We start from the raw sequence: 57,671 nt of genomic DNA, 5'->3' as shown, positions 1-57,671 counted from the left end.
CGAAAGCCATTATCCGGACCGGGGAGACGACGCCATATTCAAATTGCATATTGCAGTCTGGAGTATTCTTTTAAAGAAATGAGATGATGAGCATGCAAATCGAAATGCACAATATTTATAAAGCATTTGGTCAAAACAAGGTATTGGAAGGTGTTCATTTTTCTTTAGAGGCTGGGGAAGTACATGCACTAATGGGGGAGAATGGAGCAGGGAAATCAACCTTGATGAACATTTTGACCGGGCTGCATAAACAAGATCAAGGAACGATCGAGATTAACGGTAAAGAAACCTCCTTCAGGGATTCAAAGGAAGCCGAAGAGGCAGGAATGGCCTTTATCCGTCAGGAATTGAATATTTGGCCCGAAATGACCGTTCTGGAGAATCTATTTATCGGCAGGGAAATGGTGAATCCCTTCGGTGTCCTGAAGACGAAACAAATGAAAGCGCGTGCAAAGGAGATTTTTAAAACACTTAATATTTCCCTTCCTTTTGATAAGGAAGCCGGACTCTGTTCTGTCGGTGAACAGCAAATGATTGAAATTGCCAAGGCGCTCATGACGGATGCCGAAGTCATCATCATGGACGAGCCCACAGCCGCTTTAACTGATAGGGAAATAGAGAAGCTCTTTGAAGTGATGAAGGGGCTTACCAAAAAGGGTGTATCGCTTGTTTATATTTCTCACCGAATGGAAGAAATATTCGCCATTTGTGACAGGATCACGGTAATGCGTGACGGAAAGACAGTCGATACGAAAAGAATTGCAGAAACGAATTTCGATGAAGTCGTTCAGAAAATGGTCGGGCGGGAGCTGGAGGACCGTTTTCCTCATCGTGAAGCGAATGCTGGCGACATAGTCCTTGATGTGAAAGGTTTAACCAGAAAGGGGCTTTTTGAAGATATCCATTTTGCGGTTCGGCAAGGTGAGATTGTCGGTGTAGCCGGATTGATGGGAGCAGGCAGAACGGAAATAATGCGCGCACTTTTTGGTGTCGACCAAATAGACAGCGGTGAAATCACCATTGAAGGCAAGAAAGTTTCCATACGAAAACCAACGGATGCAGTACGACACGGCCTGGCTTTCATTACGGAAAATCGTAAAGAAGAGGGATTGATCCTGGACTTTTCTGTAAGGGAAAATATCGGCTTGCCGAATCTCAAGAGTTTTGCTCCTAGCGGTATCGTGAAAACGGAGGATGAGATGAACTTTGCCGAAATGATGATTAAGCGCCTTCACGTGAAGACATCTTCTGCTGAAACGGTCATCGGCAATCTATCCGGAGGAAATCAACAGAAGGTGGTAATCGCCAAATGGATCGGCACTTCCCCTAAAGTTTTAATTATGGATGAACCGACCCGGGGCATAGATGTTGGTGCAAAACGTGAAATTTACGAATTGATGAATGAATTGACGGAGCGAGGCATCGCCATCATCATGGTTTCCTCGGAACTTCCGGAAATCATTGGAATGAGCGATAGAATCCTTGTGGTTCACGAAGGTGAGATTGCTGGGGAATTGTTAAAGCAGGAAGCGACGCAAGAAAAAATTATGGCATTGGCGACAGGAGGGAACTAGGATGAAACTTGAGGCTACAGGGAAAAGCGGGATTTGGCAAAAATTTGGTCCGCTACTCGCCCTGGTACTTTTATTTATCGTAATAACCGTTTTAAATCCATCATTCATGGAACCGAATAATATTTTGAATTTATTGCGTCAAACCTCCATCAATGCACTTATTGCATTTGGAATGACCTTTATCATATTGACAGGCGGCATCGACTTATCTGTCGGTTCCATTTTAGCTCTATCCAGCGCACTCATGGCTGGTATGATGGTCTCGGGCTTAGATCCGATTTTAGCAATATTGGTAGGCATTCTACTAGGTGCGATAATGGGTGTAATCAATGGGATACTCGTTTCAAAGGGTAAGATGGCCCCTTTCATCGTGACACTGGCCACCATGACGATTTTCCGGGGATTAACGCTTGTGTACACGGATGGAAAGCCGATTACTGGAATTGGCGATTCCGTTATGTTCCAGATGCTTGGGAGAGGTTACTTCCTGGGAGTGCCAGTACCGGCCGTTGTGATGATCATCGCTTTCATGATCCTATGGTTCCTGCTTCATAAAACATCCTTTGGCCGTAAAACTTATGCCATCGGCGGAAATGAAAGGGCTTCCCGGATTTCGGGGATTAAAGTTGACCGGGTCAAGGTGGCCATATATGGTCTGGCCGGTACGATGGCGGCAATTGCCGGTGCCATTTTAACGTCGCGTCTGAATTCGGCACAGCCGACGGCAGGACAATCCTATGAAATGGATGCCATCGCAGCCGTGGTGCTGGGCGGAACGAGCCTTTCAGGCGGTAAAGGGCGGTTGTTCGGTACGCTGGTGGGTGTCCTGATCATCGGTACCTTGAATAACGGCATGAACTTACTTGGTGTATCCTCCTTCTACCAGCAAGTGGTAAAAGGTGCAGTTATATTAATCGCGGTCTTACTTGACCGTAAAAAATCATAAGAAGAGGTGTAATCAATGAAAAAAATAGTATCGATCATCATGGTTCTTTCTTTAATGGTCTTGGCTGCCTGTTCAATGGATTCTGGTCTGACAGATGATAAAAAAGAAAAGAAAGACTCGATGAAAGACGTGAAAGTCGGGGTCAGCATCTCTACTTTAAACAACCCATTCTTCGTTTCCTTAAAAGATGGCATTGAAAAAAAGGCAAAAGAAAAGGGCATGAAAGTCACAGTTGTTGACGCCCAGGATGATACGGCAAAACAAATCAGCGGAATTGAAGATTTAATCCTTCAAAAGGTTGATGTCCTTCTTGTGAATCCAACTGACTCTGCGGCAATATCTTCAGCCGTTAAAGATGCAAATGATGCGGGCATTCCCGTTATTACGATTGACCGCTCTTCAGACGAAGGCGACATTGAAACGTTCATCGCTTCCGATAATGTGGCTGGCGGGGAAATGGCTGCAGAATATCTAGTTAAAGAGCTTGGCGAAAAAGCGAAAGTAGTGGAACTTGAAGGGGTATCCGGAGCATCTGCAACTCGTGAACGCGGGAAAGGTTTCCACAATATTGCGGACAAGCAGTTAGATGTCCTGACAAGTCAAACGGCGGAATTCGACCGGACAAAAGGGCTTAACGTAATGGAAAATATCCTGCAAGGCAATAAAGACATCCAAGCTGTATTCGCCCATAATGATGAAATGGCACTAGGAGCCACTGAAGCAATCAAGGCGGCAGGCAAAGACATCATCGTCGTTGGCTTTGACGGAAATGATGATGCATTGAAAGCAGTTGAAAGCGGTGAACTAAAAGCTACAATCGCCCAACAACCGGCACTTATCGGTGAAGAAGCGGTTAATGCGGCTGAAAAGATCTTAAAAGGCGACAAAGTGGATGACACAATATCCGTTCCATTGAAATTGGTCACCAAAGAGTGATTGTCTCCCAAACAAAAAGAGTGCCGGAAATCTTCCGGCACTCTTTTTGTAGTGAGAAAGAAATGTTTTGATCTCATTGATGTGATCTTAGTGTGGATATTCAGCTTGAAATGATATCAATAAGAGGAGATAGAAAAGTAGTTCATTTTTTTAGGCGGCCCCGTATCGGAACCGCCCATTACATCCATTGATTGCTAGAGTACACCTTGAGTCAGCATCGCATCCGCCACTTTAAGGAATCCGGCAATATTGGCCCCGACAACTAAATTGCCAGGCGCACCATATGCTTCGGCGGCCTCTATGCTGTTTTTATAGATATTTTTCATGATCTCATGCAGCTTGGCATCGACTTCTTCGAAAGTCCAAGGCATCCTGGCACTGTTTTGGGCCATTTCGAGTGCAGACACGGCTACGCCGCCTGCATTGGCTGCTTTTGCTGGTCCAAAAAGGATGCCGTTATTAAGGAATACATCAATGGCCTCAAGGGTTGAAGGCATATTAGCGCCCTCACCGACTGCCTTCACATTATTTTTGACCAGTAATTTTGCTGCTTCTTCATCGATTTCGTTTTGTGTGGCACAAGGCAGTGCGATGTCGCATGGTACAGACCAGATGCCGTAGCTTCCTTCATGGTATACAGCCTCCGGGTGCGTATCGACATACTCGCTTAAACGTTTCCGTTCCACTTCTTTTAGACGTCTGACTGTATCAAGATTCAGGCCATTTTCATCATATATGTAGCCATTGGAGTCGCTGCATGCAACAACTTTAGCGCCTAGCTGTGTAGCTTTTTCAATGGCATAAATGGATACATTGCCAGACCCTGAGATAACGACAGTGCTGCCATGGAATTGTAACCCTTTGTCTTTTAGCATTTCTTCGACAAAGTAAACCGTTCCATATCCAGTCGCCTCTGTACGGGCCAAGCTTCCGCCGTAACTTATGCCTTTACCGGTTAAAACACCGGCATGGTAGCTGCCTTGCATCTTTTTATACTGACCGAACAAGTAACCGATCTCCCTTGCACCGACTCCGATATCACCAGCCGGTACGTCTGTATCAGGGCCGATATAACGAGATAGTTCCGACATGAAGCTTTGGCAAAAACGCATGATTTCCGCATCCGATTTTCCTTTTGGATCGAAGTCCGATCCGCCTTTACCCCCACCGATCGGCTGGCCAGTAAGCGAGTTTTTAAAGATTTGCTCGAAACCAAGAAACTTTATGATGCTGGAATTGACAGTGGGGTGGAAACGGAGACCGCCTTTGAATGGTCCGATTGCACTGTTGAATTGCACACGAAAACCACGGTTGACTTGAACATTTCCCAGGTCATCAACCCAAGAGACACGGAAGGTGATCATTCTTTCGGGTTCTACAAGCCTCTCCAATATCCCGCTTTTCATATATTCTGGATGTTTTGCAAAAACCGGGACCAATGAAAGGAATATCTCCTTTACGGCTTGATGAAATTCACTTTCGTGAGGATTACGTTCCTTTACCTGCGCGTATACTTGACTTACGAACTCTCTGGCAACCTGCAATTCCTCATGTTCGACTTCCTGTGAAGTGGTCATTGTTTTCTCTCCTTTAGTTAAAGTCATAAAATATTAAATAGGGTAAGTCTATCGGTTTTTATATGATACTTTCATGATATAATTTAAGAATGAAACGAACAATCTGAATATTAGATAAATAACATGCTGTTTTGATATGAAAGAGGGAGCTTAGATTGGAATTAAGGCAAATTGAATATTTCATTGAAGTGGCAAAGCGTGAACATATGACGGAAGCAGCAGTGGATTTGCATGTTGCCCAGTCTGCTGTCAGTCGCCAAATATACAATTTAGAAGAAGAGCTGGGTGTGCCCTTATTTATCAGGGAAGGCCGAAAGATTAGATTGACGCCTATAGGCCATACATTTTTATCTCATATGGAACAAGCTATGGATATAATCAATCGTGCCAAGCGTGAGATGGCCGAAAGTCTGGATCCGGAAAAAGGGACAATCCGCATTGGCTTTCCCAGCAGTTTGGCTTCTTATGTATTGCCAAGGGTCATTTCCGACTTCAGGGAAAGTTACCCCCAGGCGAAATTCACATTGAAACAAGGTTCCTATCGCTACCTGATAGATTCTGTGATTAAAGGAAACATTAACATGGCTTTGATTGGCCCCCTGCCGGTGAATGAAAAGAAAATCAAAGGGGAAACGCTGTTTATTGAGAACTTAGTTGCCCTTCTGCCAGAAAGCCATCCTTTGGCCCTGAAGAAATCACTATCCTTGAATGAGCTTCAAGGAAATCCGTTCATCTTATCTCCAAAGGGTTATGTTTTAAGGGATCTCGTTATGAAAGCTTGCAAATTGCATGGCTTTGAACCGGAAGTGGCATTTGAAGGGAAAGATACTGATGCCATAAAAGGCCTGGTGGCGGCAGGTCTGGGTATAACTTTGATACCTGAGATTTCCTTGATTGATAGCTTGCCGCGTTTTACGGTTAGATTGCCGCTGGAGAATCCATCTGTAACCAGGGCTGTAGGGGTCATCGTTCCGACTGATAGGGAACTGATGCCAACGGAGAAATTGTTTTACCAATACTTGAAGGACACTTTTGCCAAATTGGAAGGATTTCAAAAATAGGATGATATTTATTAGAAAAGGCATAAATACAGCTAATGAGAGAATCCTTAATCGGGTTCTTTTTTTTGTGGCAAATGTGCCTAAGCATTCCATGTAGGCATCCTTAAAAGGGGATAACTTATTTTGAAATAATGAATTATTAATTTATATTGAACAGTAATGTGTTAAACCTTTATTTTTGAAAGCGCTTTTATTTTTTTAGAATAAAAATATTACTTACATTATCAGAAAATTCATGTTATTATACGAACAGACATTAACAGACATTCAGGCAGCGGTACGATATACTTATTAGGCTTTTTAAAAGAAGACCTTTATTTTTTTTTGATTTTCCTAAATTGAATATTCTGATAATTAATAAGGAGTGGAGATATAGTGAGCAGGAAAGAATACATCAGTGATCGAATGTACAAGGCATCAACGGGGATAGCCAACGCTGTTTTGGTTACATTAGGGATCGGGTTATTGTTTGAATCCATAGGGGGATATTTAGGTTGGGAGGTCTTTCTGGCAATAGGCGGGGCCGCGAAGGTCTTGCTGGCACCAGCTTTAGGAGCAGGAATCGCCTATCAGCTAGGAGGGAATTCATTAATTATTTTTAGCGCCATGGCTTCAAGTGCTGTTGGAGGTGCTGCCATTCACAAAACGGCTGAGGGTGCCTTCACGATTGTTACGGGCCAGCCGCTAAGTGCTGTCTTGGCAGCGGTGATTGCAACATATATAGGTAAGCGCCTAATCGGCAAAACGAAGTTGGACATCATGGCCATCCCAATGGGTGCCGTTCTTGTCGGTGGAGTTTCGGGATATGGCCTGGCTCTTGTCACCACTCCGCTCCTAACATGGATAAGCAGTCAAACTACCGCTGCGGTCGAGGGTTCCCCATTAATCGGTTCCATGGTCATAGCCTTGGTATGGAGCATTTTATTGATGACACCGGCGTCTTCCGCCGCATTGGCGATCGCCCTGCAATTGGATCCCGTTTCCAGTGCTGCAGCCCTAATCGGATGTACGGTTCAGTTTGTCGGGTTCACTGTCATGTCTTATAAAGATAATGATATGGGCGGGTTCCTGGCACAGATGGTCGTTACGCCAAAAGTTCAATTTCCTAACCTGATCAAAAAACCATTATATGTAGTTCCGCCTTTTGTGGCGGCAATCATCTGTGCGCCTATCGCTACCTTGGCATTCGATTTTCAAGTGCCGTATGAGCTTGGAGGCATGGGGTTAAGTTCAATGATTGCCCCTATTGCCATCATAACCGGTCAGGGGCTATACACGTTCTTGGTTTATGTGGCAGTGGGGATGGTATTGCCAGCTGTGATCACGCTTGCCTTACATCGTGTATTGAAGATGATGGGTAAAGTTAAGCCAGGCGATCTTCATTTGGAAGTTTCATAATCAAAGTTTTCTTGGAAACCAGCCAGGTTAAGGAACCGGGCTGGTTTTTATTTATAAGGGGATTAGGGTAAAATGGGGAGGAAAGCATTTGCAAAGATAGGATGATATAGATGGGAAAAGAAATCGATATAAAAGTGAAAGCTAAGTTCGTGAGTAAAATCAGCAAGGGTTTTCCCTTGATTGTTAAAGAGTCGATAGCCAATCTTAATGACCTTCAGGAAGAGGGATCCTTGGTGCGCTTGGTGGATGAGAACAACCGCTTTCTGGCAAAAGGATATTATGGCATACAGAATAAGGGCTATGGCTGGATATTGACCCGAAGAGAGAATGAAAAGATCGATCAATCCTTCTTTAACGGAAAAATCCAGGCTGCATATGAATTCCGAAAGTCTTTTTTTGAAGATGGGGAGACTTCTGCTTTCCGCTTGTTTAATGGGGAAGGTGATGGAATTGGCGGTTTAATCATTGATCATTATGATGGCCATTATGTCATTAGCTGGTATAGCAAAGGAATATATTCCTTTAAGGACTACATCATTAAGGCATTGCAGGAAACGGTCGAGGTCAAATCGATTTATCAGAAGAAACGCTTTGATACAAAGGGACAGTACGTGGATGAAGACGATTTTGTCATGGGCGAACAGCCGGAATTTCCGCTTCTTGTAAAGGAAAATGGAGTCCATTTTGCTGTTTATCTGAATGATGGGGCAATGGTCGGTGTCTTCCTTGATCAACGCGATGTCAGACGGAAAATCCGCGATGAATACGCAAAAGGGAAAACGGTTTTGAATATGTTCTCCTATACGGGAGCATTCTCCGTGTTTGCCGCTTTAGGCGGTGCTGTTAAAACAACGAGTGTCGACCTGGCGAATCGAAGTTTACCAAAGACGATCGAGCAGTTCAGTGTGAATGGGATAGATCCTGAAGATCACAATATCGTGGTGATGGATGTTTTCAAGTATTTTAAATATGCGGTGAAGAAAGCCTTGAAATTTGAAATGGTCATCCTTGATCCGCCTAGCTTTGCCAAATCGAAGAAGTTTACTTTCAGTGCCGGAAAAGATTATACGAATCTACTGAAGGATACCATTTCCATTACGGAAGACAACGGGGTGATTATCGCCTCAACTAATTGCAGTACGTTCGACATGAAAAAATTCAAGAACTTCATTGATGTTGCTTTCAAGGAAATGAATGGAAAGTATGAAATCATGGAACAATTCTCATTGCCGGCTGATTTTAAAACAATTCCTGAGTATAAGGAAGGGAATTATTTAAAAGTAGTCTTCATTAAGAAAATTAAAGGATAAGAAAAGGCGTCCACAGTTCAAGCAGAACTGTGAATGCCTTTTTTATAATGTAAATGTTTCATGTGGAACGATTGGACATTAGATTCACTGGATAGGCCGTTCACTTTTCAAACCTCTCGATACATGTAAGGGAGGTTTCCTACGGATGCTGTTAGCGATGCAAAACTGGGCTGCATAGTAGGTAAGCATGATCAGTGGACCTGAAAAGGCAACATCATCAATAAACTTGTTCCAAGATAAAATGGAGTCGGAAATCATGAAGAGGAGCCCGCCGATGATTGCGGCCGCATTTCCGGTCATAAATGCTGCCCAGCCCATAAGGGAGATGACCGTTACATAGCAGATCACAGGGATGATGAGGTTATGTTCACCTTTTTCGATTAATGAATGTAGCATTTCACGGCTAATCCAAGTGGAGTAAATGCTAATCGGAAGAATCGTCGCAAATCGGAGCCATGAAAAGTTCCATCGTCCAAAGAATGCCGAAATATAGAAAAGGTGGCCGATCAAGAAGGCGGAAAGCCCGATGACGAACCAAATCAACAAACCATCTCCAAGCATGCAAAAGAATAAACCAAGAAGGATAAAGGATTGGTAATGCCCCCGTCTTCCTACATTAGTGCGGGCGTAGAGCAAAATCAATAACATGGGGAGTACCTTGAACAGTATTTTTATGATCAAAGGCTCTTCCGGTATAAGAAAAATATAGGATAGTCCCGTGATAAGGATTGCCGCAGGTAGGCATTTCATTAACATTCCATTCCCTCCTTCAATCTTTAATTCTATGCAAGGGGAAGGAACCCCTTGTCAAAAGTCGTGAAAATGAAAAAACTGGCCCCTGTTTTAACCAGGAGCCAGTCAGTCATAAGAATCATACGGCTGAGTTTTCTTTAACGAAAGCTTGTTTTAACCAGTTTTTCCCCTCAACAAGCCTTGTGACAAGCATGGCACAAACCGTGTTTCCTGTTGAGTTAAGCAATGTAGCGGGAGCATCGATGATCGTGGATATAACGGCAATGATAGGCAGGACTTCTACAGGGAAGCCGAATACGCTAAGAATCAACATTTCCCCAATCATGCCTCCCCCAGGAATGGCACCCATAACAGCTCCAACCAAAAAGGCAACAGCAAGTATACTTAAAATGCTTGAAATGCTTGTCATATCCTTTCCAAATAAGCTGAATAGGAAAACGATTTTCAATACACCGCCGAATACCGAACCATCTTTATGAGTGTTGGCTCCGAGTGGGATGACAGTCTCCGCTATATCCTTAGGCACGCCCATTTTCTTGACTGATTCCAGGTTGACTGGAATGGACGCGGCACTTGAACAAGTTGCGATGGCTGTAATGGATGGTGTCAGGGCATTTTTCCAAAATAGTTTAACGCCATCTTTCCCGCCGGCGATAAAGGCATACAAAGTGAAGAAGCCGAAATAATAAATCATGGCCAAGACTAGATAAAGAATGAAAGTGCGAGCATATCCTTCTAAAATCTGAGGCCCAAGCTGCCCGATAATCGCCGCAAAATAAGCACCAAGTCCAATTGGCGCATAGTACATGACGATTTTGACGACCTTCATCATGACAGCTGTACCTGCTGTCAAAAACTCAGTAATCGGTCTTGCTTTCTCACCAGCCAGTGCAGTGGAAAGTCCGATTAATACTGAGAAAACGATAAGCTGAAGCATATTGCTTCTGGAGAACAGTTCTGGAAAGTCGGAAACGGTTACAGTGCTGACCAGTTGACTGAAGAAGGAAACTTCTTCGATGGTCTCTTCAGGGGAACTGTTTTCCATCAGTTCTTTAATGGCTGTCGTATCAGTGCCCTCCAACGGATTGACGATGGTTGTCCCAATAAATCCAATGACGGCAGCTAAAGCGGCTGTTGTCAGGAAAACGAGAACGATACTTCCCATGATTTTTCCGAGACGCTTCATTCCGCTCATATTGGCAATCGCTGAAGCAATGCTGAAAAATACCAATGGCACGATGATCGTGAACATCAGATTTAAGAATAAGTCCCCTAGCGGCTGTATGATCGAGGTTTTCTCCCCGAAAACCACGCCCGCTATCCCACCGATAATGATGGCAGTGAGCAGTATTAAAGAGGATCGATAGTTTTTGATAAAGCTCTTCATTTAAATTCCGTCCTTTCAGGATGAAGATATCAATAAAAATATACTTCATTATCAACTCTAAAATCGGGTTTGACAATATTTTTTTATAGGAAGGAATGTTAAAAGAATAAAGGCAATAAATAATAATGGGGGATGGATGGTGAAAATATCGAGAAGGAGGGATAGAATGGCATTTGTTGAGGTGGAAGAAGGCGTTCGGTTATTTTATGAAGAAAAGGGCCAGGGGAGACCGATTATCTTTATCCATGGTGTGTGGATGAGCAGCCGGTTCTTTAAAAGGCAGCTGCCGTACTTTTCAGGAAAATATAGAACGATATTGCTTGATTTAAGAAGTCATGGCCAGTCAAATCATGTACATTACGGAAATACGGTCTCCATTTATGCAAAAGATCTTCATGCGTTCATAGGTGAACTGGGATTAAAGGATGTCATACTTGTAGGCTGGTCGATGGGGGCATTTGTCGTTTGGGATTATCTTAAGCAATTCGGTGAGGGAAATGTTCATTCAACTGTAATCGTGGATGAATTGGCCTCTGATTTTAAGTGGCCCGATTTTCATATCGGTGCATTTGATATGGAAACGTTGATTGCCTTCATGACAGAAATTCAAACGAATCGTACCCCATTTTTGCATAAATTCCTTGCTTCCATGTTCAACAATGAATTATCTGAAGAGGATGCAGGCTGGATGCTTGGGGAAGTGACCAAAATGCCGGAATCCATTGCTGGCAGCATTCTATTTGACCAATCGATTGTGGACTATCGTGACTTCTTGCCAGCAATCAATGTACCTACACTTCTCTGTTTTGGAAGGCATGAAAAAGTCATTCCTGTAGCAGCTGGGGAACATTTGCATAAAAACATTCCGAATTCCAAACTAGTAATCTTTGAAGATAGTTGCCATTGTCCGTTCATGGAAGAAAGCGATTTGTTTAATGAAACCGTGAATTGCTTCATTCAAAAGGGAGTATAGTCGTACCGATAGGAAAAGGGGGATGCAGTGACCGTGTCTGCACTCCTTTTAATTATGGATATAATTGAATTTTCTTCTAACTAAATGGTTTCGGCATGGAATAAGGGGAATACTGGTATTAGGGGATAGTAGTGAAGGTTAATGGAATTGATAAATTAAATAGGTAATATTTATATATCCTTTTCATAGGAATTGGGCTATTATGAGGTGGATTTAAATTGGTGTGATCATTTATCTGTTATTGAGCGAAACTCATGCAGGAAGTAATGGAGAGGATAAAATGGATGATCGTTTACCATACAATGAAATTATAGATGTATGTTTACTTGCGGGGAAAATCATGCTTCAGAACGGAGCGGAAACATCAAGGGTGGAAGATACGATGGTTAGAATCGCTGCAGCGTTTGGGTGCGGTGAATCACACAGTTTTTCAACCCCTACAGGAATTATTTTTTCGCTGGATGGCATGCACCCAGCTTCAAAATTGATCCGGGTTTCCCAACGATCTACAGATTTACATAAGGTGACGCTGGTTAATAGTATATCCCGAAGCATTTCCAGCAAGGAAATGACACCGGAGGAAGCATATATACGGTTAAAACAAATCGAAAAGGCCGGGATGGGGTATCCCATGTGGGTGCAGATCTTTGCTGCATTTATAGCGAGCGGCTGCTTTTTAATCATGTTCCAAGGACAGTGGAGTGATTTCATCTGGTCCTGCATAGCTGGAGGAATGGGATTCTCATGCCTACTTTATTTGCACAGGTTACTGGAAGTCCGTTTTTTTGCTGAATTCATCGCCTCTTTAGTCGTAGGATTAGTAGCTATGTTCTTTGTCCAGATTGGAGTAGGGAGTAATTTGGACACGATAATCATCGGAGCGGTGATGCCGCTTGTGCCAGGACTATTAATAACGAATGCAGCCAGGGATTTAATTGCAGGGCATTTGGTTTCGGGTCTATCCAAGGGTGCGGATGCTGGTTTGACTGCTTTAGCCATTGGGGCAGGAATATCGGCCGCGTTTGTTTTCTTATGATTTTAGGGGAGGAAGAATGATGATTGCACAGCTTATTACAAGTTTCATTGCCTCAGCCGCCTTTGGAGTCATCTTCAATGTACCAAAGAATTCATTGTTTCAATGTGGTTTCGTAGGGATGTTGGGGTGGATCTTATACTATGCTCTGGTTGAAAATGAGATAAACAGCATCATTGCAACATTAGCGTCTGCATTTATCGTTGCGGTCATCAGCCAGTATTTTGCTAAAAGGTATAAAACGCCGATCACGATTTTCAATGTATCGGGAATCATCCCCCTAGTGCCTGGAGGTTTGTCGTATGATGCGATGAAGCACTTTGTCGGAAATGATTTTTATGTCGCCGTTCAGCTGGCAGCCAAAGTTTTCATGCTGGCTGGTGCCATTGCGATGGGACTGATCTTTGCCGAAGTCATGAACCAGTTAGTAACTAAGTATAATAGAAGGAAGGTAAGATTGAGAAGTTAGCGGGAATCTTCCTGATGAATATGTTCTGAAAAAAGAGAAAGGAGAGCGGGCCGAAGCCTGATCTCCTTTCTCTTTTTGATATTTTAAAATAATAATGAATCTAGTTTATATAGGATCTTTCATCCCAGTGTTGGCAGTAACCAAAATTTCGTCGAATTTTTTGGCATCAGCTTTCTTGCTTGACAGAAGTGTTCCGGCGATGGCTGCGATAAAACCAATCGGGATGGAGATGATGCCTGGGTTGGCAAGTGGGAATAATGGTTCCCCAACGAATATTGCCGCTCCCTCCACCGGAGACCAGACATTGGGACTTAGGAATACAAGCAATAAAGAACTGACCAGTCCAACTAACATGCCTGTTACAGCCCCAGTCGTGTTAAAACGTTTCCAGAATACCGTGAAGACAATGATGGGCAGATTGGCACTGGCAGCGACGGCAAAGGCGAGTGAAACAAGGAAGGCGACATTCATGTTTTGGGCAAATAAGGCCAGGATGATGGAAAGGATGGATACTCCGATGGATGCCCAACGAGCAGCAACGACTTGTTCTTTGTCGGTGGCTTGACCTTTCCGGATGATGTGGCCATAGAAGTCATGGGCAAAAGCAGATGCTGCCGATAGAACGAGACCTGCCACAACCGCTAAAATGGTAGCGAAAGCAACTGCAGAGACAAAGGCGAACAGGAAGTCTCCCCCAATGGCTTCCGCAAGCAGCGGAGCAGCCATATTGCCGGCCGCATTCGCGGCTATGATCTTGTCATAACCAACAAAGGCTGCCGCTCCAAAGCCGAGGAAAATGGTCATTATATAAAAGATGCCAATGATCCAAGTGGCATATACCACGGACTTTCGGGCTGTGATGGCGTCTTTCACCGTAAAGAAACGGATGAGAATGTGAGGCAGTCCAGCCGTACCGAGTACAAGCGCTAAATTAAGGGATAAAGTATCCAAAGGATCCTTGAATTTATTACCGGGGTTAAGGAAATCCCCGCCCAAAGGGGTGGCTGTTTTCATCTGCCTGAACATCTCGATCACGCTAAAGTCGAATTTCGCCAACACGATGATGGAGATGATGAATGTACCTGCCATCAATAAAACGGCTTTAACGATTTGGACCCAACTGGTGGCCGTCATACCGCCGAATACGACGTATACGGTCATTAAAATACCTACAATGATGACGGAGTAAAGATAATCAATTCCAAGTAAGAGTTTTATAAGGGCACCTGCACCGACTAATTGGGCGATCATATAAAAGGTTGAAATCGAAATGGTGTTAAGGGCAGCAACCCCGCGTACTTTCTTTTCATTGAAACGGGCAGCGATCATGTCCGCCAATGTATACTTGCCAAGGTTACGAAGCGGTTCGGCCACGATATAAAGAACGACCAGGTACGCAACCAGAAAACCTATGCTATAGAAAAAACCATCAAATCCAGAGAGTGCGACCATGCCGGCTATTCCCAAAAATGAGGCCGCGGACATATAATCTCCCGCAATGGCCCAGCCATTCTGCCAGCCAGTGAGGCTGCTGTCCGCCGTATAAAAGTCCGCGGTCGTTTTGGTGCGCCGTGAAGCAAAATAGGTAATGACCAATGTTAGTCCGACAATGATAAGAAATAATATAAAAGCAAGAATATTCATTGTGAATTCACCTTTTATCCTTTCGCTTCTTTAACGATTTTTTCTACTAATTGGTCAAATGTCGCAGCTTTTCTGGAATAGAGGATGCATAAAGTCCAGGTCATGATAAATTGGGCGAAGGCAAAAATCCAGGCCCAGCTGATTGCCCCGAAGGCAATTGAGTTAAGAACTTTAGAATAGGAAGTTAGTATGGGTAGGGTGAAATAAAAGACCATGAAAAAGATGGATAGCGGGACGATGAAATTGCGTTTTTTCCTTAAGAGTTCTTGAAAAGATTGTGATTGGACGATCTTGGTGTAGTCCGCGGAAGCGCTTACCTCGGTTTCCTTAGCGATTGAATCATTTGATGCCAAGTTGGTTCCCCCTTCATCATTATTGATTTGGTTTTCATTACCAATTCCTGATAACAGTATCAGTATATATTTTTCAGAATATATTGTAAATTTAAATGCTGAAATTAAAGTTTTTTTCGTTCGACATAGTTTTTTCTTTTTACGCACAAGCAAAACCATTAAGGAAAAGTTAAGCTTCTTTCACGATACTGGTTTCAACGAAGGAAACCTGAAAGGAGAAAAGTGATGAAAAAGTTGATAATGATAGGTACGGTTTTAGTGCTGGCGATTGGGGGAAGCGTTTGGTTTTTCATGAAGGACAATGCTGAGCCTGTCATTGCGAAATCGGTGACGGCTACAGTTGAAAAGGGAGATCTTGAAGTGCAAATAAGCGGTTCCGGATCTGTCGCCGCAATGAATAGTGAGGACATTACATCTTCCGTAACGGGTGAAGTGGACGAAGTCCTGGTAGAGAAGAATGAATTGGTTGAGAAAGGTGATGAACTTATTACCTTCACGGATGGAAGTGACCCGATAACGGCCCCATTCGATGGTACCGTTACAACAATGGATGTTGAAGAAGGGGATCGTGTATCAAGCAGTGAAGTGTTGGCACATGTTACGGATTATAAAAAATTGAAAACCACGATCAGTGTTGATGAGTTGGATGTTCCAAGTGTTAAAAAAGGACAAACGGTTGAAATTAAAGCCAGTGCTTTTGAAGATGAAACGTTTACGGGTGAAGTAACCAGTGTAGCAAAGGAAGGTACATATGAGAATGGAGTTTCTTCATTCGATGTCACTATCAAAATTGACAAACCAGGCGATATAAAAATTGGGATGTCGACTGAAGTAAGCATTTTGACGAATAGTGTAAAAGATGCCTTATATGTTCCGATTGAAGCAGTCCAAATCGACGGGGAAGAGAAATATGTGAATATACAACAATCGGGTACAACTGAAGGAGCTGCCAGTACAAAGAAAGTGGTTGAGACTGGAATCAGCAACGATAGGTATATTGAAATAACTTCGGGGCTTGAAGAGGGACAGTTTGTTTCCTTGCCTATCACCATCAATGAAAGCTCCACTGGCAGCGGCGGCGAAGGAATGAGGGGAGGCCAAGGAGGCGAGATAAGAATGCAGAGCGGCAGCGGAATGCCAAGCGGCGGGATGCCAAACGGTGGCGGAATGCCGAGTGGAAAGGGAGGTCAGTAAAATGGCAAAACCCATCATCAAAATTAAGAACATGTCTAAATCTTATGAATTAGGCGGTGAAACGGTCAAGGCACTTCAGGATGTCTGTCTTACAATCGATAAAGGCGATTTCATTTCGATCATCGGTCCTTCTGGGTCAGGGAAATCAACGTTCATGAATATGATTGGCTGCCTTGACAAGCCTGACATAGGTGAATATCTTCTTGATGGTAAAGAAGTGGAGAAGATGAAGGATCATGAGTTAGCTGCCATTCGTAATATTAAAATAGGATTCATCTTTCAAAATTTCAACCTGTTGGCAAAACTGACAGCATTGGAGAATGTCGAACTTCCCCTGGTTTATAGAGGGGCAAGCGTGAGGGAAAGAAGAGAAGTGGCCAATGCGTGCCTTGATATGGTGGGCCTTGGTGACCGGAAGAATCATCTGCCGACCCAACTGTCGGGTGGACAGCAGCAAAGAGTTGCGATTGCAAGGGCACTTGCCGGTAATCCTCCCGTTTTATTGGCGGATGAGCCGACGGGGGCGCTTGATAGTAAAACGAGTAAAGAAGTGCTGCAGATGCTGAAAGAATTGAACGGGAAGGGACAAACAATCATTCTTATAACCCATGACTTGGAAGTGGCTAAAGAAGCGACTCGTGTCGTCCGGATACAGGATGGTCAGCTATTTGAAAACGGGGGTGATTGGATTGAATCTGAGCGAATCAATGAAGATGGCTATACGCAGTATCAAAACCAATAAAGTCAGAGCATTTTTAACCATGCTTGGGATCATAATTGGAGTTGCCTCCGTAATCGTTCTGGTTTCGATTGGGCAGGGTTCTTCACAGTCCGTTCAGGATGAAATCAATAGTCTGGGAACGAACCTGATAACGGTAAGTGTCACGGATACCGACTCCGTGGAGCTGACCGATGATACAATTGAACAGTTTAAAGAGCTGAGCGGGATATCGGAAGTGGCGCCTGTGGTCACTGGACGCGTTTATGCCAAGAACGGAGAAGCTACGGCGCAGGTTTCAATGACCGGTGCAACTTCTTCCTACTTATCAGTCAGGGATCTAGAGCTCAGTCAAGGCCGGTTTTTGACGGATATGGAAACGGAATTACGCTCCAAGGTCGTTGTCCTGGGGTCGGATACAGCCACCACGCTTTTTGAAAATCAAAAAGCCGTGGACCAGAACGTGCTTATCGGCGGTGTTTCCTATCGCGTGATCGGTGTCCTGAAATCGGTAGGCACCTCAATGGGATCGAGCGGGGATGATGTCATCATTGCACCTATCACCACTGCCGAAAGGGCTACAGGCAGCACGACAATCGGAACCGTCTATTTAAAAGCGGAGAACGAGAATATCATGGATAGGGCAATGTACCAGGTACAAGGTGCGATGACTACATCATTCCCAGAACAGAGTGATAACTACTCGGTGTCCAATCAAGAAGATCTGATGGATACAATGAGCTCTGTATCGGACACATTCACACTCATGCTTGGCGGTATTGCCAGTATTTCGTTACTGGTAGGCGGAATCGGGATCATGAATATCATGTTGGTTTCCGTCTCGGAGAGGACAAAGGAAATCGGGATTAGGAAAGCAATTGGGGCAAATCGGAAGTCGATTCTTCTTCAGTTCTTAATTGAAGCGATGGTCCTGAGCTGCTTCGGGGGACTGTTGGGAGTTGGAATTGGCTTGGGAATCGCAAAACTGATTTCAACTTTTTCAAGTTTAACGATTAGTTATTCATGGACGGTGACATTGTTTGCCTTTTTATTTTCCATTTTAATCGGGATAATGTTTGGTGTATTTCCTGCCAATAAGGCATCCAAATTAAATCCAATCCAGGCACTGCGTCACGAATGAACATACCATTTTGAAAGGAAGCAGGCATTAAAAGCCCGCTTTCTTTTGCATATGAAAAAGGATAAAATCAACATATATCACAATTGAGGCGGTTGGGAGGTACCCTGCATGAAGGTTTTGGTGGTAGAAGATAATGTTTCATTATTAGAGTCGATCCGACAGATTTTGACGGATGAATATGAAGTCGATACAGCGGATAATGGGGAAGATGGGCTATTCATGGCTCAACAAAGTATTTACGATATCATCATTTTGGATGTAATGCTCCCGGGAATCGATGGATTTGAAATCGTACGGAAAATCAGGGAAGCAAAAATAGATACAAGTGTCTTGTTTTTGACGGCAAAAGATGCACTTGAGGATCGTGTCAGAGGGTTGGAAATGGGTGGCGATGATTATTTAGTCAAGCCGTTTCAGGCACCGGAACTTAAGGCCAGGATTCGTGCCCTGCTTCGAAGGAGTGGCATTATTTCGCTAGAACAGCATGTGAAATACCGCAATATTGAACTGTTGGAAAAAGAAAAGGATATTTTGGTTGATGGAAAGGTCATTAAAATGACCTTGAAACAGTTTGAATTACTGGAATACCTGATTCAAAATAATGGGAAAATATTGACCCGTGAGCAGATTTTCGACCGCATTTGGGGGTTTGATTCAGATACGACGATTGCCATTGTGGAAGTGTTCATCCATCAACTTAGAAAAAAATTGGAACCTTTCAATTATCATAAAGATATTCAAACCGTTCGGGGTATTGGTTATATGCTAAAACAACCATAAGGGGATCATTATGTTCCAAAAAACAAGGCTTCAACTAACAATATTGAATTCTATCGTCTTTATTGTCTTAATAGCCATATTAAGCAGAACGATTTATTTCTATACGGAAGACCAGATCTATAAGGATGTCAATGATTCACTTATAAAGGATTACCGGGATTTCAATAATGGCGGCATGCCAGGCGGACGTCCGCAAGGTGAGTTTCTATTAGGACCGGGGCCAAGCGTCATCGTTTGGGGGCCGGATGATACGATCATTGAGCCAAGACTGAGTGTAGATAATTTTTTTAAGGTCAATGAACAAAAATTTTTCCCTAAAACTTTTGATGACATTGAAGAAATTTCAGTGAATGGATACACGTATCGGGCCCTTTCCACCCAGGTCGATACGGGGTATGGACAGATGGCCGTACAATTCATCAGGAATGTGGATACAGAAAAGGATATGCTCGATCGCTTGCTGCTCATATTGTTCGTTGGTGGAGGAATTGGAAGTCTAGTGGCGGTGGGCGCTGGCTATCTTTTGGCAGGACGGGCCTTGATCCCGGTCAAGAAATCCTGGGATCAGCAGCAGCAGTTTGTCTCGGATGCTTCGCATGAAATTCGAACGCCGCTTGCTGTCATTCAATCGCGGGCTGATTTGCTATTTCAATCACCTAACGCGACAATCGAGGAAAAAGCCGTTGATATATCCATCATTTCCAAAGAAGTCCGCCGATTGAATAAGCTTGTTAGCGGACTTTTGACCTTGACCAGAACGGATTCGAATCAAATGGAGGTTAAGAAATCGAACTTTTTCCTTGATGATCTACTTATGGATATCGTGGAACAGTATACGGATATAGCTTCTTTTCAAGAGAAATCAATCATTAGCCATGCTCCCGAACAGGTAGTGTTTCATGGGGATAAAGAGAGAATTCATCAGCTATTGGTGATCTTGGTGGATAATGCCATGAAATTCACCGAGGAAGGCGGGGAAATTTCCCTATCCTGCATTAAGAATGCTTCATCCATCATTCTTACTGTAGAAGATAATGGAATAGGCATTCCACAGGAAGAACTCCCCTTGATTTTTAACCGTTTTTACCAAGTGGAGCAATCCCGTTCGGAAAACGAAGGCTCTGGCTTAGGTCTATCCATAGCCAAATGGATTGTAAACACACATCAAGGGAACATCAAGGTTACAAGTGAGCAGAATGAACGGACCCGTTTTGAAATCACTTTTCCGAGAAATCAAAGGAAAAATTAGTTACCATCCAATACGAAAAAGACCCTTACTTTCTTCCTTGCTGCTTAAGGAAAAATTAAGGGTCTTTTTAGATAATCATCTTATAAATACATTTATTTGTGGAGGAGAATCATTGATGAAAAGACTTGGTAGGTTACACTTTTTGGTTGGAATATTGGTTTCAGTCCTCTTAATGGCCCAAGCAGTCATCGGGATCATGATGTATGTGGATGGCAGCGGCAATGAGCCCATGAATCGACAGGCGGTCATGGGGCAGCATGCCTACCGCAATACAACAGAATCGGATACGGAGGAATCGGCTAATAGCAGAACGGAGACAGATGATTCATCGACGGAAACGGCAACTAATGATACGCAGGGCACTCCACAAGGGGGGCCTAATGGTTCCGGAACTCCAGGAGAAATGCCAAGCGGCGGCGGTTTCCAAGGCAGAGACTCTTTTGCTGGGAAATTCATCGACTTTTATCAAGGGGCAGGTGGCTTGGCCGCTTCCATCATCATCTTTGTAATTGGAGTCACTGGATTAGCGACAACGGTGATATCCAGAAAAACAGCTGCCTGAATAGTTGATATTATTTAGGCAAGAGAAGGTTCCTTTCGAAGTGGAGCCTTCTTTTTTAATTCACGAAACCCATTATTGTCACTAATTGTTATTTTAAAAAGGGAAATAATAATTGCACTAAAAAAAATATTAGTTTAATATAGACTTCTGGAGAGGTACGTACATGTATTTTGGATGAAAGAGAAAACGTTTGCATAAATTATTTGAGGGTATCCTACTATTAATGCACGAACATTAAATTCACCCTTAGTGGAGGCAGAATATATGAAATTTCTGATTGCAATTTTAGGACTGCTTATTGTTTTTGGACTAGCTATCTTAGTCAGCAGTGACCGGAAGAAAGTTAAAATAAAACCGATCATCCTCATGTTGGTCATTCAGCTTGTTTTAACTTATTTATTATTAAACACGAAGTTTGGCTTAGTGATCATCAATTCAATTGCCGATGGCTTCGGAAAACTTTTGGAATGGGCAAATGAAGGGATCACCTTTGTATTTGGCGGGATCGTAAATGAAGGAGCATCGCCCTTCTTTTTAAATGTCCTTCTTCCTATCGTATTCATCTCCGCATTAATCGGGATTTTACAGCACTTCAAGATCCTTCCGTTCATCATGAAGTGGATTGGATTCGTTCTAAGTAAGGTGAATGGAATGGGTAAATTGGAATCTTACAATGCGGTTGCATCAGCAATAGTAGGCCAATCCGAGGTTTTCATAACCTTGAAAAAACAACTCGGTGCCATTCCGCCATCTCGCATGTATACGCTTTGTGCATCAGCCATGTCAACTGTATCGATGTCGATTGTCGGTGCTTATATGACGATGATTGAACCAAAGTACGTTGTGACGGCCATTGTTATTAACATGTTTGGTGGATTTATCATCGCATCCATTATCAATCCTTATACCGTAACGGATGAAGAGGATATTCTCCCTGTTGAAGAAGGGGCAGAGAAGCAGTCTTTCTTCGAAATGCTTGGGGAATATATCATGGATGGGTTCAAGGTTGCCATCACTGTAGCGGCGATGTTAATTGGTTTCGTTGCTTTAATCGCCGGGATCAACAGCATATTCGACATGATTTTCGGCATCAGCTTCCAAGACATCATGGGGTATATCTTTGCACCGTTTGCCTTTATCATGGGTATACCGATTTCAGAAACCGTGACTGCTGGCGGAATCATGGCGACGAAACTGGTAACCAATGAATTCGTTGCCATGCTGAGCTTAGGGGAAGCATCAGCTGCCTTGAGCGAAAGGACGATAGGGATCGTTTCTGTTTTCTTGGTTTCATTCGCCAATTTCTCATCAATTGGTATCATTGCCGGTGCAGTCAAAGGACTTCATGAAAAACAGGGAAATGTTGTAGCCCGTTTCGGCTTGAAGCTGTTATATGGCGCGACTCTTGTCAGCATCCTATCAGCGATCATTGTAAGTGTGATACTTTAAATAACGGATTTAACACAAAAGGGCACTTGGGTTTACTCCTAAGTGCCTCTTTTATATTTGTTACGCAAGGTAGAGTTTTTGAATTTGAAGGTGCTTGGCTTGCTGATATATAATACATAAAATGACAGGAGTGAAAGGGGAGTTTTAGGATGACGATGGATGGAAAAGAAACAGCTATCTTTGCAGGAGGCTGCTTTTGGTGCATGGTTGCTCCCTTTGATGAAATGGACGGTATCATTTCAGTGACATCAGGTTATACAGGCGGTGATTTTGCCGCTCCAAGTTATAAACAAGTGATTACCGGTGCGACTGATCATGTTGAAGCGGTTCAAGTGGTATTCGATCCATCAATCATTTCCTATAAAACGTTATTAGAGATATTCTGGCAGCAAATCGATCCAACAGATGATAATGGACAGTTCTCGGATAGGGGAAAGCAATACAAGGCGGCCATTTTCTATCTTAATGAACGTCAGAAACGGGAGGCAGAACAATCGAGGGAAGATTTAATGATGAGCGGGCGGTTTAAGAAACCTATTGTTACGGGTATTCTACCCTCGGGGGAATTTTACGCCGCTGAGGAATATCATCAAGAATTCTATCGAAAAAACCAATTTCGCTATGCATTGTACCGTAAAGGCTCAGGACGGGATGCTTTCATTAAAGAAAATTGGCCTAAGGATAATGCACACCTTAGAAAGACCTTAACGGAGAGTCAGTTTCATGTCACCCAGGAAAATGGCACGGAGCCGCCTTTCGATAATGCTTATTGGGATCACTTTGAAGAAGGCATTTATGTGGATGTGGTTTCTGGGGAGCCCCTATTCAGTTCGCGGGATAAATATGATAGCGGTTGTGGGTGGCCAAGCTTCACGAAGCCCATCATGTCGGCAAGTGTTAATGAAAAAATGGATCTCAGCCACCGAATGACACGGACCGAGGTGCGCAGCAGGGATGCCGATTCACACCTTGGACATGTTTTTCCCGATGGTCCAAGTCCTAAAGGCACGAGATATTGCATAAATTCTGCGGCCCTTCGATTCATCCCCAGAAATGAAATGGAGAAAGCGGGATATGGAGATTTAATAATACTATTCAAAATGAAATAACTAGGGAGACAGGGGAACACAAATGGATAAAATAGATGAAAATTTATATCGATATATCCTTGATAACTCGTCTAAGATTACGGAAAACTGGCTGGCTTTAAGGGAAAAGCAGTCTGGGTCGATCTATTCAATAGATTCTAATGAGGAAATCGAAAAGCTGCTTAGGGAACAGAATACATGGACCATCAAGACAGTGACGAGTGCTTTACTTGAAGATGAAACTGCTTTTATTGAAACGATGGAGCAGTGGGCCACACTTGTCGCGAAGAGCAGGGTTGAATCGGTTACCCCCATTTACGAAGTGTTGGAAGCGCTTAATAAGGTGCGTGAAACATATTGGGCATTCATCACTGATTATATGCTCATGGATACGAAGATAACGAAAAAAAAAATCATCCGGTGGAGCCGGCTTATTAATCGTGCCTTCGATCAATTGAACCGTGAGTTCACCGAGCAGTATTACCTTTTGACAAAAGAACGTTTGTCAGCCCAACAGGAGCTGATTAATGAACTGGGCGCACCTGTCATTCCCATTGTTGATGCCATTGCGGTATTGCCGTTAATCGGTGAAATCGATACTTATCGGGCAAAGGAAATTTTGAATGGGACTCCAAGCAAATGCATTAGCAAAAATATCACCCACTTATTCATCGATTTATCGGGAGTCTCCCTTTTGGATACGATGGTTGCCCAACAAATCTATCAATTGATAAGTACCCTGAACCTGTTAGGCATTCAATCGACCATTTCCGGGATTCGACCTGAAGTGGCCCAGACATCGATTCAGTTAGGCCTTGATTTTAGTCAGGTTTCGACACATAGTACTCTTAAACAAGCCCTTTCCAAACAAGGGATCAAGCTATACGAGAAAAAATGATAAATGAAAAGAACCAGATCCGCTAGGAATCTGGTTCTTTTTCGTGATTCTATAACTTGAATGAACTTTTCAATCCGACGATTTGGTTGAAGACCAAGTGATCGGCCGCAGTGAGTTTTGAATCAACATTATAATAGCCATGCCTGAAGAATTGGAATTTATCCTGAGGCTTAGCATCTTTCATGTTAGGCTCGACAAATCCTTGTAAAATTTCGATAGAATCAGGGTTTACCCGGTCCAGGAATGATTTTTCTTCCTCTTCATCATTTTCCTTATCCAAGATTAAAGGCTGAAAGTTGCGGAATTCTGCTGAAACCGCTTGTGAAGCTTCGACCCAGTGCAATGTACCTTTCACTTTACGGCCAGTGAAGCCCGATCCGCTTTTCGTTTCAATATCGTATGTGCAGCGAAGTTCAATGACGTTACCGGCTTCGTCCTTAATCACTTCTTCACATTTAATGAAATAAGCATGCTTCAAACGGACTTCATTGCCCGGGAAAAGTCGGAAATACTTTTTCGGCGGGTTTTCCATGAAATCGTCCTGTTCGATATATATTTCACGTGAAAACGGGATTTGGCGTGTACCCATTTCCGGTACTTCCGGATTGATCTCAGCATCCAGCCACTCTATCTCGCCTTCCGGATAGTTGGTGATGACCACTTTAAGCGGGTTCAGGATGGCCATAGTCCGTGGAGCCTTCAGCTTTAAGTCTTCCCGCACGAAATGATCAAGCATTTGAGAATCTACGATACCGCTTGTTTTGGCGACACCTATCTCTTGGCAAAATGCACGAATCGCTTCGGGTGTATACCCGCGTCTCCGCAAGCCTGAAACAGTAGGCATCCGCGGATCGTCCCAACCGTCCACGAAGCCCTCATCGACAAGCTGCTTCAGTTTTCGCTTGCTCATTACTGTGTTGGTCAGGTTAAGACGGCCAAATTCATATTGCTTTGGTTTGCTTTCCATTTCACAATTCTCAACGATCCAGTCATAAAGAGGGCGTTGATCTTCGAACTCAAGCGTACAAATGGAGTGTGTGACTCCCTCGATGGCATCTTCAATCGGGTGGGCAAAGGCATACATCGGGTAGATGCACCATTTGTTGCCGGTATTATGGTGTTCAGTATGGGAGATACGGTATATGACGGGATCACGCAAATTAATGTTAGGTGAGCTCATATCGATTTTTGCACGCAATACTTTTGCGCCGTTTTCGAATTCGCCGCTGCGCATCTTTTCAAATAGTTCAAGGTTTTCCTCGACGGTTCTATTGCGGTAGGGGCTGTCTTTTCCCGGCTCTGTCAGCGTTCCGCGATATTCACGGATTTGGTCGGCATTAAGGTCGTCCACATATGCCAGTCCTTTATTGATGAGCAGCACAGCTCTTTTATACATTTCATCAAAATAGTCGGAAGCGAAGAAAAGGTTATCCCAGTCGTAACCGAGCCATTTTACATCTTCCTTAATGGAGTTTACAAACTCAATATCCTCTTTCAATGGATTCGTATCATCGAAACGAAGGTTGGTTTTCCCATTGAAATCATCAGCCACCCCAAAATTCAAAATGATTGATTTGGCATGCCCGATATGTAAATATCCGTTCGGCTCAGGAGGGAAGCGGGTGATGACATGATCATGTTTTCCGGACTCTAGGTCATCTTTTATAATATTTTTAATAAAATTCGAAGAGTTATTTTCCAACTGAATTCGACCTCTTTCATTTATATACTTCTTTTAATTTTACCTGTATATATACCATAAATACAGATATTTTTCCATGTTCGAGCCGGAATCACGGTTTATCTGAAACAATTCATCAAGTATTTAGTTTGTACAATCCGAGCGGAAATATCCCTGAAACTTTGATCATGTAATTTAGGGAATGACCTAACTGGATATTAAAGAAACAAATTAGACCCTTTTCATCTAAAAAAGCAATACAGGAATTCATGCCTGTATTGCTTATAAACTCGCTAGCAGTCAAATTTTAGAATTAAAATCAAAAGACTGTCGTTTGCAAAAATTCTTTTGTACGTTCTTCTTTTGGATTGGTGAAGAATTCTTTTGGCGGTCCGCTTTCGACAACCCTCCCATTATGCATGAAGACAATCCAATCCCCGACCTCACGTGCAAAGCTCATTTCATGTGTAACGACTACCATTGTCATCCCTTCCAAGGCAAGTTCCTTCATCGTGGCAAGAACTTCACCCACAAGTTCGGGATCCAGAGCCGAGGTAGGCTCATCAAAGAGCAGGATATCAGGTTTCATGGCAAGGGCGCGGGCGATGGCAACACGCTGTTTCTGCCCGCCTGAGAGCTTGCTTGGATAGACATCCGCTTTATCTGATAAACCGACTTTGGCAAGCAATGTCTTTGCTTCTTCAATCGCTTGGGCCTTAGGGACTTTTTTGACGTGTGTCGGTGCTTCGATGACATTTTCCAGTACGGTCATATGCGGGAAGAGGTAGAAATGCTGAAATACCATTCCGACTTTCTCGCGGATTTTATTAATATCATGGGTACCAGGATTGATTTCCGTTCCTTCAATGAGGATTTGGCCGCTGTCTTTCTTCTCTAAATAATTCAAACAGCGGAGCAGGGTGCTTTTTCCGGAACCGCTTGGTCCGATCAGACAGACAACATCGCTGTCGAGTACCTTCATATCGATATCTTTAAGTACATGCAGGTTTCCATACGATTTATTTAAATTCCTAATGCGAATCATTTCTTTTTGTTCCATTTCAATTCCCCCTATCGATCACTGATGGACAGTTTCTTTTCGAATAAATTGACGATAATGGTCAGGAAAGCCACTAGAATCAAGTAGTAGACCGCTACAATCAATAAATAAGTCATTTCATCGAAATTATTCGAGCCCAACGTAGTGGCTACATTAAACAGCTCATTCATGGATATGAAAGCTGCCAGTGATGAATCCTTCAGTCCGATGATGAATTGGTTGCCAAGCGGCGGCAATGCGCGGCGGAAGGCTTGAGGCAAGATGATTCTCCTTAAGGTGAGCGAATTGCTCATGCCAAGGGAGCGGCCGGCCTCCATTTGGCCTTTGTCGATGGATTGAATCGTACCACGCAAAATCTCTGAAATATAAGCTCCATTATGGAAAGCCAGGGCAAGTGACGCCGCCCAGAAGTCCGGCAGTAAGAAGAGATTGCTGATACCGAAATAGAGTATGAATATCTGTACGATTAAAGGCGTTCCCCGTACCAGGAATACATATGTATCTGAAATCCATGCAAGAATTTTTATATTGGATATTTTTAATAAGGCAAATAGCAAACCGATGAAGATACCCACCAATATGGAGACTACCGTCAGTTCCAATGTGAGGAGCATGGCCCGGATGAATACGTCCGAGGAGCTAAATAATGTATCAAAAAAATGTGAAAAACTTGGCAATGTAATGACTCCCTTTCTATCAATCTTTATTCAGGCTTAGTTGTGATGTCTTCACCAAAATACTTTTTGCTGATTTCAGCAAGCGTTCCATCTTCACGGAGGTTTTCAAGAGCTTCGTTGATGCGTGCAAGCAGCTGAGGGTTGTCGTCAGGCAGTACGATGGCCTGTTCGCTTCGTTCGATCAATTGCCTTCCTTCGATGTCGAAACCTTCCTTGGTCGCTTCCTTGCCGGTTACGAAGTCGGTGATGACGGCATCATGACGTCCTCCGCTCAATGCCTTCAGGGCGGTGATATCACTGTCATAGGTTTTTACATTGGTTGTATATTTTTCTGCTGTCGTTGCGTACGTGGAGCCTTTAGAAGCCGCAACTTCCTTACCCTTTAAATCTTCAACCGTTTTAATATCACTATCCGGGCGAACGAAAATTTGAGGACCTGAGTAGTAATAAGGGGTCGAGAAGGCAACATGTTTACTTCGTTCTTCATTGATTGTATGGCTGGCAACCGCGGCATCTGCCCGACCGGTTTTAACACCTTCCACGATACCTTTGAACTTTATCCGTTTAGGCACAGGTTCTAGGTCGAGTTCCTTTGCAATTGCATCGCCAACTTCAATATCGAATCCGGTTACGGTCATGTCATCATTGACATAACTGAATGGCTTGAATTCACCTGAGGCAGCAAAAACAAACTGGTCCTCATTGATCAGCTTACTCCCGTCCTCCAGCTGGTCCTTTTCGGCACAGCCGGAAAGAAGACCAAGGACAGCCAGAATGGATACAATGAATGTAACGGATGATTTCATGATAATTTCATTTCCCCCTTTGAAAAAAACTAATAGAATGGTCTATACCCTTATGAGGCAATGAATAACCTTATTAACTATGGAAAATAAAACTGAAACCAAAAAGGCTGTCCAGCACATACCGACATTTCATCCAAGAATCCCCCTTCACTATGCATTTCATAAAGGTTCTCGGCCTTTGCCTTCATTTCCTTCCAAATTACATGTAATTTCCTGAAAAAGTGACAAAAATTACTTAATAGGAGAAGAAATTTTGAAACAATTCAGGCTGATGATGTATCTATCGAAAGCGAAAAACTGATGATAACCGTATCTAATGATGGGATGGGATAAAACTGTGGAGTATTTTAGGCAATGTTGATTTTGTCTACCAACAAAGTCCCGATTTGATTGACTGACTTTAATTTCGGACATGAATTGAAGTATAATATAGCAAAATAGAAGAAGGGCAGTTGGGAAAATGGTTAGCAACTTTGTGCAAGAGCAGTTACAGGAATATCGCGAAAGAAATCAAGATAGAGGCCGTTTAATTATAAAATGTCCGGACCAGCCGGGAATTGTTTCGACAGTTACGGCTTTTCTTAAAGAATATGATGCAAATATTGTTGAATTGAGTCAGTATTCGATGAATCCTGAGGGCGGTACCTTTTTCACCAGGATCGAGTTCGATTGTCCAGGATTGAATGACAAGGCAGCGGATATGCAACTGGCATTCCAGGAAGTTTCGACAGCATTCTCGATGCAATGGACATTTAATCATGTGAGTGATCTGAAGAGGACGGCAATCTTCGTTTCGAAGGAACCCCATTGCCTTCTGGAATTGCTATGGGAGTGGCAAAGCGGGGATTTATTGGCTGACATTGCACTGGTCATCAGCAATCATGAAGATACGAGGGAAATTGTCGAATCGATGGGCATCCCGTTTTATTACATTCCTGCCAATAAGGATATACGTAAGGAAGTGGAGACTAAACAGCTTGGACTTTTGGAAGAATTCAAAGTGGACCTTATTGTATTGGCCAGGTATATGCAGATATTGACGCCGGACTTCGTAGCGGCCCATCCGAACAGGATCATCAATATCCATCATTCATTTTTACCTGCCTTCATTGGAGCACGGCCTTATGAACGAGCTTATGACAGAGGTGTTAAGCTGATTGGGGCGACTTCCCATTATGTGACGAATGATTTGGATGAAGGTCCAATCATCGAGCAGGATATCGAACGTGTGGACCATCGTGATTCTGCCGGGGATATGAAGAAAATCGGTCGTTCTGCTGAACGCCGGGTGCTGGCACGTGCCGTTAAATGGCATTTGGAGGACCGCGTCATTGTTCATGAAAATAAAACGGTAGTCTTTTAAAATGAAAAACCCCCCTTTGGGTTGCCAAGGGGGGGTCCGTTTGCGCCCATCCTAGAACCATGATTTTAGTGGAATACTGAATTATCCTGCATGTTTTTAACTTGATTATAGGAATGAAACCCTTACTAGATTGAAGAAATTTGTAACACTCCTGCCGAATAACTGGCTAGCTGAGACCCCGGGAACGCTTGCCGGCGAGGAGGCTTGGCAGACAGTCGACGGAAAGGGAGCGGATTTCTGAAATCACCTGGAACCTTTTTAACCGAATTGAAAGTAAATTAGTTCTCCTCTAATTTGTCTGCAGTCTGAATCCCCCTTTAGGTTAAGGGGGGTTTTTTATGATGGAATTAAGTGAGTGCTAGTACGAGTATTCCACCCTTACTGAGGCAGTTATGTTCAATTCACCAGGCTGAATCGGGGTAGTCGCCATTTTTGAAAGAGTACTTGTTTGAAAAAGCATTGGAGTTGCCGTTTCAGATAGTTCTTCAACCCTATTAGGGACTGGGTTCAATGAGATTCCTAGCGTTCGAGCCATGGAAAGAGCCTTTTCGTATGCATTTTTTAAAGCGAGAGAAAGTGCCTGGTTATAGTATGCATCTGGATTGGATAAAGAGAAGCGGATGCTGGTGATTGAATTGGCGCCGCTTTTGACGGCCGTGTCGATTATGCTGCCTATTTTCTCGATGTCGGTCGTTTGGGCTTGTATGATGTGCTGGACTTTGTAGTTCTTGAACAATTCCTTTCCGTCAATATAATCATATTGTGGATCGATTCTGTAATCACTCGTTTTCAATTGCTCTTCGGGAATGCCTGCGGATTTAAGTGATGCGATGACATTTGCGATTGCTTGGGAATTGGCTTGCTGGGCCTTTTGCGGGTCCTCATCCTCCGTTATGACTCCAAGGGTGATCGTGGCTTGATCCGGAGCAGCAGATAGCGTCTCTGAGCCGGAAACTTTCAATATATGTTCATCGGTGCGGTAATGATCCCTAAAGGGGGCATTGTATTCTTGATTCATTTTGACACCAGCCTTTTTATAGAGATAATCTCACCCCTATTGTACGAATTATGAATGGGAAACATGATTGAAATATTCCCCTTTGTCATTAATCCATCGAACAATCACACAAAAAAACACTCGGCCTGGACCGAGTGCACATTACTTATGAATGACTTGAACCCTGCCTACCTGGCCATCAGTCAATCTTACTTTAATTCCATGAGGGTGGGTGCTGGAGTTGGTTAAAATATCCTTTACAGTGCCGCTTGTCAGCTTTCCGGTGCGTTGATCTGCTTTAAGTACAATATCCACAGAGGCACCTGGGGTAATATCTTTCCGGTTTTTACCGTTCATGTTCGATTCATTCCTTTTCAGAGTTATTTGCAGCCATTCAACCATGCAGTAACTTCAGTATAAGGAAAACGGCGGGCCCAGTCGACTATTAGATAAAATCACAAATTGGCAGTCAGCGAATTTTCTTCAATGGTTCGACAGCAGGGCCATTTAACACTTCACCAGCGATGGAGTAGCGGGAGCCATGGCATGGGCAATCCCAAGTACGGTCGCCGCTATTCCAGGCAACTTCACACCCCATGTGTGTACATGTGGAATCAACAATATGAAGCTGGCCATCATGGTCACGGTAACACCCAGCTTTGTCTCCATCCACCTTCACGATTGCTCCTTCATCAATTCCTATGTCTTCCGGCGTTTTATGATTGACAGCCAATTTGCCTTTGATCAGATGCTTCGCCACATCAGCATTATCTTGAAGAATATTCTTCACGCCTTTTAAACGGGCAGGATCATACAATTCCGCATACCGGTTATCTTTTTGCAAAATCCGGTCAGTTAAGATCCTGGCGGCAATCGATCCATTCGTCATTCCCCATTTCGCAAAGCCGGTAGCTATCAGAACGTTTTGTTGGTTGGCTGTCACTGGACCGACGAAGGGGATATTATCCGGTGTCACGATATCCTGTGCCGACCAGCGGTAGGGAATGTCTTTCACATCGAAATACTGGGCACTGAAGTCCTTCAGTGCTTCATAATGCTCGATCGTCGATATTCCCTGGCCTGTTTTATGGCCATCTCCGCCAACAAGTATAAGTTTTTCCCCATTGTCCAATTCCGTATAGCGAAGGGAGCGGCTAGGGCTGTCTGCACTGTAATACATCCCGCCTGGATACTCCTGTTCAGTCCTGATGCCAAGCACATAGGACCTACTTACATGAACACGAGCAAAGTATAAGCCCTTTTCATCATTGAAAGGGAAGTGGGAGGCCACGATAACCTGATTGCTTTTGATGGAATGTCCCGTATCAGTCAGAACGGTTGGTGGATCTCCGTCTTCAATTTTCATTGCCGTTGTCCGTTCATAAATGGTGCCTCCTGCATCGAGAATTGTCGAAATGAGGGCCGTTAAATATTTTAATGGGTGAAACTGTGCTTGATCTTTCATTATCACAGCAGCTTTACATGGAATGGAGAAAGGGATATTCTCCGCATAATCCCCCCGAATGCCAAGTTTTTGATAAGCTCTCAGTTCTTTTTGGATTTTGCTTATATATTCGTCCGTATTTGCGTACACATAGGCATCCTGTGCAGTCAAATTACATTCAATGGAATGTTCTTCTACCAAGTCTTTAATCAGCTTCATTCCATCTATATTGGCTTCATAATAAAGCTTGGCATTCTCTTCGCCATGGTCAGTGATCAACTGGTCGTAAATCAGGCCATGCTGGGCCGTGATTTTTGCTGTAGTGTGTCCTGTCGTTCCGGTAAGGATTTGGCCTGCTTCAATCAGTGTGACTTTTACACCTTGTTTAGCAAGTAGGTAAGCAGATGTGATTCCGGTAATTCCGCCGCCTACTATTAAGACGTCAGTGGTTAGATCTGTATCTAGTTTAGAAAAAGAAGGGAATGTTAACGCACTGCGCCAATAAGGTTCCGGAAATCGGGGAAGGTCTGTATTTTTTTCAGTCATTTGAATACCTCCATACAGTTCATTAGTAAATCGTCCATTTATTACCATACCCAAATTCGCTATTTATACGCTTATTTTTGTAAGAAGAAAGACTAAAAAAATACATTATTTGGTTTGTTTACAATTATGTATACATGTAAACAAAAATAGATGCTTTGTACACAAATAGGTATACATGTTTACAAATACGTACACATGGCTATATATTAAGGTGTATACATATTTGTTCCTATTGTAAACAATTTGAAAACAATTCGACAAATATAGCTACAACTTATGAAGGATTGACTATAGTGGAAACTTTTTCAGCTTCCAGAATCGTGGAGAGGAGGGCCGTTAAATACTTTAAAGGGGGTGAAACTGTGCTTGATTATGGAAGAATTACAAGGAAAGGAGAAAGGGATTTTTTCTGCATAATCCCCGCGAATGGCTAGTTTCGATAGGCTTTTGGTTCTTTTGGGATTTTACATTTATATCTATCAGTATTTGCGTGAATATAGGTATCCATTGCAGTCAAATTACATTCAATGCAATGTTTTTCTACATAAGCCCATTCTTTCTGCATTGCTACATAATATAGTTTGGCTTTCTCTTCACCATGTTTTAGTGAACAAAAAAATCGTAAATCAGTCATGCTGTGGTGTGTCCCGTTGTTCCGTTAAGGATTTCACCAGCATCTATCAGTGTAACTTTAGTACCTTGTTCCCTGTAATTCCGCCGAAGGACTGACACCGATTGAAGAAGCTTTGGCTTATGAAAACTATTGGAGCTGCATAGTTTAACGCAAGAAGCTCTGGCACAAAGACTGGGAATAGGTCAATCTACCGTGGCGAATAAGCTTCGGCTGCTTAAGCTGCCCCAGGAGGTTCAGGATGCACTTTCTTCAAAAGCAAATTACGGAACGCCATGCCCGCTCGAAGACGTCAGTGGTTATATCTGTATTGAGAAAATGAAGGGGAATTTAACGCACTGCGACAATCGTGTTCCCGGATTTGGGAAGTTTCTGTATTTTTCAGCCATTTGAATACCTCTATACAGTTCATTAGTGAATCGTCCAATTATTATCCTATCTAAAATCTACTATTTATCCGCTGATTTTTGTAAGAAGAAATATTTAAAAAAATACATTATTTGGTTTGTTTACAAATGAGTATACATGTAAACAGAAATAGATATATTGCAAACAAAAAAGTATACATGTTTACAAACAAGTACACATAGCTATTTATAAGGTGTGTACATATTTGTTCCTATTGTAAACAATTTGAAAACAATTCGACAAATATAGCTACAACTAATGAAGGATTGACTAACGTGAAAACTTTTCCTATTCTTAAAGGGAATGCTTCACTTAAATTTTTTCCATGAAAAAGGGGATGTTTTTAGATGAGTTCTAGAATCGCAGCAGTAGACGTAGGAAATGATGCTATCAAGGCTATTTTTGGAAAGCTAGAGTCTGAACTATATATACCGAATGTCATTGCAAAAGACATAGAGGACCGTCCGGTCATTGGGATTGAGGAACTTGATGAAAAAAACCCATTGGAAGGGATTCATATCAGGGTCCATTCACCGGCTCTGCAAGACAATAATGCGATTTATCGCGTTGGGAACTTGGCGACAAAAAGTGATAATCCTACCGAATTGGATTTAGGAAGCAGTAAATCGGAAGAAGATCAAACATTAGTCATGCTTTTTGCGGCTCTTGCATTAGACGCTGCCAAGTTGGGAGACAACGATACATTCAAAAAAGTGAATAACGTTGTGGAAGCCAACTATACTCTTGGAACAGGGTTGCCACTTCGGGAGGTTAAAGAAGGGAAAGACGTCGGGTACCGTTCGAAATTACTTGGTTCAGTCCACCAGGTGGAATTTTTAATTACTCCTAAATACCAAGGCATGAAGGTTAATATCAAATTTGATGAAGTGAAAGTCTATCCAGAGGGTTTTGCAGCATACATAAATTTGGTCATGGATAAAGATTTGAATATCATTAATCGTGAATTAATAGATAGAAGAATACTGATTCAGGATATCGGTGGCTTATCGACGGATATCGCTGTCATTAAAAATCGTAAAGTTGACGATGACAAAGCGCAAGGATTCAATTTGGGAGTAGCTGAAGCCCTTGAATCGATTCGCGAAGAAATCAGGAAGAAACATGGTGTCGAGTTGGATAGCAGGCGCGACGTCGTTGAAATCATCACGAAGAAAAATGATCGCAATCATATTATGGTTCGCGGAAGCCGGACAAGCGTTCATGATATCGTTGACCGTATTTTGGGAGAACTGGCCAAAAAGCAATATCGCCACCTGCGCAACGTATGGCAAAAAAACTCACAAACGGAGATCTGCTATTTTGTAGGCGGGGGATCGATTGTCTTGAAAGATTACTTGAAAACCTTGAATCAAAATTTCGATGGCTACAATATAGACTTTTTCGAAGATGAGCGGGAAAGCGTTTGGATGATGGCAAACGCCTATTATAAATTGATTTCGGATTTTAATCGCCGCCGGAATGCAAAGGAACAGAATCAGTCCCAGCAAAAGAAGAAAGAACAAAGAACGGGTTCCATTAAATAGGTGAGAGAATGAAAAAAACAGCTTCTTCTGAAATTAAAAGAGGACAAGCCATCACTTTTCGTATCCCTTCGGATGTCTCAGACTATACGTTAAGACAGCTGCAGAAATTGAAGGAAACGGAAAGAAGGAATTTTTCCAGTAAAATTGCTGAGTATGTTCTCGATGGAGTCGGGCAATCCACCCATCAGGATCGGGAAATGATTGCCCTGCCCATGCCGAACAAGCTAAGCAAATCTCAGCGTGATTGGCTCAAGCATTCCCACTCAGAAGCTATGCTTGGAACGATTATGTACCACCTTTTATCCGATCCTTTACGCGCTACGGCCTTGCTTGCCTCTTTGAATAATAATGTATTGAGTGAGGAATTGTATGTGCAGGCCGAGCCCGAGGAAAAGGAACCCGTGGAGGTCCAGGAGGACCTGCCTAAGAAAGATTTGGATGACTTTGATTGGAATTTGAATGAACCCTCACAACAAGAGGAAGAAACAGAACCTGAAGAAGAAAATCTTGACGATCTCCTGGGTGATTTTCTTGATCAAATGAACCAGTGAATATATAGGAGGATATCTGACGACAAGTTGGATATCCTCCTTTTTCTTTGCAGGGGCCAAAAAAAGAGGAACCCCAAGGATTCCTCTTAAGATGATCAAGCCAGGAAAATCAGTTGGTAAAGGAATAAAACGGCAAACATGTACACGAACGGATGCACTTCACGGAATTTGCCTCTTGCCATTTTTAAAATGGGGTAGGCGATGAATCCGAGTGCTATCCCGTTGGCGATGCTTGATGTTAAAGGCATGGCGACAATGACCAAAAAGGCTGGAAATGATTCATCAAAGTGTGTCCAGTCAATTTCATTAATGCTTTTAATCATCATGCTTCCGACGATGATCAAGCTAGGTGCCGTGATTGCCGCTACATTTGAGACAGCTCCTATCAGCGGGCTGAAAAAGGCGGTTATTAAGAATAGGATGGCCACCACCAACGCGGTTAAACCTGTCTTGCCGCCCGCTCCTACACCAGCTGATGATTCAACCGAGGCAGCGGTCGGGCTTGTGCCGAACATGGCGCCGACAGTAGTGCCGATCGAATCTGCAAAGAAGGCACTGCCTGATTTTTCAAGCTTGTTCTCCTTCAGCAATCCAGCTTGACGGACAATGCCCAATAAAGCACCGGTCGTATCGAAAAGCATGACAAGCAAAATGGAGAAGACGACGCCATAAAGCCCATAGTTAATCACATCGGCGATAGATGTGATTGGATTGGCGACTATTATCCCTTCAGGTAACGAAGGGGTGGAAACCAGGCCGTTAATTTCCAATTGGCCTGTAAAGAAAGCGATTATGGCAGTCACGATCATTCCGATGAATATCGCTCCCTGCACATTGCGAACGATCAGCACGATCGTTATGACCAAACCAACCAATGTAAGTGCCACACTGGGATCCCTGAAGCTTCCAAGGGTAACCAGGTTGGATTCATGCTGTGTGACGACACCTGACAAACGAAGTCCGATGAAGGTAATGAAGAGCCCGATTCCGGCACTGATTGCATGCTTTAAGTTATTAGGGATGGCCTCGATCAATTTTGAGCGGAAAGAGGTTAGGGATAAAAGGATAAAGACGATACCGGTAACAAAGACTGCAGAGAAGGCAACTGTGTATGAGATATCATGGGTTCCCAATACCGAGTATGCAAAATAAGCATTCAATCCCATTGCCGGGGCTATGACAATTGGGTAATTGGCTAAAAGGGCCATGCATAGTGTACCGACTATTATTGCGAGTATGGTTGCTGTGAATGCTTGGTCGAAGGGAACACCAGCATCAGAAAGGATCATGGGGTTTACAACGATGATATAAGCCAGTGTTAAAAAGGTTGTAAGCCCCGCAAGTACTTCCGTTTTAATATTTGAATTCCGTTCTTTTAATTTAAACATGCGGTCACTCCTTTTTTATATACAAAAAATCCTTGCAAAAATCTACAAGGAGGAGATGCTTACCCTTTTTCAAGTAAGTAGCTCGATAGATGGTAATAAATCTTATAAATTATATTAGAAAAATAACTAAAGTACAATAGGATGAAAAATTTTAAGGTACAGGTTTTCTCGAAAATAGATAATGATATACTAACAAATAGCTTAGACTAAGGATAATGACTTGAAATGAAGGAAGCTGTTACCATTTAAGTGGATTTATCAGTAAATTAAATGAAGAAATTCAGAAAGTAGGCCCATACATGACAGAATTCATCGACCTTGGCGTCAGCCCGGCGATTAACAACATATTAAAGCAAATAGGAATATCCACCCCTACCCCGATTCAGGAGAAATCGATACCCGATATCCTTGCTGGAAGGGATGTCATCGCGAAGGCGCAGACAGGGACGGGGAAGACTTTGGCCTTTTTGCTGCCAATCCTGGAAAAAGTCGATCCCGCCGCATCCCACATACAATCACTGATCGTCACGCCAACAAGGGAACTGGCTTTACAAATCACTGCTGAATTGAAAAAATTCGCTGATGAAATCGAAGGACTTCAAGTGCTTGCAGTTTATGGCGGACAGGATGTCGAGCAGCAAATGAAAAAGCTGACAAGAAACATCTCCGTGGTGGTCGCCACGCCCGGCAGGTTATTAGATCATTTACGAAGAGGCACCATCGACCTCTCACAAACTGGAACGCTTGTGCTGGATGAAGCTGATCAAATGCTTCATATTGGGTTTTTACCAGAAGTGGAAGAAATCATGGAACAGCTTCCGGAGGAACGCCAAACGCTGCTCTTTTCAGCGACGATGCCAGAACAGGTTCATCAATTGGCTAAACGCTATATGACTAAACCATTAACTGCCGCTGTGAAGGCTGAGCAAGTAACGGTCGAGAAAATCAGGCAGCTTGTCATCGAGACGACCGATCGCGCCAAACAATCTTCATTAATCAACATGATCAAAGAAGAACAGCCATACCTTGCAATCATATTTTGCCGTACAAAACGTCGCGTTTCGGTATTGAATGATGCCCTGAAGGCAGCTGGATTCAATTCTGAAGAGCTTCATGGTGACCTTTCACAGGCAAAGCGGGAACGTGTCATGAAAAACTTCAGAGACGCAAAGCTTCAATATTTAGTGGCGACGGATGTTGCTGCACGAGGGCTTGATGTAGAAGGCGTGACCCATGTGTTTAATTACGATGTTCCCGAGGATGCAGAAAGTTACATCCACCGAATCGGGCGGACGGGCCGTGCGGGTGAGAATGGCTTGGCTGTCACCTTCATAGCAACGAAGGATCTTCAGCTATTAAGCGATATTGAAAAAGGGATCTCCATGAAAATCGAAAGAAGGACGATTGAAGGAGTGAAAATGTTCCAACCCGATGAGGTGAGGCAAAAAAGGAAGCGTCATGAAGACCCTTCCGATGAGGGTACTCGCCGCCCGCGTTCGGGAGGGGGAAGGAAACATCGGGAACGGATTGATACGAGAGGACCGAATCGGGGCAGTCACCGTTCTGTAAATCAAGCGGACAATCGTGAAGTCGAGAGGGAGAAACCACGTGGAGGCCGGATGGAAAACAGCCGCGGGTCTATACGTGAGGATTCACGTGGAGTTCGTTCGGAAAACGGCCGGGGACCTATACGGGAGGATTCACGTGGAGGGCGTTCGGAAAACAGCCGCGGACCAAGGAGAGAGAATCCGCGGGGTGGCCGCTCGGAAGACAGCCGTGGACAAAAGCGTGACAATCCACGAGGAGGTCAAAGGGACAGCCGCAGATCAACTAGTACACAAGGGGCGAGTAATCGCAGAGGTGGATCAGGCAGCAGCCCCAATAGAGGGAGAAACCTGTAAAAGGGGGAGACGGGAGTGAACAAGCCTTGGTTGGCAGAATATCCAGTTTCTCTGGAGCTGGCAGGGAAATTGATCTTGCTGCAGTTTCCGGAAATTGAGTTGGAAGAGATCAAGCAACTTGGGGAAGGTTTCGATAACACGGTCATACAAATCAATGGGCAATTTGTATTCCGTTTTCCCCGCCGCCCTATTGCAGTTACGTTGATTCAGGTGGAAAATCAGCTTTTGCCTTCCATTGCAGGCACTTTTCCGCTTGCTATCCCTGAACCAATCTTTTTTGGGAAACCAAGCACGTTGTATCCTTATCCTTTTACCGGTTATAAAATGGTGAAGGGACACTTGCCTGTAGAAGGAACAAAAGCAAAAAAGGTCGAATCGGCAAAAAGATTTGCCCGCTTTTTGAAGGTTCTTCACAGTTTCCCTGTCGAAAAGGCTAAGCGTTTAGGTGTGCAGCCTGATGGGATGATGAGGCTTGATGTACCCTATCGAAAGAAATCACTTATGGAAAATGTCTCGAATCTAATAAAGCTAGGATACTTTGAACAGGCGCATGCAGTTAAGGATTTTGTTGAAACCTTAGGTGAAGGTGAATTGGATGTTCAGCATCCGATTTCGCTCGTTCACGGAGACATCCATATCCGGAATGTTTTACTTGATGACGAAGGCGTTCTCGCAGGTGTCATTGATTGGGGAGATGTCCATATCGGGAATCCAGCCATTGATTTCTCCTTTTTATACAGTTATTTCCCAAAAGAGGTGCGCAGTACTTTTTTCGAAATCTATGGTGAAATCGAAAAGGAAACAGAGAGCCTAGCCCGGTTCAGAGCCATATATATGCTTGTTACATTACTCGTTTATGGCATAGATCGCCACGATGAAGAGCTGATTGCCATTACGAGTACCGGTTTGAAATTTGCTATAGAAGAATAATTGTCATGCTCTTTTGATGTTTAGGAGGTACATATGAAGGCAAGTTATTATCATACAATCACATTAATGGCGAACATATTGGATCAAGCTAATATTCCCTACCAATATACAGGTCGATCTGCGCTTTTCGTACAAGGAGTGGATATCGATGAATATAAGAAAATCAGCATGGATGTACAATGGGATGTCTTTAATGAGGCTTTGGATCTTTTTTCCGAATACGCGCCAACAAAGCCTGAAAGAAGTCCTGAGACTGCATTCTTTCTAATGGATGTCGAGGGGATTTCTGTCACTATTCGCTGCCGGTTTAACACGACCATTAAAACGGACCCTTATCGTTTATCCATAAAGATGGGGGATATGGAGGTTTGGTGCAGGTCGTTATACAGCTATTTATACGAAGAAGAAATGAGAAAGTTCAGTGCCGGGATTCATGCTTACTTATCAGCCGAGCAGAAGGGGTTCACAGCGGAAAATGAACAAGCCTGGAACCAGAATAATTATTTAGCGCTTGTCAATCGTTATGGAAATCCCGTTGAATTGGCATCAAAAATCAAACAAAACCCAAAATGGAGACTGCACCCTTTTTATAAATATATGGGGGAAATATCCGGCAAAAAAATCACACATTTGATGGGATCGAACGGTGTGAAGGCAGTTGCACTGGCCATATTGGGAGCAGAAGTGAAAGTCGTTGATTTTTCCCAGGAAAACGCAATGTTTGCAAATGAGCTGGCAAGTGGCGCCAATGTCTCCATCGAGTATATCGTTTCGGATGTCCTTTCGCTATCATCCGAGCATGAATCAGGGAATCAGGATTTGGTTTTAATGGAGCTCGGTGTACTTCATTACTTAATAGATCTGCAGCCGTTATTTGAAAAAATTAAAAAGATGCTGAAACCTGGAGGCCGATTCGTACTGCATGAATTTCATCCAATTTCAACAAAGCTCATTACTTCAAATGGTAAAAAACATAAAATAACAGGCAACTATTTCGCTCCGGCAATCGAAAACAATGAGGTCGCATTTTCGAAGCATATGCCGGATGAGGAAAAAGGGAGCCTTTCAAGAGTTGTACAGCGTAAATGGACAATCGGGGAACTTATAACGTCAATAGGTCAATCAGGACTCGTTATTAAAGTGCTTGAGGAAGAACCGAATCATAAAATCCATGATATCGGGCTTCCGAAAACATATACCTTGGTGGCGGAACGAGTTTAAGCTGCGTGATGAGGAAATGAAGGCTGACTGAAGGAGTGTTTTCAGTCAGCTTTTTATTTATTCCACAATAAAGGGGATGCCGCTTCTGCAGCATCCCGAAATAATTAGTTTTGGGCCGACCATTCCTCTACATCCCATACTTTGGTTACCCAATCTTCATAGAAATCAGGTTCATGGCATACAAGGACAATCGTTCCTTTATACTCTTTCAATGCACGTTTCAGTTCTTCTTTTGCAACGACATCCAAATGGTTTGTCGGTTCATCGAATAACAGCCAATTGCTTTCTGTAAGCATGAGTTTACAAAGGCGCACTTTTGCTTGTTCCCCACCGCTTAAATGGCTCATCGGACGTGTAATGTGCTCGTTTTTCAAACCGACACGGGCAAGAATCGCACGTACCTGCGGTTGGTCCAGATGCGGAAATGCATTCCATACTTCATCGATCGGCGTCGTATCGCCTGCTTTCACTTCTTGTTCAAAATAAGAAGAAAAAAGGAAATCGCCAAGTGATCTTTTACCGCCTAGAGGATCGATTTTACCCAAAATCGTTTTTAATAGAGTGGATTTACCAACTCCGTTACAGCCGACCACGGCAATTTTTTCTCCCCGCTCGATGGTCATGGACAACTTCGGAAGCAGTGGGCGGTCATATCCGATTTCCAGATCTTCACCTTCAAAGACATAACGGCTGCTCGCACGTGACTCTTTAAAGTCAAAGGTAGGTTTCATTGCAGTTTCCGGACGGTCGATGCGTTCCATTCGATTCAATTGCTTTTGACGGCTCTTTGCCCGTCCGGTCGTTGAATAGCGTGCTTTATTCTTTGCAATGAAATCTTCCTGCTTTTTAATGAATTCGCGCTGTTTTTCATAGGCGTTAATATGTTGGTTTTTATTCAATTCAGCCAGCTCAAGGAATTTTTCATAAGTTGCCGTGTAACGGGTCAGTTTAGAAAATTCAAGATGGAAGATGACGTCGACGACGCCGTTCATGAACTCGGTATCATGCGAAATTAATAAGAATGCATTAGGATATTCCTTTAAGTAGCTGCTCAGCCAGCGGATATGCTCCACATCCAAGTAGTTCGTCGGTTCATCTAGGAGCAGTACTTCAGGCTGTTCCAAAAGTAGCTTGGCTAGTAAAACCTTTGTCCGCTGTCCGCCGCTCAGGGCAGAGACATCACGGTCCAAACCGATTGCATCCAACCCTAAACCGCGTGCCGCTTCTTCAATTTTAATATCCAGATTGTAAAAACCGCCGGCTTCCAGCTTGTCCTGGATTTCACCCATTTGTTCCAAGAGTTCTTCAAGTTCCTCCGGAGTGGCAGTACCCATTTTCTCTGTAACTTCATTCAGTGCTTTTTCCTGCTCGAATAAAGGTAAGTATGCATCCCGTAAGACGTCGCGAATCGATTTACCTTTTGAAAGTATCGTATGTTGATCAAGATAGCCATATTCGACACCAGGTGTCCATTCGACCCGGCCATCATCATGGATGAGTTGCCCTGTAATGATATTCATCATCGTTGATTTCCCGACACCATTTGCCCCGACCAGACCAACATGTTCGCCGGCCATCAGGCGGAATGATACATCCTTGAATAAGGTACGGTCGCCAAAGCTGTGTGCTAATTTATCTATAGAAAGTAAGCTCATTTTATATTGAACCTCCCAATTAATTTGAAAAAATCCCTACGTTTCATCATACTAAAATCTGCACGGGAATGCTATCTAATCTATTAATTTACATATATGTGGGTACGGGGAATCCTTAAAGTGAACCAACCGATCCAATGCCGTGGTGCATTATCGCCCTGTCATAAATTATATGAGATAATAGAGGAACCAGTTTAAAAGCGAAAGGATGTTAATATGAGTAAAACAGTCGTACTGGCCGAGAAACCATCGGTCGGCAGAGATATAGCAAAAGTGTTGAATTGTGGGAAAAAGGGGAATGGCTTTTTTGAAGGCGATCAGTATATCGTCACTTGGGCACTGGGTCATTTGGTTACCCATGCAGATCCGGAATCTTATGATGAAAAATATAAAACGTGGCGCCTTGAGGACCTGCCCATGTTGCCGCCTACTTTGAAATTGGTCGTGATCAAGCAATCAGGCAAACAGTTTCAATCGGTTAAAACACAATTGAATCGCAATGATGTCAAGGATGTCATCATTGCGACGGATGCAGGCCGTGAAGGGGAACTTGTTGCACGCTGGATTCTCGAAAAAGCGAATGTGAAGAAGCCGGTCAAGCGGCTTTGGATTTCCTCTGTAACGGATAAAGCGATCAAAGATGGATTTAAAAATCTGAAAAATGGCAAGGAGTATGAAAACCTATTTGCCTCTGCTGTAGCAAGGGCGGAAGCGGACTGGATCGTTGGGATGAACGCGACGCGTGCCCTAACGACCAAGCATAATGCCCAATTATCCTGCGGGAGGGTCCAAACGCCGACACTTGCGATGATTGCAAAAAAAGAAGAGGAAATAAAACAGTTCCAGCCTAAGAAATATTATGGCGTTTCGGCAATTGCAGAACCCAATTTGCGCCTCGTCTGGCAAGATGCCCAATCAAAAGATATCCGCACTTTTGATAAAAACAAGGCAGAAAAGGTTCTTGCAGCCGTTAAGGGGAAAAGTGCAGAAGTGGTTGAAGTGAACAAGGCACATAAGAAAAGTTTTTCCCCTTCTTTATATGATTTAACAGAACTTCAACGGGACGCCAATAAGAAATTCGGCTATTCGGCGAAGGAGACGTTATCGATCATGCAGCGCTTATATGAAAGCCATAAGGTCTTGACTTATCCAAGGACGGATTCACGCTTTTTATCAACGGATTTGGTTGATACGCTAAAAGAAAGATTACAGGCTGTAAGCATTAAACCATATGCCCAGTATGCATCGAGGATCCTGCGCAGCCCGATTAAAACAAATAAATCGTTCGTGGACGATAGCAAGGTTTCTGATCACCATGCAATCATCCCCACTGAGCAAACGCCGCTGCCGGGAAAACTGAGCGACAAAGAATCGAAAATCTATGATTTGGTCGTTAAAAGGTTCCTTGCTGTATTGATGCCTCCTTTTGAATATGAACAAACGACCATCACCGCAAAAATGGGGCAGGAGATGTTCATGGCAAAAGGGAAGGTCATCCTGAAGTCAGGTTGGAAGGAAGTTTATGATCACCAATTCGATGAGGAAGAAGCTAAAGAGGGCCTTGCGGAGCAACTGCTTCCGAACGTTCAAAAAGGTGACAGTTTAACCATTTCGACTGTGAAACAAACAGAGGGTGAAACGAAACCGCCGGAACCATTCAATGAGGGGTCGCTTCTTTCGGCAATGGAGAATCCCGCTCGTTTCATGGCAGGGGAAAGCAAAGAGCTCATCAAGACTCTTGGTGAAACTGGCGGGATTGGAACTGTTGCAACACGTGCGGATGTCATTGAAAAACTGTTCAATAGCTTCCTGATCGAGAAGAGAGGAAAGGGCCTTCATGTCACCTCGAAAGGAAAACAACTTCTTCAATTGGCACCTGAAGACTTGCGTTCTCCAGCTTTGACAGCTCAATGGGAGCAAAAGTTAACTGCGATAGCAAAAGGAAAGCTGCCAAAACAGGCTTTCATCGGCGATATGCGCTCCTACGCCAAAAATATCGTCCATGAAATCAAAAATAGTGACCAAAAATTCAAGCATGATAACGTGTCAGGAACGAAATGTCCTGATTGCGGCAAGCTGATGCTGGAAGTGAATAGTAAAAAGGGAAAAATGCTTGTCTGTCAAGATCGTGATTGCGGCCACAAAAAAAGTGTTTCACGTGTAACAAATGCCAGATGCCCGCAATGTCATAAAAAGATGGAAATGCGCGGTCAAGGAGAAGCACAAACATTCACCTGTAAATGCGGTTTTCACGAAAAACTATCTTCTTACAATAAACGTAGAGGTCAAAATAAAAATCAAAAAGTATCCAAAAATGAAGTATCCAATTATATGAAAAAGCAAAATAAAGAAGAGCCGATCAATACTGCATTGGCAGATGCCTTGGCGAAACTGAAATTCGATAAATAAAAGAAAAAGGATGGAGCAATCGCTCCATCCTTTTTCGGTATATTCCTGCTACGACTAAATTTCATTCAGTACGGTGCCATGTAATTCATATTCAAGTGTTTTGTCAGTGTGTGTGTGTTTATCCGAGTCTACTCGTATGAGCGTACTGAATGGTTTTTGATCACCCGGACTGAAAATTGCTTCATCATTCTCTGGATTCCATAGGCTGTAAATACTCATGATCGTATCTTCCTCCTTTGGATGAGAAGACTAGTAATTCCCATGTTTGATTATCATCCAACTCTTCAATTGACTCTAACGCTGATCACCGGGACTAAACACCGCTGCGTCATTCTCTTTGTTCCATTGGCTTCTGATTGTACTCATCATGCACTATCATCTCCTTTGGTGAGAATGTCTTACAGTATTTGTATACCCGGATGGGACAGGTTAAAACATATATTATAAAAAAACATGATTTTATCCTGAAATTAGTATTTGTATATATCGACGTGATAAATAAGACTTTTTTTACTATCAAACAGTTGTATGGTTGTTCGCCAATATTTCCAACCTTTATGCATAGTTTTGCAATCAGATTTTATTTCTATAAGGCTTGATGAAATAATTCAGCTTTGGTGCCTGCGTTTTCCTTCAAAAAATCAACAAAAGAAAACCCCTGTTACTCAGCGGAAGGACCGCTTGTAACAAGGGTTTATAATTAGCGTCCCAGATAGGAATCGAACCTACGACCTACAGCTTAGGAGGCTGTCGCTCTATCCTGCTGAGCTACTGGGACATATATTAAAGTCGACGACTTATTTATTATATTTCTTATAGGCAAACTTTTCAAGCTAATAGCACATACTTATGAAAAAAAATCCTCATGAATGTTTAGTGTGTCGCTAAGTTTTCATTTTTCCTCTTTTTTCATTAAATGGAATACTTTATTATTCGGTGGTTTTCCGGTACTATTATACTATAAAAAAATCAGGAGAATGATAGTGAAAAAATATAGAGGGTTAAGGATGGCGGCATTGCTGGGGGTTTTGCTTTTACCTGGATGCTCACAAGGGATTTTAAAGGGGATAGGCACAAAGACGGCTGCACCGATTGCGGAAGATGACATTGAAGTGGCCGAAGCGGCTGAGAATGGGACCGGGCAGGATTCGGAGGGGCAAATCGATACGGGAGGCTGGTTAAAGGCCGAGTCCCCGGTCCAGCTTCCGATATTGATGTATCACAGCATTTCTGAAGGGAATGGCCTTCGGGTTCCAAGGGAGGAATTCCGATCACAGATGGCTTGGCTTCGGGAGAATGGTTACTATACATTATCCCCTAAAGAAGCATTCCTCGTTTTAACCGAGAATCGGATGCCAAGTGAGAAGTGCGTCTGGATTACTTTTGATGATGGCTATACAGATAACTACACGGAGGCCTTCCCGATATTAAAAGAACATGATATGAAAGCAACTGTCTTCATGATCGGGAAGTCCATTGATAAAGGCCATCACCTGACTGAAAATCAAATGTTGGAGATGAGCAGGGATGGGATTTCAATTGAAAGCCATACCATCAACCATTTGGAGCTGAACCGCATGACGGCAGAGCAGCAAGAAGCGGAAATGGTTCAGTCGAAGGTGCTGTTCGACCATATCCTCGACCAGGACACGACAGTGCTTTCCTATCCGGTTGGCCGGTATAACGAAGAGAGTCTCAGGCTGTCAGAAGAAGCTGGATACAAGATGGCAGTCACTACCGAACCTGGGGGAGCTTCAAGCGACCAAGGGATGCATGCTCTGCATCGAGTTCGGATTTCACCAGGGTTATCGATCAAGGGGTTTGCGTCGCTGATTGAAAATGCTTCAAAGCATTGAAGGTGGAAGGGTCATTTCGCACTTGTTCAGAAAAATCATATAATAATCGATTCTTACATGGTGTATAATGAAGGCAGTGAAAATTATATACATATGAACGATTTGGTGTCTTAATGACTTAAAAGGGAAGTTGGTGAAATGCCAATGCGGTCCCGCCACTGTATATGGGAGCTGACGGCTGTGTACCACTGTATGAGATATGGGAAGGTGCCGTTGACGATGACCATGAGCCAGGAGACCTGCCAGAATTCGTACACCTGTAACCTACGCGGATGGGAAGGTGTGTGGCAGACCCTAAGAAAGAGTCCGTATTGATATTGTTGCCATGCAAGCATCTTCCGTTTAACGGGAGATGCTTTTTGTTTTGGGGGGTATCTTCCAGTATTGGTTTTCTCTGTTAGGTATGAAGAAATTAAATAAAAAGATTGTGGGGAATGAAAATGAAGAAGATTTTTGGTCTGATACTGTTAATGTTGCTTACTGCAGGCATGATGGTAGGCTGCAGTGGTGCTGCTGATGAAGGAAAAGAAAAAGAGCAAACGAACCATGCTCAACACGAAGCTTTCCCGATTACGATTAAAGATGCAAGTGGGGAAAAAGTTACGATAGAAAAAGAACCGAAGAAAATCGTTTCGTTGATACCAAGTAATACGGAAGTGGTCTTTGCACTTGGTTTGGGTAAAAAGGTCGTTGGTGTTTCCGACAATGATAATTACCCGGAAGAGACGAAAGAAATTGAAAAAGTTGGCGGAATGGAAATGAATACGGAGCTGATTGTCTCCATGAAGCCTGACCTTGTTCTTGCGCATGCATCAAGTGCCCATAATTCAAATGAGGGTTTACAGCAGCTTAAGGATGCTGGAATAGATGTGCTCGTAGTCAATGATGCACAAAGCTTTGACCAAGTCTATGAATCTATTGAAATGATTGGAAAGGCAACGGGAGAACATGATAAGGCAAACGAAATCGTTGCGGATATGAAAACGAAGCTCAAGGATATCCAGGAAAAAGCCAAATCCGTAAAGAAAGAGGATAGGAAGACCGTTTTAGTGGAAGTTTCGCCTTCACCGGAAATATACACACCTGGAAAAAATACGTTCATGAATGAGATGCTCCAGATTATTTCAGCGGATAATGCGGCTGCTGAATTGGACGGTTGGGCAAAAATTGATGAAGAGTCGATGATTGCTGCAAATCCTGATGTCATCATTACAACGTATGGTTATTATACGAAAGATGCAGTAAGTGAAGTGAAGGCCCGAAAAGGATGGCAAGACGTAAATGCTGTTAAGAATGGCCAAGTCTTTGATGTCCATTCTGACTTGGTGACCCGTTCCGGTCCACGCTTAATAGAAGGAGTAGAGGAACTTGCCAAAGCAGTCTATCCGAACCAATTTGACAACTAAATGGGCGTTTGCTTATTTGATTGCGTTGTTGATTTTGTTATTCGCAATGACGATAGGCATTTCCTTTGGTTCGGTGCCAGTTCCGATTCCCGTACTTATACAAATAATCGGCAAGGAGATTTTCCACTTGCCGATTTCTGCCGATCCGGATGTGATGCTTACGAATATCGTGATGAACATCCGCTTGCCGCGGGTGCTGCTCGCTGGTTTGGTTGGGGCATCACTTGCGATCGCGGGTGCGGCTTTTCAAGGACTGCTCCGGAATCCGCTCGCTGATCCTTATACATTAGGTATTTCATCAGGAGCATCGGTCGGCGCCGTATTGACGATATTTTTGAATATATCACTGCCATTCATCGGTTTATATACTCTTCCGGCATTGAGCATCTTATGTTCAGTGCTCACGATGCTCTGCGTACTGACTTTTGCAAAAAGAATGGATCGGTCGATGAAAGTGGAAACGATCATTTTAACGGGAATCATTTTCAGCTCGTTTTTAAGTGCCTTCATTTCATTGATGATTGCGCTGACGGGTGATGAATTAAGACAAATCATCGGCTGGCTGATGGGAAGCGTCTCAATGCGCGGCTGGAATTATATCGTAATCATTTTGCCGTTTTTTATCATTGGCTCGTTGACCTTGATCATGAATACAAAAGAATTGAATGCGATGACTTTCGGGGAAGACCGGGCAAAACACTTAGGTGTGAACGTTAAGCGGCGGAAAATGTGGATCTTGATAGCCGGTTCGACATTGACAGGGGCAGCCGTTGCCGTTTCAGGGGCGATCGGTTTTGTAGGATTGGTCATTCCTCATTTTGTCCGTAAGATTTGGGGACCTGACCATAAACATTTGCTTCCGTTGTCATTGCTGATAGGAGGCGGATTCTTGATATTGGCCGATTTTGTAGCACGAACGATCATTGCCCCATCGGAACTGCCGATCGGGGTGATCACCTCACTTATCGGGGCACCTGCATTTGCGCTGATTTTATTAAAGAGACGGAGAGAAGGGTAAAAACGGATGCTTGAAGTAAAAGGGTTAACAGGTGGATATCACAACAAAGCTGTTTTGGACTCTGTCTCTTTTGATGTACATAAAGGGGAATTATTCGGGATTCTTGGTCCTAATGGCAGCGGGAAAACGACGCTTTTAAGTATGCTTAGCGGGGTGCTCGATTATAAAGGCGGAAGCGTACGGATAAGCGGCAGGGATTTGAAGGATTATTCGTCAAAACGACTTGCACAGGTCATTGCCGTGCTCCCTCAACATTCCTCATTAGCTTTCTCCTATACAGTAAAAGAGACGGTCTCGCTTGGGCGATATGCCCATCAATCAGGTTGGTTCCATAGTTGGTCCGCAGAAGATGAATCGATTGTCCAGCGGGTGATGGAACAAACGGGAGTAGCTGATTTTCAGGATCTTCATTTTGATCGATTATCAGGAGGGGAAAGGCAGAGGGTCCTGCTGGCACAGGCCCTTGCCCAAGAGCCGGAAATCCTTTTTTTGGATGAACCTACGAACCATTTGGATCTTTCCTATCAAAAAGATCTTCTTGATCTAATGAGGAAAATGGCAAAAGAGCAGAAGTTGACCGTTATTTCAATTTTTCATGATTTGAATTTGGCTGGATTATATTGTGATCGGCTTATGCTGCTTGAGAAAGGGCAGATTCAGGTTGTTGATGTGCCGAATGAAGTGCTTCAACAGGAACGGATTCAGGGTGTATATCATACGACGATCGAAAAACATCCGCATCCCGCCCTTCCGAAACCGCAAATGTTCATCGTTCCGGAAAAGCATGGCCAGGATACCATCCCGTTGGAAATTGATGAATCTTATTTGACAGTCGGATTTGAGATGATTCAATTGAAGTCTCCGATCCCGCTTAGAACGATGTCTTCTGGAGTGACTGGTTCTGGGACGGGCTGGCATAAGTATTTTGTGAATAGGCACGTCCATCATGGTTATGATTGCGAGGATCATCATGTTGAAATGGCTGACTATTTAACAGCTCATGGTTTTGAGCCTCAGGAAACAGTAGGGATGATGACAGCTGTCTTTCTCGATACGGTCGCTTTCAAGCTTTTAAGAGCTGAAGATTTCTCGGTTTTTATCATTGTGACGGCCGGTGTAGGGAATGCCATCGACGCTTCATTAGCTGACCGGCATTCTTGGAGTTCTTCTCCAGGAACGATAAATACATGGATATTCGTAAATGGGCATTTGGCAGAAGAGGCATATATCCACAGTATAGTGACTGCGACCGAGGCAAAAGTAAAAGCGCTTCATGATTTGCATGTCATGGATAAGGTGACAAATACTTGTGCAACAGGAACATCGACAGACAGCATGTTGATTGCGGCAACTCAAAGAGGGGAAAAGCTTCAATATGCAGGCACCATCACTCCGTTAGGGAAGCTGATCAGCCGCGGTGTATATGATTGTACAGTGGCAGCATTGACGAATAATCGGAAACGGATTGAGGAATTATGATTTATCATCATCTTTTTGCGGTTACGCTGGCGTTCTTCCTTGATTTATTGATTGGAGATCCGCCAAGTTGGCCGCATCCAGTCAAATGGATAGGAACGATGATTAGCAAGTTGGACCTGGCATTCAATAAAGGGGCATATAAGAAACGGAAAGGGCTCTTCATGTTGATCATCGTCCTATCGGCGGTGTTATTGATTACAGTTCTTACCGTTTATTTGGCTTATCTATTCCATCCGCTTGCAGGTATCCTTTGGGAAGCTGTTGTCATTTCCACAACGATAGCTCAGAAGGGCCTGAAGCAAGCTGGGATGGATGTTTGCCTTCCGCTTAATGAACGGGATTTCCCTGAAGCGAGGGTAAAGCTTTCCTATATCGTCGGCCGTGATACGGCTGATCTTGATGAGCCAGAAATCGTCAGGGGCACGGTGGAAACCGTAGCGGAAAATACCAGCGATGGAATTACAGCGCCATTATTTTGGGCAGCTATCGGCGGTGCGCCGCTCGCGATGGTGTACAGGGCGATTAATACCTGCGATTCCATGGTAGGGTACAAAAATGATAAATATGGGCAATTCGGATGGGCTTCAGCAAAGCTCGATGATATCGTCAACTGGATTCCCAGCCGCCTCACCGGATTCCTGATGTTGCTGAGCTCGAAATCCGGCTATCATGGATTCGGCGCCAGATGGAAGATATTATTCAATGACGCAAAAAAACATCCAAGCCCGAATAGCGGGTGGTGTGAAGCAGGCGTTGCTGCGATTTTGGGAATACAGCTTGGAGGCCGTAATATGTACAAAGGAATTGTTTCCGATCGTGCGAGGATGGGAGTTCCGCTTGTTCGATTGGAAGCAAAACATATACCACAAACGATTACCATCATGCATCGGTCATCTTTTCTATTTCTGCTGATGCTATGGCTAGGGGGACTTATTCTTGACATTACCTTCTCATGGCTCTAATCCTCATTATCTTTATGAAGCGCTGAAAATCGAAATGCCTGAATCGGTTCTCGACTTCAGTGCTAACATCAACCCATTGGGTCCGCCTTTACGCATAAAGCAACAGTGGTCTGGGTTTTTCGAAGGAATCCTTCAATATCCAGATCCGCATGCCATTGAACTGACAAAATCCATTGCAAAAAAAGAAGAACTTCCTGAGCAATCCGTTTTGATGGGGAACGGTGGTGCTGAAATCATCATGCTGGTAGCGAACGGATTAGCCAATCAAAGGGTGCTGATCATACAGCCGGCATTTGCGGAATATGCTGAAGCTTGTTTGGCAGCAGGTTGTAAGGTCGATTTTCACCAGCTTGATGCTCCTGGGTGGCAATTGGACCTGGAACGATTGATTCCGCAATTACCCGAATATGATGCCATTTTCTTATGTACGCCTAATAATCCGACGGGAGTTTCAGTTAAGCGGGATACAGTTAGGGAATTGATCATTGAATGCCAAAAAGCGGATTGCCTGGTTGTCCTGGATGAGGCTTTTTATGATTTCACGGAGGATGCCTTTAGTTATGCTTCTTTAATCAATGCATTTCCACATTTACTCATACTAAGATCAATGACTAAAATCTTTGCGATCCCCGGTTTGAGACTAGGCTATTTGCTTGCGTCACCTGACATCATAAAACGGGTAAGAAATTATAAACCGCATTGGAGCGTCAACCATGTGGCACTTGAAGTAGGGAAAATCTGTCTTGCAGAAGAAGCCTATATGAGAAAAACAAGAGACTTTATTGCATGGCAAAAGCAAAAACTATTCCGGTTTTATGAGGAGCAGGGGTTGGATGTCTCCGATAGCACAGTTAATTTTTATTTGGTGAAAGATGAATCTTTATCCCTTTTCCCCTTTTTGCTGAAAAAAGGAATCGTACCGCGCCATACCTATAATTTTCCGGGTTTGGATGGAAGGTGGCTTCGGTTTGCAGTGAAGAGTGAACATGATAACGAAGCACTGATGGAGGGGGTAAGACAGTGGAGAAAGCAAGGCTCTGTTTTATAACCGGGGGTGTCCGTTCTGGAAAAAGCAGCTTCGCGGAAAGAAAAGCCCTGGAGTATGCACTCCAGATGGATGGGAACTTGCATTACCTCGCCTGTGGCCGAGTCAGTGACGCTGAGATGGGTGAACGCATCCTTAGGCACCGGAAAGATAGGGAAAGCAGCCCGATTGCGTGGAAGACCTCCGAATACGCAACGGATATTACAAGAATAGGGGCGGATATTGATCAGGATTCCATAATTCTGCTCGATTGTCTGACAACCCTGCTTGATAACGAACTATTTGGCCCTGGCCTTCCGCTTGAAGAAGAATTCTTAAATAGCGTTTTTTCAAAAATAATAACCGGAATCAATGAGATAAAAAAACAATCCAATTGTTTAATTGTCGTGAGCAATGAATTGGTGCAGGAACCGATTTTCCAGGATGATTTCCTTCATATATACGGAAAAACACTGGGATTGCTTCATCAAACGATCGTCGGGCTGGCCGATGAAGCCTATCTAGTGGAAGCGGGAATTCCATTGCGGAAGAAAGGGGGCATGCAGGAATGAGCGGAGTGATTGGATTTTTAATTAACCTGCAGTTCTTTACGGTCTTTCCAATAAAGAAGCAGCTTCCGATGGAGAAGAAATATATTCACCGTGCCATTCAAACCTTTCCATTAGTAGGTCTTTTGCTAGGCTTGATATTGGGCGGCGTTTTGTATGCACTTGTGGAATGGACCCCATTGTCATCGCTTTCGATTGCCTTTTTCCTTTGGTTTTTGACCATGGCATTAACGGGAGGCTTGCATCTCGATGGCTGGATCGATGCAAGTGATGCTTTTTTTTCCTATCAGGATAAAGAGCGGCGATTGGAAATCATGAAGGATTCCAGGACAGGTGCCTTCGGTGTCATCTCCGTCATAGTCCTATTGGCCGCACGGTTTCTATTTATCTATGAAATTGTCGAAAGGGTAAATGAATGGACATACTTCTTGATCATTGCCCTTCCGCTCTTAAGCAAATGTGTGATGGGTTATTTACTCATCCGGATGCCGCTCGCTAAAAAAGAGGGGCTAGGTGCTTTTTTTCAAAGTGCAGTGATGAAAAGCAGTTTGCCCATTTATTGGCTGTACCTCCTTGTAAGTCTGGCGTTTGCCTGGATCATTGATTTTAAGCTTGTCCCCTTATTTTTCATCATGTGTCTGGCTGCCGTGTTTTTCCTGGTATATATGAAACGTAAAATCCTCAGTTGGTTCGGTGGGATAACGGGGGATGTACTGGGGGCATCCGTGGAAGGGGTTGAGCTTTGGTTATGGCTGATATTGTGGCTATTACACTACTTCGCCATGGGCTGACAGTAGCGAATGAGCGAAAGGCCTATTTAGGCTGGACGGATTCTCCATTAAGTGCCGAAGGAGAAAAGGAAATATTGGACTTAAGGGGTTCTTACCCACAGTATGAAAAAATTCACAGCAGCGATTTGCCACGCTGTGTGGAAACTGCACGACTTCTGTTTCCAGATGCAGTTCCGCTCAAAAACCCTTCGTTCCGTGAGATGAACTTCGGCAATTGGGAAGGAAAGACGTATCAAGAGTTGAAGACAGATGGAGAGTATCTTAATTGGCTGGAACGTCCCATGGAGGCACTGGTGCCCGGGGGTGAAAGTTATCCGGCATTTTCCGAGCGTGTTGATAAGGGCTGGAAACAATTGATTGCCTGTAAGGAGAATCGATTTGCCCTATTGACGCATGGAGGGGTAATTCGTGATTTATTGGTCCGTTATGCCCCGCAGGAAAAGTCTTTTTTTGATTGGAGAATTTCCCATGGCAGGGGATATGAGCTCATATGGGAAGACCGGAACAGCTTAAGGAGGGGAGAACGCTGCACTTTGTTACAGGAGGCGCCTATAATGGCAAAACTAAATGGGTAAGGCAATTGTATGGTTTGGAAAATGATGTCCTTTGGCTATCAGGTTATCGACAAGAAGAGCCGGAAATGATTGATTTTCAAGGCAAGACTGTTATATTGCAAGGATTGGATGCATGGATTCAACACGATGCAGAAAAGATGGATTCAAATTCGATTCGAATAAAATGGAAGGGAATCATGGCCGATTGGCGAATATGGGAGAATGAAAGGGATGAACATTGCTGCATTGTGATAGGTTCTGATATTTCCAAGGGAATAGTCCCGATGGAAGCAAGAAATCGCAGATGGCGCGATGCCTGCGGATGGGTCTATCAAGATGTAGCATCCATATCAAAGCGCGTTGATATCATCTGGTATGGAATTAACCAGCGAATAAAGTAGAGGAGGTAATTGGGATGAAAATCTATACACGTACAGGGGATAAGGGACAAACCAGCGTAATCGGAGGTCGGCTTGACAAGGATGACATCCGTGTTGAATCTTATGGAACAGTGGATGAAGTGAATAGCTATATCGGTCTTGCGGTGACAGAATTGGATCCTGCGATATTTACGGATATACTGGCCGATCTAGAGAAAATCCAGCATGAGTTATTTGACTGCGGCGGAGATTTGGCAACTGTTTCTGAGAAAGCCCCGCAAAAGCTGACGGATGAGACCATTACCTATTTGGAAGAACGGATAGATGCCTTCATACTTGAAGCACCGGAACTGGAAAAGTTTATCCTGCCTGGCGGTTCAAAAGCGGCTGCAACGATTCACATTGCCCGAACCGTGACAAGAAGAGCAGAACGGCTGGTCGTTTCATTGATCAAGTCGGGTGCGGCCGTTTCTCCATTATCACTTCAATATTTAAATCGTTTGTCGGATTACTTCTTTGCTGTTGCACGTGTGATCAATTTCCGTCTTGGTGTAAAAGATGTGGAATATATCCGCAGCGCAAATGTGTTCCGGGGAGGGAAAAGAAAGGAAAAAGAGTAAACATGGATGTAAGAAAAATTAGTGCAATTGCTATATTCATCGCCTTATCGGCGGTAGGGGCAATGATTAAAATCCCTTCACCGATCGGAAGCATCGCTTTGGATAGTTTTCCGGCCCTTTTGGCGGCTGTCATACTTGGCCCGGTATCGGGGGCTATAGTTGCTGGGCTTGGTCATATCATTTCAGCGTTCATCGGCGGCATGACACTTGGGCCATTCCACTTTTTGATCATGGTCGAAATGGCTGTCCTGACATGGATGTTTAGCATTTTATATATGAACGGGAAAAAAGTAGGCGCATTTTTCCTCTTCTTTATCAGTAATGCCTTCGTTTTGGCCCTGCCTTTCGCATTTCTGATCAGCCCTGGCTTTTACACGTTATTGGTTCCGGGCTTAACGGTGGCGACGGCGGTAAATGTAGTATTGGCAGTCCTTTTATTGCCGCGCTTGGAGCCTGTTTTGAAAAAACTCATTTTTAAAGATGGATTAGCAGAATGAGTGATTCATTGATTTTGCCATTTTCCGAATCAGATTCCTTGATCGTCTCAAGTGACAATAGCGGCGGGATCGGGCTGAAGGAAAAAGATCTTGTCCATGTCCCTTATGAGGTCGTTGGATATTATTCCTTTCGGGTTGCCGTCATGGAATGCCTGGGCGTTGGCGGAAGACCCGTAGCCGTCGTACTAAATAATTTCTGCGGTGATGAAGCCTGGGAGGACTTGACCAGGGGTGTCAGGAAGGGGCTGTATGAATTGGGAATGGAGGATCTTCCCATCACTGGCAGCACAGAAAGTAACATGCCGCTTCTTCAGTCGGCACTTGGTCTTATGGTGATTGGTAAACGAGTGAATGAACGTGTTAAAAAGCAACAGCCCTTACGGAAAATCGCTCTGATCGGCAGGCCGCTCGTTGGAGAGGAAGTTATGGAACAGCAAGAATGGGTCGCACCATTATCTTTATATAAAAGCTTATGTGAAATGGTAGGTGTTCAGGCACTTCCAGTCGGCTCAAAAGGGGTAGCGTATGAATGGGGACATCTTGATCAAAGTGGTGAAGGTGTTTCTATGCATATAAGCAATAAAGTCGATATTGAAAAATCATCAGGACCATCCACCTGCTTCCTCATTGCCTATCCTGAACAACTGGAGGAAGAAATCAAGCAAAGATCCGGTCCTCTTTTTATTGGCGGTTGATCGATCCAAGACTGAATCAGGCATCGAGTTTAGTTCATAATGAACGGGTTCGATGCTTTTTTCATTGAGATCTTACCTTGATGGATTCCTTTCCTATTTAGGGTGAATGCTTGAA

The 57,671-nt window shown here is 43.5% G+C and carries 54 protein-coding genes, 1 tRNA gene, 1 pseudogene and 1 riboswitch (1 of these 57 only partly in view); of the genes and pseudogenes, 40 read left to right on the top strand and 16 right to left on the bottom strand.

The annotated features are described in order from the left end of the window. The 4 genes in view from rbsD to rbsB are tightly spaced (at most 18 nt apart) and all read left to right on the top strand, a layout consistent with a single transcriptional unit that may run on beyond the window. Nucleotides 1–74: the 3' end of a D-ribose pyranase gene (rbsD, locus tag AC2YHV_RS17535; protein WP_034316088.1), read on the top strand. It extends 319 nt beyond the left edge of the window; 74 of the gene's 393 nt are visible here — the last part of the coding sequence; its start codon lies beyond the left edge, outside the window; the stop codon is at nt 72–74. Between the two features lie 18 nt (nt 75–92). Beyond that, nucleotides 93–1,574 carry a sugar ABC transporter ATP-binding protein gene (locus AC2YHV_RS17530; RefSeq protein ID WP_377330649.1) on the top strand — a complete coding sequence of 494 codons (1,482 nt, stop codon included), beginning with the start codon at nt 93–95 and terminating at the stop codon, nt 1,572–1,574. A 1-nt stretch (nt 1,575) separates the two neighbouring features. Then, complete coding sequence (locus tag AC2YHV_RS17525) at nt 1,576–2,520, top strand: ABC transporter permease (protein WP_034316083.1); 945 nt, start codon at nt 1,576–1,578, stop codon at nt 2,518–2,520. A 15-nt stretch (nt 2,521–2,535) separates the two neighbouring features. After that, a complete protein-coding gene (gene rbsB, locus AC2YHV_RS17520) occupies nt 2,536–3,456 on the top strand; it encodes a ribose ABC transporter substrate-binding protein RbsB (RefSeq protein ID WP_487373707.1) in 921 nt (306 codons plus the stop codon). Nucleotides 3,457–3,650: 194 nt separating this feature from the next. On the opposite strand, the gene gdhA is transcribed toward rbsB, so the two are convergent. Beyond that, the gene (gene gdhA, locus AC2YHV_RS17515) at nt 3,651–5,033 is read right to left on the bottom strand and encodes an NADP-specific glutamate dehydrogenase (RefSeq protein WP_106027169.1); all 1,383 of its coding nucleotides are present in this window, start codon (nt 5,031–5,033) and stop codon (nt 3,651–3,653) included. A 155-nt stretch (nt 5,034–5,188) separates the two neighbouring features. On the opposite strand from gdhA, the gene gltC reads away from it, so the two are divergent. The 3 genes from gltC to AC2YHV_RS17500 all read left to right on the top strand — a co-directional run bounded on the left by gltC (nt 5,189) and on the right by AC2YHV_RS17500 (nt 8,802). Then, nucleotides 5,189–6,094, top strand: a complete 906-nt coding sequence (gene gltC / locus AC2YHV_RS17510) for a glutamate biosynthesis transcriptional regulator GltC (RefSeq protein WP_268563591.1) — start codon at nt 5,189–5,191, stop codon at nt 6,092–6,094. Nucleotides 6,095–6,499: 405 nt separating this feature from the next. Continuing rightward, nucleotides 6,500–7,492, top strand: a complete 993-nt coding sequence (locus AC2YHV_RS17505; protein WP_063577551.1) for a PTS sugar transporter subunit IIC — start codon at nt 6,500–6,502, stop codon at nt 7,490–7,492. Between the two features lie 110 nt (nt 7,493–7,602). Then, entirely contained in the window at nt 7,603–8,802 is a 1,200-nt protein-coding gene (locus AC2YHV_RS17500; protein ID WP_413002955.1) for a class I SAM-dependent rRNA methyltransferase, read from the top strand. An 84-nt stretch (nt 8,803–8,886) separates the two neighbouring features. Here the strand turns inward: AC2YHV_RS17500 and AC2YHV_RS17495 are convergent, their stop codons facing one another. Next, nucleotides 8,887–9,558 carry a lysoplasmalogenase gene (locus AC2YHV_RS17495; protein ID WP_369315199.1) on the bottom strand — a complete coding sequence of 224 codons (672 nt, stop codon included), beginning with the start codon at nt 9,556–9,558 and terminating at the stop codon, nt 8,887–8,889. Nucleotides 9,559–9,673: 115 nt separating this feature from the next. Further along, complete coding sequence (locus AC2YHV_RS17490) at nt 9,674–10,942, bottom strand: dicarboxylate/amino acid:cation symporter (RefSeq protein ID WP_057278251.1); 1,269 nt, start codon at nt 10,940–10,942, stop codon at nt 9,674–9,676. Between the two features lie 166 nt (nt 10,943–11,108). On the opposite strand from AC2YHV_RS17490, the gene AC2YHV_RS17485 reads away from it, so the two are divergent. The 3 genes from AC2YHV_RS17485 to AC2YHV_RS17475 all read left to right on the top strand — a co-directional run bounded on the left by AC2YHV_RS17485 (nt 11,109) and on the right by AC2YHV_RS17475 (nt 13,417). Beyond that, on the top strand, nt 11,109–11,915 hold the full coding sequence (locus AC2YHV_RS17485; RefSeq protein ID WP_487373706.1) for an alpha/beta fold hydrolase: 807 nt from the start codon (nt 11,109–11,111) through the stop codon (nt 11,913–11,915). Nucleotides 11,916–12,195: 280 nt separating this feature from the next. Then, on the top strand, nt 12,196–12,951 hold the full coding sequence (locus tag AC2YHV_RS17480; RefSeq protein WP_063577552.1) for a threonine/serine exporter family protein: 756 nt from the start codon (nt 12,196–12,198) through the stop codon (nt 12,949–12,951). Between the two features lie 16 nt (nt 12,952–12,967). Then, nucleotides 12,968–13,417: a threonine/serine exporter family protein gene (locus AC2YHV_RS17475; RefSeq protein WP_170946900.1), complete on the top strand. Its 450-nt coding sequence runs from the start codon at nt 12,968–12,970 to the stop codon at nt 13,415–13,417. A 105-nt stretch (nt 13,418–13,522) separates the two neighbouring features. On the opposite strand, the gene AC2YHV_RS17470 is transcribed toward AC2YHV_RS17475, so the two are convergent. Further along, nucleotides 13,523–15,061: a solute symporter family protein gene (locus AC2YHV_RS17470; RefSeq protein WP_034316065.1), complete on the bottom strand. Its 1,539-nt coding sequence runs from the start codon at nt 15,059–15,061 to the stop codon at nt 13,523–13,525. A 14-nt stretch (nt 15,062–15,075) separates the two neighbouring features. Further along, nucleotides 15,076–15,414: a DUF485 domain-containing protein gene (locus AC2YHV_RS17465; protein WP_052137556.1), complete on the bottom strand. Its 339-nt coding sequence runs from the start codon at nt 15,412–15,414 to the stop codon at nt 15,076–15,078. Between the two features lie 225 nt (nt 15,415–15,639). Between AC2YHV_RS17465 and AC2YHV_RS17460 the strand changes: the two genes are divergently transcribed. The 9 genes from AC2YHV_RS17460 to AC2YHV_RS17420 all read left to right on the top strand — a co-directional run bounded on the left by AC2YHV_RS17460 (nt 15,640) and on the right by AC2YHV_RS17420 (nt 24,493). After that, the gene (locus AC2YHV_RS17460) at nt 15,640–16,608 is read left to right on the top strand and encodes an efflux RND transporter periplasmic adaptor subunit (protein ID WP_098864448.1); all 969 of its coding nucleotides are present in this window, start codon (nt 15,640–15,642) and stop codon (nt 16,606–16,608) included. A 1-nt stretch (nt 16,609) separates the two neighbouring features. Continuing rightward, the gene (locus AC2YHV_RS17455; protein ID WP_487373705.1) at nt 16,610–17,350 is read left to right on the top strand and encodes an ABC transporter ATP-binding protein; all 741 of its coding nucleotides are present in this window, start codon (nt 16,610–16,612) and stop codon (nt 17,348–17,350) included. After that, nucleotides 17,298–18,467, top strand: coding sequence for an ABC transporter permease (locus AC2YHV_RS17450; protein WP_255294609.1), 1,170 nt, complete (start codon nt 17,298–17,300; stop codon nt 18,465–18,467). Before AC2YHV_RS17455 ends, AC2YHV_RS17450 begins: the two co-directional genes overlap by 53 nt. Before the next feature lie 108 nt (nt 18,468–18,575). After that, nucleotides 18,576–19,247, top strand: coding sequence for a response regulator transcription factor (locus AC2YHV_RS17445; RefSeq protein WP_057278246.1), 672 nt, complete (start codon nt 18,576–18,578; stop codon nt 19,245–19,247). A 10-nt stretch (nt 19,248–19,257) separates the two neighbouring features. After that, nucleotides 19,258–20,496 (top strand): sensor histidine kinase, encoded by a 1,239-nt coding sequence (locus tag AC2YHV_RS17440; RefSeq protein WP_057278245.1) that lies wholly within the window; start codon nt 19,258–19,260, stop codon nt 20,494–20,496. Between the two features lie 115 nt (nt 20,497–20,611). Further along, nucleotides 20,612–21,058 carry a hypothetical protein gene (locus AC2YHV_RS17435; protein WP_487373704.1) on the top strand — a complete coding sequence of 149 codons (447 nt, stop codon included), beginning with the start codon at nt 20,612–20,614 and terminating at the stop codon, nt 21,056–21,058. 264 nt (nt 21,059–21,322) lie between these two features. Beyond that, a complete protein-coding gene (locus AC2YHV_RS17430) occupies nt 21,323–22,507 on the top strand; it encodes a NupC/NupG family nucleoside CNT transporter (RefSeq protein WP_063574601.1) in 1,185 nt (394 codons plus the stop codon). 149 nt (nt 22,508–22,656) lie between these two features. After that, the gene (gene msrB / locus AC2YHV_RS17425; protein ID WP_098864445.1) at nt 22,657–23,616 is read left to right on the top strand and encodes a peptide-methionine (R)-S-oxide reductase MsrB; all 960 of its coding nucleotides are present in this window, start codon (nt 22,657–22,659) and stop codon (nt 23,614–23,616) included. Between the two features lie 22 nt (nt 23,617–23,638). After that, entirely contained in the window at nt 23,639–24,493 is an 855-nt protein-coding gene (locus AC2YHV_RS17420; protein ID WP_487373703.1) for an STAS domain-containing protein, read from the top strand. 49 nt (nt 24,494–24,542) lie between these two features. Here the strand turns inward: AC2YHV_RS17420 and AC2YHV_RS17415 are convergent, their stop codons facing one another. From AC2YHV_RS17415 to AC2YHV_RS17400, 4 genes are all read right to left on the bottom strand, one after another. Continuing rightward, nucleotides 24,543–26,195: a glutamine--tRNA ligase/YqeY domain fusion protein gene (locus AC2YHV_RS17415; RefSeq protein ID WP_053536958.1), complete on the bottom strand. Its 1,653-nt coding sequence runs from the start codon at nt 26,193–26,195 to the stop codon at nt 24,543–24,545. Nucleotides 26,196–26,493: 298 nt separating this feature from the next. Continuing rightward, nucleotides 26,494–27,234 carry an amino acid ABC transporter ATP-binding protein gene (locus tag AC2YHV_RS17410; protein ID WP_034316039.1) on the bottom strand — a complete coding sequence of 247 codons (741 nt, stop codon included), beginning with the start codon at nt 27,232–27,234 and terminating at the stop codon, nt 26,494–26,496. Nucleotides 27,235–27,245: 11 nt separating this feature from the next. After that, nucleotides 27,246–27,911 (bottom strand): amino acid ABC transporter permease, encoded by a 666-nt coding sequence (locus AC2YHV_RS17405; RefSeq protein WP_034316037.1) that lies wholly within the window; start codon nt 27,909–27,911, stop codon nt 27,246–27,248. Nucleotides 27,912–27,937: 26 nt separating this feature from the next. Continuing rightward, nucleotides 27,938–28,717 (bottom strand): transporter substrate-binding domain-containing protein, encoded by a 780-nt coding sequence (locus AC2YHV_RS17400; protein ID WP_053536955.1) that lies wholly within the window; start codon nt 28,715–28,717, stop codon nt 27,938–27,940. 460 nt (nt 28,718–29,177) lie between these two features. Between AC2YHV_RS17400 and purU the strand changes: the two genes are divergently transcribed. Next, on the top strand, nt 29,178–30,080 hold the full coding sequence (gene purU, locus AC2YHV_RS17395) for a formyltetrahydrofolate deformylase (protein WP_034316032.1): 903 nt from the start codon (nt 29,178–29,180) through the stop codon (nt 30,078–30,080). 358 nt (nt 30,081–30,438) lie between these two features. Here purU and AC2YHV_RS17390 read toward each other — a convergent pair whose 3' ends face one another. The 3 genes from AC2YHV_RS17390 to AC2YHV_RS17380 form a co-directional block, all read right to left on the bottom strand. Beyond that, complete coding sequence (locus tag AC2YHV_RS17390; RefSeq protein ID WP_063574605.1) at nt 30,439–31,098, bottom strand: SIMPL domain-containing protein; 660 nt, start codon at nt 31,096–31,098, stop codon at nt 30,439–30,441. A gap of 141 nt (nt 31,099–31,239) precedes the next feature. Beyond that, nucleotides 31,240–31,434, bottom strand: a complete 195-nt coding sequence (locus AC2YHV_RS17385) for a YwbE family protein (protein WP_034316239.1) — start codon at nt 31,432–31,434, stop codon at nt 31,240–31,242. A gap of 112 nt (nt 31,435–31,546) precedes the next feature. Further along, nucleotides 31,547–33,067: an FAD-dependent oxidoreductase gene (locus AC2YHV_RS17380; protein WP_487373702.1), complete on the bottom strand. Its 1,521-nt coding sequence runs from the start codon at nt 33,065–33,067 to the stop codon at nt 31,547–31,549. A gap of 719 nt (nt 33,068–33,786) precedes the next feature. On the opposite strand from AC2YHV_RS17380, the pseudogene AC2YHV_RS17375 reads away from it, so the two are divergent. The 3 genes and pseudogenes from AC2YHV_RS17375 to AC2YHV_RS17365 form a co-directional block, all read left to right on the top strand. Next, nucleotides 33,787–33,984 (top strand): annotated as a pseudogene (locus AC2YHV_RS17375) (ParB/RepB/Spo0J family partition protein); the annotation flags it as partial. A gap of 469 nt (nt 33,985–34,453) precedes the next feature. After that, complete coding sequence (locus AC2YHV_RS17370; RefSeq protein WP_057278235.1) at nt 34,454–35,650, top strand: ParM/StbA family protein; 1,197 nt, start codon at nt 34,454–34,456, stop codon at nt 35,648–35,650. 8 nt (nt 35,651–35,658) lie between these two features. After that, a complete protein-coding gene (locus tag AC2YHV_RS17365; RefSeq protein WP_057278234.1) occupies nt 35,659–36,201 on the top strand; it encodes a hypothetical protein in 543 nt (180 codons plus the stop codon). Nucleotides 36,202–36,296: 95 nt separating this feature from the next. Here AC2YHV_RS17365 and AC2YHV_RS17360 read toward each other — a convergent pair whose 3' ends face one another. Continuing rightward, nucleotides 36,297–37,589, bottom strand: a complete 1,293-nt coding sequence (locus AC2YHV_RS17360) for an NCS2 family permease (RefSeq protein WP_098185046.1) — start codon at nt 37,587–37,589, stop codon at nt 36,297–36,299. Nucleotides 37,590–37,888: 299 nt separating this feature from the next. On the opposite strand from AC2YHV_RS17360, the gene AC2YHV_RS17355 reads away from it, so the two are divergent. From AC2YHV_RS17355 to AC2YHV_RS17345, 3 genes are read left to right on the top strand one after another with little or no spacing between them, the layout of a single operon-like run. Beyond that, the gene (locus AC2YHV_RS17355) at nt 37,889–39,490 is read left to right on the top strand and encodes a DEAD/DEAH box helicase (RefSeq protein ID WP_487373701.1); all 1,602 of its coding nucleotides are present in this window, start codon (nt 37,889–37,891) and stop codon (nt 39,488–39,490) included. 15 nt (nt 39,491–39,505) lie between these two features. After that, nucleotides 39,506–40,420, top strand: coding sequence for a phosphotransferase (locus AC2YHV_RS17350; protein WP_487373700.1), 915 nt, complete (start codon nt 39,506–39,508; stop codon nt 40,418–40,420). Between the two features lie 33 nt (nt 40,421–40,453). Beyond that, nucleotides 40,454–41,641 (top strand): class I SAM-dependent methyltransferase, encoded by a 1,188-nt coding sequence (locus tag AC2YHV_RS17345; protein WP_487373699.1) that lies wholly within the window; start codon nt 40,454–40,456, stop codon nt 41,639–41,641. A gap of 104 nt (nt 41,642–41,745) precedes the next feature. On the opposite strand, the gene AC2YHV_RS17340 is transcribed toward AC2YHV_RS17345, so the two are convergent. After that, entirely contained in the window at nt 41,746–43,296 is a 1,551-nt protein-coding gene (locus tag AC2YHV_RS17340; protein ID WP_034316019.1) for an ABC-F family ATP-binding cassette domain-containing protein, read from the bottom strand. 216 nt (nt 43,297–43,512) lie between these two features. Between AC2YHV_RS17340 and AC2YHV_RS17335 the strand changes: the two genes are divergently transcribed. Next, the gene (locus tag AC2YHV_RS17335) at nt 43,513–45,705 is read left to right on the top strand and encodes a DNA topoisomerase III (protein WP_487373698.1); all 2,193 of its coding nucleotides are present in this window, start codon (nt 43,513–43,515) and stop codon (nt 45,703–45,705) included. Between the two features lie 54 nt (nt 45,706–45,759). Here AC2YHV_RS17335 and AC2YHV_RS17330 read toward each other — a convergent pair whose 3' ends face one another. Next, nucleotides 45,760–45,924, bottom strand: coding sequence for a hypothetical protein (locus AC2YHV_RS17330; protein WP_156404392.1), 165 nt, complete (start codon nt 45,922–45,924; stop codon nt 45,760–45,762). Between the two features lie 485 nt (nt 45,925–46,409). After that, nucleotides 46,410–46,483, bottom strand: a tRNA-Arg gene (locus AC2YHV_RS17325). Between the two features lie 199 nt (nt 46,484–46,682). Between AC2YHV_RS17325 and AC2YHV_RS17320 the strand changes: the two genes are divergently transcribed. From AC2YHV_RS17320 to AC2YHV_RS17260, 13 genes are all read left to right on the top strand, one after another. Then, a complete protein-coding gene (locus AC2YHV_RS17320; protein WP_487373697.1) occupies nt 46,683–47,561 on the top strand; it encodes a polysaccharide deacetylase family protein in 879 nt (292 codons plus the stop codon). An 86-nt stretch (nt 47,562–47,647) separates the two neighbouring features. Beyond that, a riboswitch (cobalamin riboswitch) is annotated at nt 47,648–47,822 on the top strand. Nucleotides 47,823–48,001: 179 nt separating this feature from the next. Then, the gene (locus AC2YHV_RS17315; protein ID WP_268563605.1) at nt 48,002–48,967 is read left to right on the top strand and encodes an ABC transporter substrate-binding protein; all 966 of its coding nucleotides are present in this window, start codon (nt 48,002–48,004) and stop codon (nt 48,965–48,967) included. Further along, nucleotides 48,930–49,985 carry a FecCD family ABC transporter permease gene (locus AC2YHV_RS17310; RefSeq protein ID WP_411739303.1) on the top strand — a complete coding sequence of 352 codons (1,056 nt, stop codon included), beginning with the start codon at nt 48,930–48,932 and terminating at the stop codon, nt 49,983–49,985. The genes AC2YHV_RS17315 and AC2YHV_RS17310 overlap by 38 nt, the downstream gene beginning before the upstream one ends. Before the next feature lie 6 nt (nt 49,986–49,991). Beyond that, a complete protein-coding gene (locus AC2YHV_RS17305; RefSeq protein WP_487373696.1) occupies nt 49,992–51,464 on the top strand; it encodes a heme ABC transporter ATP-binding protein in 1,473 nt (490 codons plus the stop codon). Next, nucleotides 51,461–52,426, top strand: coding sequence for an adenosylcobinamide-phosphate synthase CbiB (gene cbiB / locus AC2YHV_RS17300; RefSeq protein ID WP_487373695.1), 966 nt, complete (start codon nt 51,461–51,463; stop codon nt 52,424–52,426). Before AC2YHV_RS17305 ends, cbiB begins: the two co-directional genes overlap by 4 nt. Beyond that, nucleotides 52,401–53,474, top strand: a complete 1,074-nt coding sequence (gene cobD, locus AC2YHV_RS17295) for a threonine-phosphate decarboxylase CobD (protein ID WP_487373694.1) — start codon at nt 52,401–52,403, stop codon at nt 53,472–53,474. The genes cbiB and cobD overlap by 26 nt, the downstream gene beginning before the upstream one ends. Further along, on the top strand, nt 53,447–54,022 hold the full coding sequence (locus AC2YHV_RS17290) for a bifunctional adenosylcobinamide kinase/adenosylcobinamide-phosphate guanylyltransferase (protein ID WP_057278223.1): 576 nt from the start codon (nt 53,447–53,449) through the stop codon (nt 54,020–54,022). The genes cobD and AC2YHV_RS17290 overlap by 28 nt, the downstream gene beginning before the upstream one ends. Continuing rightward, entirely contained in the window at nt 54,019–54,810 is a 792-nt protein-coding gene (cobS, locus tag AC2YHV_RS17285; protein WP_048688558.1) for an adenosylcobinamide-GDP ribazoletransferase, read from the top strand. Before AC2YHV_RS17290 ends, cobS begins: the two co-directional genes overlap by 4 nt. Further along, a complete protein-coding gene (locus tag AC2YHV_RS17280) occupies nt 54,768–55,385 on the top strand; it encodes a histidine phosphatase family protein (protein WP_487373692.1) in 618 nt (205 codons plus the stop codon). Before cobS ends, AC2YHV_RS17280 begins: the two co-directional genes overlap by 43 nt. Then, nucleotides 55,301–55,765: a bifunctional adenosylcobinamide kinase/adenosylcobinamide-phosphate guanylyltransferase gene (locus AC2YHV_RS17275; protein ID WP_487373691.1), complete on the top strand. Its 465-nt coding sequence runs from the start codon at nt 55,301–55,303 to the stop codon at nt 55,763–55,765. Before AC2YHV_RS17280 ends, AC2YHV_RS17275 begins: the two co-directional genes overlap by 85 nt. Nucleotides 55,766–55,779: 14 nt before the next feature. Beyond that, the gene (locus tag AC2YHV_RS17270; protein WP_283929700.1) at nt 55,780–56,364 is read left to right on the top strand and encodes a cob(I)yrinic acid a,c-diamide adenosyltransferase; all 585 of its coding nucleotides are present in this window, start codon (nt 55,780–55,782) and stop codon (nt 56,362–56,364) included. 2 nt (nt 56,365–56,366) lie between these two features. After that, nucleotides 56,367–56,861 carry an ECF transporter S component gene (locus tag AC2YHV_RS17265; RefSeq protein WP_487373690.1) on the top strand — a complete coding sequence of 165 codons (495 nt, stop codon included), beginning with the start codon at nt 56,367–56,369 and terminating at the stop codon, nt 56,859–56,861. Beyond that, nucleotides 56,858–57,556: an ATP-binding protein gene (locus AC2YHV_RS17260; protein WP_487373688.1), complete on the top strand. Its 699-nt coding sequence runs from the start codon at nt 56,858–56,860 to the stop codon at nt 57,554–57,556. Before AC2YHV_RS17265 ends, AC2YHV_RS17260 begins: the two co-directional genes overlap by 4 nt. Nucleotides 57,557–57,671: the final 115 nt, after the last annotated feature.

The sequence above is a fragment of the Peribacillus sp. SRI_006 genome (assembly GCF_057586375.1).
Note: the sequence above shows the minus strand (reverse complement) of the source record. Positions and strands in the feature narration are given on the sequence as shown.

What these genes read in the sequence shown, in the direction of transcription:
- AC2YHV_RS17530 (WP_377330649.1), top strand. Translation starts at nt 93, where the DNA reads ATGCAAATCGAAATGCACAATATTTATAAAGCATTTGGTCAAAACAAG.
- AC2YHV_RS17525 (WP_034316083.1), top strand. Translation starts at nt 1,576, where the DNA reads ATGAAACTTGAGGCTACAGGGAAAAGCGGGATTTGGCAAAAATTTGGT.
- rbsB (WP_487373707.1), top strand. Translation starts at nt 2,536, where the DNA reads ATGAAAAAAATAGTATCGATCATCATGGTTCTTTCTTTAATGGTCTTG.
- gdhA (WP_106027169.1), bottom strand. Translation starts at nt 5,033, where the DNA reads ATGACCACTTCACAGGAAGTCGAACATGAGGAATTGCAGGTTGCCAGA.
- AC2YHV_RS17505 (WP_063577551.1), top strand. Translation starts at nt 6,500, where the DNA reads ATGTACAAGGCATCAACGGGGATAGCCAACGCTGTTTTGGTTACATTA.
- AC2YHV_RS17500 (WP_413002955.1), top strand. Translation starts at nt 7,603, where the DNA reads ATGGGAAAAGAAATCGATATAAAAGTGAAAGCTAAGTTCGTGAGTAAA.
- AC2YHV_RS17495 (WP_369315199.1), bottom strand. Translation starts at nt 9,558, where the DNA reads ATGTTAATGAAATGCCTACCTGCGGCAATCCTTATCACGGGACTATCC.
- AC2YHV_RS17490 (WP_057278251.1), bottom strand. Translation starts at nt 10,942, where the DNA reads ATGAAGAGCTTTATCAAAAACTATCGATCCTCTTTAATACTGCTCACT.
- AC2YHV_RS17485 (WP_487373706.1), top strand. Translation starts at nt 11,109, where the DNA reads ATGGCATTTGTTGAGGTGGAAGAAGGCGTTCGGTTATTTTATGAAGAA.
- AC2YHV_RS17480 (WP_063577552.1), top strand. Translation starts at nt 12,196, where the DNA reads ATGGATGATCGTTTACCATACAATGAAATTATAGATGTATGTTTACTT.
- AC2YHV_RS17475 (WP_170946900.1), top strand. Translation starts at nt 12,968, where the DNA reads ATGATGATTGCACAGCTTATTACAAGTTTCATTGCCTCAGCCGCCTTT.
- AC2YHV_RS17470 (WP_034316065.1), bottom strand. Translation starts at nt 15,061, where the DNA reads ATGAATATTCTTGCTTTTATATTATTTCTTATCATTGTCGGACTAACA.
- AC2YHV_RS17460 (WP_098864448.1), top strand. Translation starts at nt 15,640, where the DNA reads ATGAAAAAGTTGATAATGATAGGTACGGTTTTAGTGCTGGCGATTGGG.
- AC2YHV_RS17455 (WP_487373705.1), top strand. Translation starts at nt 16,610, where the DNA reads ATGGCAAAACCCATCATCAAAATTAAGAACATGTCTAAATCTTATGAA.
- AC2YHV_RS17445 (WP_057278246.1), top strand. Translation starts at nt 18,576, where the DNA reads ATGAAGGTTTTGGTGGTAGAAGATAATGTTTCATTATTAGAGTCGATC.
- AC2YHV_RS17440 (WP_057278245.1), top strand. Translation starts at nt 19,258, where the DNA reads ATGTTCCAAAAAACAAGGCTTCAACTAACAATATTGAATTCTATCGTC.
- AC2YHV_RS17435 (WP_487373704.1), top strand. Translation starts at nt 20,612, where the DNA reads ATGAAAAGACTTGGTAGGTTACACTTTTTGGTTGGAATATTGGTTTCA.
- AC2YHV_RS17430 (WP_063574601.1), top strand. Translation starts at nt 21,323, where the DNA reads ATGAAATTTCTGATTGCAATTTTAGGACTGCTTATTGTTTTTGGACTA.
- msrB (WP_098864445.1), top strand. Translation starts at nt 22,657, where the DNA reads ATGACGATGGATGGAAAAGAAACAGCTATCTTTGCAGGAGGCTGCTTT.
- AC2YHV_RS17420 (WP_487373703.1), top strand. Translation starts at nt 23,639, where the DNA reads ATGGATAAAATAGATGAAAATTTATATCGATATATCCTTGATAACTCG.
- AC2YHV_RS17410 (WP_034316039.1), bottom strand. Translation starts at nt 27,234, where the DNA reads ATGGAACAAAAAGAAATGATTCGCATTAGGAATTTAAATAAATCGTAT.
- AC2YHV_RS17400 (WP_053536955.1), bottom strand. Translation starts at nt 28,717, where the DNA reads ATGAAATCATCCGTTACATTCATTGTATCCATTCTGGCTGTCCTTGGT.
- purU (WP_034316032.1), top strand. Translation starts at nt 29,178, where the DNA reads ATGGTTAGCAACTTTGTGCAAGAGCAGTTACAGGAATATCGCGAAAGA.
- AC2YHV_RS17390 (WP_063574605.1), bottom strand. Translation starts at nt 31,098, where the DNA reads ATGAATCAAGAATACAATGCCCCCTTTAGGGATCATTACCGCACCGAT.
- AC2YHV_RS17385 (WP_034316239.1), bottom strand. Translation starts at nt 31,434, where the DNA reads ATGAACGGTAAAAACCGGAAAGATATTACCCCAGGTGCCTCTGTGGAT.
- AC2YHV_RS17380 (WP_487373702.1), bottom strand. Translation starts at nt 33,067, where the DNA reads ATGACTGAAAAAAATACAGACCTTCCCCGATTTCCGGAACCTTATTGG.
- AC2YHV_RS17370 (WP_057278235.1), top strand. Translation starts at nt 34,454, where the DNA reads ATGAGTTCTAGAATCGCAGCAGTAGACGTAGGAAATGATGCTATCAAG.
- AC2YHV_RS17365 (WP_057278234.1), top strand. Translation starts at nt 35,659, where the DNA reads ATGAAAAAAACAGCTTCTTCTGAAATTAAAAGAGGACAAGCCATCACT.
- AC2YHV_RS17360 (WP_098185046.1), bottom strand. Translation starts at nt 37,589, where the DNA reads ATGTTTAAATTAAAAGAACGGAATTCAAATATTAAAACGGAAGTACTT.
- AC2YHV_RS17355 (WP_487373701.1), top strand. Translation starts at nt 37,889, where the DNA reads ATGACAGAATTCATCGACCTTGGCGTCAGCCCGGCGATTAACAACATA.
- AC2YHV_RS17345 (WP_487373699.1), top strand. Translation starts at nt 40,454, where the DNA reads ATGAAGGCAAGTTATTATCATACAATCACATTAATGGCGAACATATTG.
- AC2YHV_RS17340 (WP_034316019.1), bottom strand. Translation starts at nt 43,296, where the DNA reads ATGAGCTTACTTTCTATAGATAAATTAGCACACAGCTTTGGCGACCGT.
- AC2YHV_RS17335 (WP_487373698.1), top strand. Translation starts at nt 43,513, where the DNA reads ATGAGTAAAACAGTCGTACTGGCCGAGAAACCATCGGTCGGCAGAGAT.
- AC2YHV_RS17330 (WP_156404392.1), bottom strand. Translation starts at nt 45,924, where the DNA reads ATGAGTATTTACAGCCTATGGAATCCAGAGAATGATGAAGCAATTTTC.
- AC2YHV_RS17320 (WP_487373697.1), top strand. Translation starts at nt 46,683, where the DNA reads ATGATAGTGAAAAAATATAGAGGGTTAAGGATGGCGGCATTGCTGGGG.
- AC2YHV_RS17315 (WP_268563605.1), top strand. Translation starts at nt 48,002, where the DNA reads ATGAAGAAGATTTTTGGTCTGATACTGTTAATGTTGCTTACTGCAGGC.
- AC2YHV_RS17305 (WP_487373696.1), top strand. Translation starts at nt 49,992, where the DNA reads ATGCTTGAAGTAAAAGGGTTAACAGGTGGATATCACAACAAAGCTGTT.
- cbiB (WP_487373695.1), top strand. Translation starts at nt 51,461, where the DNA reads ATGATTTATCATCATCTTTTTGCGGTTACGCTGGCGTTCTTCCTTGAT.
- cobS (WP_048688558.1), top strand. Translation starts at nt 54,019, where the DNA reads ATGAGCGGAGTGATTGGATTTTTAATTAACCTGCAGTTCTTTACGGTC.
- AC2YHV_RS17280 (WP_487373692.1), top strand. Translation starts at nt 54,768, where the DNA reads ATGGCTGATATTGTGGCTATTACACTACTTCGCCATGGGCTGACAGTA.
- AC2YHV_RS17275 (WP_487373691.1), top strand. Translation starts at nt 55,301, where the DNA reads ATGGGAAGACCGGAACAGCTTAAGGAGGGGAGAACGCTGCACTTTGTT.
- AC2YHV_RS17270 (WP_283929700.1), top strand. Translation starts at nt 55,780, where the DNA reads ATGAAAATCTATACACGTACAGGGGATAAGGGACAAACCAGCGTAATC.
- AC2YHV_RS17265 (WP_487373690.1), top strand. Translation starts at nt 56,367, where the DNA reads ATGGATGTAAGAAAAATTAGTGCAATTGCTATATTCATCGCCTTATCG.
- AC2YHV_RS17260 (WP_487373688.1), top strand. Translation starts at nt 56,858, where the DNA reads ATGAGTGATTCATTGATTTTGCCATTTTCCGAATCAGATTCCTTGATC.